A 57,671-nucleotide genomic window follows, 5' to 3' on the forward strand; every position below is an offset into this window, starting at 1 on the left:
TGCGTGTTGACTGCGGTTCCTGAACGCAGCCTCCCAGCTGCGGCTGGTCATCGGCCGCGGACGCCGGAAGCGGCACCACCTGTTCAACTCCCGGCAGCAGCGCCGGAGCCCCGGTAGGCACCGAGGCGGCGCCAAAGCCCTCCGGCGGGTGATCCAATAAGGCGACGGTTGACGCCGCAGCGCGCTCTGCGAGATTGCGCTGCACCACGGCTGGAAGCAGTCCCAGCGTACCGACGAGGACGACCGCAACGGCACCCGCCGCCAGCGACCTCAGTGAGAATGCGGCCAATGGCCTCCAGCCACGCAGCGGGGTCTCTATCCAGTTGAGGCTCGCCCAGGCCAGAAGCAGGGACAGCGCAATCAGAGCCAACGTCTGAATTGGCTTTGGACGATGTCCCGCAAGCTGAATAAAGAAGGCAATCAGCGGCCAGTGCCACAGGTACAGGGAATAGGACGCGAGCCCCATCCATTGCACCGGCGCCCACCGCACGAGGTGATGCAGGGAACCCGGTCCGCTCGTGCTTCCTGCGGCGATGATCAGGGCACAGGCTGCCACGGGCACCGCAGCAGCGATTCCGGGAAAGACCGTGCTCGGGCTGTAATTCACCGCCGCCCAGAATATGGCAACAAGGGCCAGCAGCACCGCAGCATTGCGCACCGAGAGCGCGGTCATCCATCGCGGCAGCGTCAATTCCTGATGCCCTACAGCGTCGGACGCCAAAGCCAACAGCCCGCCGGCTGCCAGTTCCCAGATTCGGGTGGTGGTCATGAAGTATCCGGCCGCGTTGCCGCTGTAGCCGGTGAAGATCGAGCAGGCGAGGGAGAGGGCTGCCATCAGCGAAAATGCTATCCAGAGCGTTTTTCTGCGCCGTGCAAAACCATCGGCCCGCTCCCGCGAAGGCTTAACGAACCAGCACACGGCCAGGATGATCAACGGCCAGAGCAGGTAGAACTGCTCTTCAACGCCCAGCGACCAGAAGTGCTGCAGCGGTCCGGGCTCCCGATCGGCCGCCAGATAGTCCACCGAATTAGCGGCGAGGACCCAATTCTGCACCGAAAAGGCCGACGCAAGAGCCTGCTGCCCCAAAGCCTCCCACAGCGTCTTGGGCAGAAATAGCATCGTCGCGGCGGCTGCGGCGAGGATCACCGCCATGGCGGCGGGCAAGATCCGTCGGGCGCGACCTGCAAAAAATCCAGCCAGATCAATGGATCCGGTGGCCCGCGCTTCACGCAGGAGGTGCGAAGTAATCAGAAATCCCGAGATCACGAAGAAGATATCCACCCCGATATATCCGCCCGGCAAAATCTCTGGCTCCAAATGGTATGCGACCACCAGCAGCACGGCCAGGGCGCGCAGCGCCTGAATTTCGGGACGGAAGGATCGATTCGGTGCGGAAGCAGGGCTCATGGTGCTTGATCTGATCAATTGCGGGTGAATACTTGGTAATCAAGACATGACAGGGGCGCAAATTCCGGGTCGGAAGTGCCTGTGAATCGGCAGGTCATTTTGTTGTTTAGCACTGCGCCGGTAGGTAGCGTCTAAGGGTGTAATTGCCCTACCAATCATCGGGAGATATCCATGCTGCAGGCCAAGTCATTCGCCGTGATCGGTGCGGGAATCATTGGCGCTGCGGTAGCCAGGGAATTGTCCCGACGGTACCCCGGTGCCCAGATCACGATCCTGGACAAGGAAACGAAGGTCGCCGCCCATCAGACGGGACACAATTCGGGCGTGGTGCATGCGGGCCTGTACTACGAACCGGGCGGCCTGAAGGCACGGCTTTGCCGCCGTGGCGTCGAGCTGATTACCGGCATCGTCGCCGAAAAGAACATCCCCTACGAGCGGTGCGGGAAGCTCGTCGTTGCACTGGATCCGGCAGAGGAATCCCGCTTGCACGCCATCTTTGAACGGGCACAGGACAATGAGGTGCCGGGCGTTGAACTGCTCGGCCCCGAGGGAATCAAGTCCCTGGAACCCAATGCCGTCGGCAAGCTGGCATTGAACTCCCCGAGCACCGCGATCATCGACTATTCGGCGCTGACCCTGGCGTTGATCGACGACGTGGTGCAGGCGGGAGGGGAGCTGCGCCTGGGGTGCACGGTGCAGCGGATCCAAGAGCTCGGCTCCACGGTCATCGTCCACACCAGCACCGGGGCGATCCAGGCAGATCACGTGGTTGTCTGCGCCGGGGTGCAGTCCGACCGGCTGGCCCGCAGTTCGGGCGCCGACGCACAGCCCAGCGTGGTTCCGTTCTTCGGCCAGTATTTCCAGTTGGAGGAAGGCTACCGCAGCATTCTCAACGGACTGGTCTATCCGGTCCCGGATCCCAAATACCCATTCCTCGGGGTGCACCTGACCAAGCGCGTTGACGGTCAGATGATGGTGGGACCCAACGCGTTCCTGTCGCTGTCGCGGGAAAACTACCGCGGCCTTGGGCTGAACCCGCGAGACCTGGGCGAGGTGCTGGCAAATCCGGGGTTCTGGAAGTTTGCTGCCAAGAATGCCCCTGCGGCGCTGCGCGAGGTGCGCAGCGTTGCCTCCAAACAGTTCTTCCTGAAACAGGCCGCCGCCTATGTGCCGTCATTGGAGGGGGCCAAGGCAACCCGCCTGACGCGCGGCATCCGCGCCCAGGCCATGGACCGCAGCGGCGGGCTGCTCGACGACTTCGCCATCGACTACCGGCCGCGGACAACGCACATTCGCAATGCCCCCTCGCCCGGCGCCACCAGCTCAATGGCCATCGCCGAATACATTGTTGATGCGCTGGCCTCCGGGGCGGGCAGGAACTAGCGGCCCGCGGCCCGGGCCGCCTTCGACTTCGCGGAAACCAAGCGCCGCCGACCGGGGACGAACACCAGATCGGTCAGCTCCCTGGAGGCGTCCGCGCCGACCCAACGGCGCGCTGCGCTGCTGCTTTGGGTCAACCTCGAGGCCGCCTCCAGCGCCCGGTCCCTCGCGGGGATGTCGATATGGCCAAGCTCCCTCAGGGCCCAGGAGACAGCCTTTTTCACGTGCGTCCTGCCGTCGTCGCTGTACTGTTCGACGAGCCCCAGCCACTGGTCGATCAATTCCGCACCAAGGGCGCGCTGATGCGTTGCCTGGGTGGCGATCAGCGCAAATGCCGCACGTTTCACGTAGGTCTTCTCGGCCCCGGCCCAGCCCAGGATCAACTGTTGGTAGTGCGCATCGGCGGCGAATACCGAGCCGCACAGGTGGTCGCACAGGTCCCAGGACACTACGTCGTCAAGCAGTGCGCCCAACTGCTCATGGCTCAGCGAGCCAGGTTCAAAGACCAGGCAGGCCAGGAGCCGTGCCTCGTGGATTTCGGTGGCCCACAGCTGCCAGCTCAGGCTGTTCGAGTAGCGCAGGGTCTTGGCCAGGGACCTGATGACGGGCATCGGCACGCCAAGGCTGTTCGCCTCGGGAATTCCCAGGCGCACCACGTTGGCCTTGTGTTTCTGACTGGACGCGCTACGCAGCTCGTCCAGGATGCTCTGCACGTTCATCTACTGATGCAACGCACCCGAGGGCAATCCCAGGGCCTGTTCGGACATCCGCCAGATCACCTCGGCGAGCGCAATACCGCTCTCCGGGGCCGAGGTATTGACGTAGCTTGCGGTGCCGTCAACGACCACCAGGATCTCGGTGGCGGCCAGCTGCGGGTCGATCCCGTGCAGCTCCCGGCGCTCGACCGCCTGCGCAATCACCTCGGCAAGCCGCCGGAAGGTGAGCTCCTCCTGGGTTGCCACGACCTCGCGCAGCATGGGGCGGTAGCGTGACTGGTGCCTTGCATCCAGCCACAGTTTGCCCAGATCCGAGAATTCCGGGGCGGTGACCCGGCCCAGGAAGCTGCGGATGGCATCCAGCGGCTGCGCCTGCTCTTCGGCGGCGAAGAGCCCCTCGCGTTCACCGGTGGCCGCCTGCTCGAAGGCGGCGCAGATCAGTTCGTCGATGGTGCGGAAATAGTGGCTGATCAGTCCCGGGCGGACTTCCAGCTGTTCGGCCACGAGCTTCATCGTGACCTTTTCAAGTCCCAGGCTCAGCGCCAGCTGCGATGCGGTGTCCAGAATTTCCAACCGGCGGTCTTCCGGTTTTTTTCTGACTCTCGTTTTGGTAGCGCTTGACCTCATGATCCAACCCTATTAGTTTTAGAAGAAGGAGTCTATTGGTGTTAACACCAATAGTGAAAGGCGGAGGAAGACTTGAACGCGGATCTGATCATCTCGGCACGGGCCATCATCAATCCCTTGGCACCGGCGACCAGCGACACCACTGTAGCGATTTCCGACGGAATCATCACCGCGGTGGGCGGCGGCGAATTGGTCGAGGCCGCAGCTCCCACCGCCGAGCACATCACGTTCGACGGCGTGCTGCTGCCCGGCCTGGTCGATATCCACACCCACCCGATCTGGGGATCCATCGAACGCGGCATGTCACTGGACCTGATCGAGGTGCACACCAAGGACGACCTGCTGCAGGCCACCGCGCAGCGCATCGAAGAACTGGGATCGGGGCAGTGGATCACCGGATTCAACCTGGACATCAACGTCTTCGGCGCCGAGGTCACCGGTGCTTTCTTCGAGGAGCACTTCCCCGGAGCCAAGATCAGCTACATGACCACCGACGCCCACGCCCTGGTGGTGAGCCCCGCGATCATCGCCGAGCTCGGCATCACCGGCGCCGAACAGTTCGCCGATGCCTCGCAGATCGTCGTCGACGCCCACGGCGCACCCACCGGCTACATCCTTGAGTTGCAGGCGATGGACCTGATCATGGAACACTACCCTGCGCCGAGCACCGAGCAGGCGGCGGGCTATGTGCTGCATGAACTGAACGCCATGGCAGCCAGCGGCCTGACCCAGATCCACGCACTTGACTTCGCACATCCTTCCGAGGATGTCCTGCGCTATCTCGACGACCGGAAGCTGCTGCCGCTTACGGTGCGCTGCTCCCCGCTGATCCCCGCCGATTCCACCATCGAGCAATGGCAGCAGGCACTTGAGCTGCAGGGCCTTGGCGGCGAGCGCTGGCAGGTGGCCGGGGTGAAGTTCATGCTCGACGGCACCGCGGACAACGGCTCCGCCTGGTTCCACTCCCCCGACTGCCTGGGCCAGAACACCCACAGCCTTTGGCGCGATCCACAGGCCTACAAGCAGGCCGTGGAATTCTTCGCCTCCCACCAGGTGCCCACCGCCACCCATGCCATCGGCGATGCCGCCGTGGCCTTCGCCCTCGACGTGCTTGAGGCGGCCGGCCCCGTCGCCGGAGGCGCCCATCGCATCGAGCACCTTGAATCCATCGGCGACGAGCTGCTGGGACGCTTTGCCCAGCTCGGTGTCATCGCCTCGGTGCAGCCGGTGCACGGCACCCGGTTGACCAGCCCCGACGGAAGCGACAACTGGTCGGTGCGGCTGGGCGCCGAACGCGCAGCCCACGGCTGGCGCACCAAGGACCTGCTGGATGCCGGCGCCCCGCTGGCCCTGGGATCCGACTGGCCCATCGGCATCGCCGACCCCCGTGTGGCACTGGCCGACGCACAGCTGCGCCGCCCGGTGGAACGGCCCGAACAGGACACCCTGCACGCGGAGCAGGCCGTATCCGCGGCAGCGGCCTACCACTGCATGACCCGCGTCCCCGCCCTGGCCACCGCGCAGCCGCTGGGCGGGCTCATCACCGCAGGCGCGCCGGCCGATCTGAGCATTTTCGCCGCCGACCCGCTGGGGCTGACGCCCGAAGAACAATCCACCAACCCAGTGCTTGCCACCGTCGTCGCCGGCACCCTGCACAACCACTAGGAACCCATGACTACCTTTCCCGCCCCACGCCCAGCACAGCGCCTGCAGCTGCAGATCAACTCCACCGACCCGCACACCCGCGGCATCCAGCGCGGCGAGCAACTCGGCGCGGCACTTGCCGACGGCTTCGAGGTCTACCAGCGCTTCTTCACCCTCGGCGCCCTGGGCCCGGCCCAGGTCCGCGCCATGGCCGAGCGTTCGCTGGAAGACATCAACAATTTCTCCCCGCAGCTGGCGCAGGAGATCCTCGGCACCGCCCAGGGTGCCGGGCTTGAGACCTGGCAGGTGGCGGCGCTCAATGCCCGCACCGAAATTTTGGCGGCCTCGGCGACTACCGGTCCGGGCGAATGCTCGACCATCGTGCGCACCGCCGGCACCGAGCAGGCCCCTGAAATTTTCGGCGTTCAGACCTGGGACTGGCACGTTGAGCTGGCAGCATTCTGGCACACCCAGCAGGTGGCCGGCGCCGCCCACAGCTTTGCCGGCATCACCGAACACGGCATCCTGAGCAAGATCGGCATCAACGATGCGGGCCTGGCGCTGCACTTCAACATCCTGGGCCACGAAGACGACGGCGTGGGCGGCATCCCCATGCACGTGCTCTCCGCTCACGTATTGCAAAACGCTGGCTCCGTGGCACAGGCCGTAGAGCTGGTGCGCGAGGCGCCGATCAGTTCCTCCGGATCCTTCGCCCTGTTCGACCAGCACAGCGCGGTACTGCTGGACATGACCCCGCACGGCGTCTTCGAGGTCCCGCAGCTGCAGCCAGGCCTGCACCTGCGCACCAACCATTTCCTCACTCAAGAGCCCAAGGCCAAGGAGAAGAACTGGCTCTACCAGCCGGATTCCTCCCAGCGCTTTGATTTCCTCGCCGCCCGCCTGGGCCAGAATCTACCGCAGTCGGCCGCGCAGGTCTTCGACTCGATGCTCACCAACCCGGGTGAACCGGCGGTGACCTGCGTACCGGATATGGCGCTGCCCATGGGACAGCGCTGGGCCAGCCTGGCTACCGTCGTCCTTGAGCCTGCTGCGCGCACCGCCCGCGTGCTGGACGGCACCCCTGCCGAGGGCGACACCCGCCCCTGGTACACCCTGAACGCCTAGAAGCAAAAAGGTTCGCGGCCGCACTGGCCGCGAACCTTTTTTGACGCGCAGTTCAGCCCACGGCCTTCTTAATGAGCCGCGAAATCTCCTGTTCGGTCTCGGAATTCAGCTCGGTAATGCTCCACACCACCGGATGCATGGTTTCACCCTCCCGGTAGGCGGGGTTGATCTCTTCGCCGAAGCCGAACACCAAAAAATTCTTGTCGGATTTGATGTAGCAGACGTCCTCACCGTTGCGGGTGTAGAACGGAATGCCCCAGCGAAGCACCGGCTCCAATTCTGGTGCCGATTCCTTGATGATTTCATGCAGCCGCTGGCCGATCTGGTTGTAGGGGCTGGGCGCCGAACCCAGCTTGGCCAGAACGGCGTCATCGCCCTTTTTTGAGAACATTCCCACTTTGTACCCCTCGCGGTTGATTCCTTGGTCCTTAGGTCAGCTTCATTCTAGAAAAGCCGCCGCGGTGAATGCGAGGATCTACAGGTCATTGCCATCAAAGGTGATCAGGCCCTCGGATACCGTGAGCAGCACCCGCCCGGTGCCCAGTTCCTGCGGGGTCGCGTTCAGCGGGTCCACGTCGAGCACCGTGAAGGAGCCTGGCGCTCCCAGGCTCAGCACGCCGCCGTCCTGGCCGATGGCACTGTGCGGGCCGGTGGTATAGCCGGCCAGCGCCTCGGCAGCGGTGATCGCCTGTTCGGGAAGGATCGGTGCTGCCTGCTCGTCCTCGACCGGGCGGCGCAGCTGAGCGTCTGCCATGATCGGCAGCACCGGGTACGGAGCCACCGGGTAGTCCGAGCCGAGCGCCAGGATGGCGCCGGCGTCGAGCACATCGCGGATGCACCAGGCGCGCGCCGCCCGCGCAGTACCCAGGCGCACCGACCAGTCGTCGCTGCCGTCGGCCTTGGTGTAATGCGTGCAGTGCGTGGGCTGCATGCTCGCGGCGATGCCCGCGGCGGCCATCTGCTCGATCACCTCGCGGGGCACCGATTCAATGTGTTCGATGCGGTGCTGAACGCCGTTCTCCGGCAGCGCCGCCAGTGTTTCGACGACCTCGCGGATGCCCCGCTCCCCGATGGCATGGGTGGCCGTGGGCACCTGCGCCCGATGCAATTGGGCGATGCGCTGCGCGTAGGCCTCGATGTTCCCCCAGGCGGAGGTGGTGGATTCACCCTTGCTGTCGGGGGTTTCAAGCCATGCGGTGCCGCCCTCCACGGTGCCGTCGATGAAGAACTTCACCCCCTGGATCTTCCAGCGTTCGCCTCCGCGCTGCTGCAGCGTGATCAGCTCGGCGCAGTCCTCCTCTCCGAGTTCGGGCGTGCACCAAGGAGAAATGCGCAGCTTGACCGGCAGCGGAGCGTGAGCCTCGGCGGCGGCCAGCAGTTCAAAGATCTGCGGATGGTTCATGTCCATGACATGCACCTCGCCGATGCCCTGTGCCGCCATTTCCCGCAGCAGGCCGTGCAGCCCGAGCACCTGCTCATTGAGCTCCTGCGCCGGAAGGACCTCCTGCACCAGGGCCATCGCCTCGAATTCCAGCAGGTGCCCGGTGGGCGTTCCCGACGCGTCGGCGACGATGCTGGATCCGCTGGGCCAGCGGCGCTGCGAGTCGATCCCCGCCAGCTGCAGCGCCGCCGGGGATGCGATGGCCGAGTGCGCGTCGAAAAGCGTCACGTAGGACAAGCGGTCAGCACCGAGTGCCTGGACCAGCACGTCGTTGCCGATTCCCTGTTCGGTGAAGAAGTTGGGGTCCAGACCCCAGCCGAGCACCCACCCATCGGCCCGGCGGTTCGCTGCTTCCGTGCGCAGCGCCGCGGCCACCTCGTCCAGCGACCGGCAGCCGGAGAGGTCAGCCCCTCGGGCCATGCTCAGGCTCATCACCGGATGGGCGTGCGCATCGGTGAAGGCGGGGACGAGCGTGCCTTCCAGCTCGATGATCCGTGTCTGCGCGTCCGCCTGTCGCAACAGCTCTTCGGCCGCTCCGAGGCCGCTGATTTTCCCCGAGGTCACCGCGATGGCGGTCTGCTCCGTCGACGGCTCTCCGGTCATGCTGTGGATGTGCGATGCGCAAACGATAAGCTCCGGTGCTGCTGAAGTCATTGATTTACCTTTCTCGTGGCTGAGTTCTTGTTCGGGTGCTACTGGGCCGCGTCGGGCGCCGCGGCGCGGGTACGGTGTTCGCCCAGGATTGCCTCAGTTTCAACGAAATCCATGGTCGGCACCGGTTCACGGAAGAACTTGGTCTTCAGGGCCATGACCACCACGCCAAGCAGCGCCCAGATGCCGCCGACCAACCAGGTCAGGGGCTCCAGCGAGGTCCACAGCCAGATGCTCAAACTGAAACCGATCAGCGGCAGCAGGCCGTAGCGGATCAGCTGCCATGCGCCGAACTGCGGCCTGTGGCCGCGCGGGAACAGATACACGCGGATGACCGAGAGGTTGACCATGCTGAACGCCGCCAGCGCACCAAAGCTGATCATGTAGGCCACCTGGTCCAGGGAGAGGAAGAGGCATGACAGGGCGATGAGCGATACCAGCGTGGTGGCGAATACCGGTGTCTTGAACCTCTTGGACAGGGTGCCGAAGCGCTGGGGAAGGATTCCGTCGCGACCCATCGAATACAAGATGCGCGAAACCGAAACCTGCCCGGTGAGTCCCGAACCCAGGCAGCCTGCAATGGTCGCAACCACCATTGCCACACCGAAGACGGGACCTCCCACGTAGTTGGCCAGCACCACGCCTGCGGAATCCAACAGCTCCTGCGGTACCGCAGCCCAGCTTTCGGGCTGGTAGGCCATGGCGCCGATCCAGGAAACCAGAATGAAGATTCCGCCGCCGATCAGCGTCGTGAGGATAATTGCCCGCGGAATATCCCGACCCGGACGGCGCGCCTCTTCGGACAGGGTGGATACGGCGTCGAATCCCAGGAATGACAGCGCCAGGATGCCGGCGCCGGTGAGGATTGGGCTGAAGCCCTCCGCCCCGGGCAGGAACGGTTCGATCAGGCTCGGGGCGTTGGGATCGTTGATTGCCATCTTCAGCGCCATGATGCCGAAGACCGCCACCACCGCCACCGAAATCGCGACCGTGGCGATGTTGAACCTATTGGCCAGCTTGATGCCCAGAACATTGAACAGGTAGACGACCAGCACCGCAAGGAAGGCCGGAAGCTGCATCGGGATGCTGGGGAACTGGCTGCTGACGTAGAGGCCGAGGATCAGAAAGTTGAGCATCGGGATGAACAGGTAATCCAGCAGCAGGAGCCATCCGGTGATGAACCCTGCCGCTCCCCCATAGGACTGTTGGACATAGGTGTAGGCCGAGCCTGCCACCGGGAACTTCTTCACCATGGCGGCGTAGCTCATCGCGGTGAAGAGCATGGTGATCAGTGCGACCACATAGGCCAGCGGAAGGCGCCCCTCGGTGATCTGATTGACGATGCCATAGGTGGTGAAGACCGTCGCCACTGCCATATACGACAGCCCGAAGAGCAGCAGCCCTACCGGGCCCAGGGCCCTGCGCAGCTTCGGGGACTTTTGCTGTTCCATGGTTTCTCCTCCGGGACGACCAACCAAGATTTCACGAGGGCAGAATGCGCTCCGCAACGACAATACTAAATCGATTAAGTGACACAAGCAACAGTCTAAGCTTTATCGGTTTATCTGTTACTTTCAATGCATGGCCCAGAAGCACCCTCCCGTGACCCTCAAGCAGGTCGCGGAAACCGCCAAGGTTTCCCGCGCAGCCGCGTCCTTTGCGCTCTCCGGCAAGCCTGGCGTCTCGGAGGCAACCCGCCGCCGAGTGCTGCAGATCGCCGAGCAGCTGGGCTACAGCCCGAATCAGACGGCACAGAACCTGCGTTCCTCGCGCACCGGAATCATCGCCGTCTACCTTCCGGAAAACGTTTCCACGCTGAGTTATTACATGGAGGCGACCTTCGGCATCGTCGACGAGGCGGAGTTGAACAACCTCACGGTCACCCTTGTGCCGCACACCCCGGCACAGGCCCCCGTCGCACGGCTGAATGCGGATGGGCTGATCATCCTAGATCCGGCCCGCGAGGACGCGGTCGTCGACCGCCTGCTGACCCTTGGGCTGCCGGTGGTCACCGGAGAGACCCCGCCGAATCCGGATCAGTCGGTGGCGGGTCAGGTCGTCTCGGACCACCGGCACACCACCTATGAAATCTTGGACCACTTCCGCTCCGCGGGCGCCCACGCCCCGGCGATCATCACCCCCAAGGAACGCATGTCGTGGTCGATGAGCATCGAGGGCAGCTACGTGGACTGGTGCCGGCAGCACCGCGTCGAACCGCGCATTGAACACACGTCCATGGACGAGCTCACGGCGAGCACCAAACACTCCACACGCAAGCTGCTCAAAGACGGAACCACTGATGCGATCCTGGCGCTCACCGACGGCTCCGCATTGGCCGTCGCGGCCCAGGCCTCCGAGCACGGACGGCGCATCGGCAAGGACCTGCTGATTGCCGCGGCCGTCGACTCACCGGTGTTGAGCTATGTCGACCCTAGCGTGACCGCGGTAGACCTCAACCCCCGCGATTTCGGCAGGCGCTGCACGAACCTTTTGGTCCGAATTCTGACTTCGGATCAAGCACCCGGGGATGAACCATTGACCGATTACGCTCCAACCACCGTCATCTACAGGGCCTCGACCGGCAAATGACATCAGCCAGGCTTCCCAGCGGAATTTCCGCTGGGAAGCCTGGCTGATGTTCAATACTTCCACGCCGTTCGGCGCGAACTACTTGGCTTCGGCCCTGTGGGTTCCGCAGATCTTTGCCAGCAGCACGTAGGCGGCCGCGGAGACAAACAGTCCGACGGGCACCGAAAGGTCAAGGCCTCCCAACAACGCGGCCATCGGTCCCATCCAGATATCAGTGGAAAGGAACAGCGTGGTGGCAACGCCGCCGCAGAGCACCGCACCGATGCCAGGGATGCTGAAGCCCTTGGTGAACCAGTATTTGCCCGACGGGAACTGTTCAAAGAGCTGCATCGAGTCGTAGCGGTTCCTGCGCAGCAGGATGTCTGCAACATAGACCGCCATGGTCGGCACGGAGATGATCAGCAGGAACTGCAGCATCAGATTCACCGCAGCGATCAACGAGGTAGACATGGCCAGCACGAAGGTGAAGATCGTGCCCAGCACACCGATCAGGATCGCCGATGGAATTCGCTTGATGGGGACGCCGATGGACTGGAACACCATACTTGCCGAATAAGTAGTCATGCCATTCAGTGCCACGGTGTTCAGCACCACGCCGGCGACAAGCAGGATGCCCAACCATCCAGGAAGCATGTCCATCAACGCGAAATCAATGCCCAGGTCCACCGCGTCCGCGGATAATGCGGTGCCCAGCAGGGCGCCGACGGTGGTGAAAATGAATCCAGGCACCGCACCGCCCAGGGCGGTCGCGGCGATGATGCGCCACGGTTGGGTGTCGCTGGGCAGGTAGCGGGCCAGGTCCGCACTGTTCGAATACGACATCGGAGTCGAGGCAAGGATCGCGAAGGCAATGCTCAGCGAAATCCACAGATCAGTTCCGGCCAGCGGTTCAGGCTGGCTGAACCCCAGATCCACATGGGGCAGGATGTAGGCGGTGACGATCACGAAAATCACGAGCAACGCCACGGTCACCAAGGTGTAACTGCGCAGGATCAGCGCATGCCCATAGACGGCAACAAGCACGGTGATCGCCGAAACGATGACGGTCACCAACGCCTTGCCCAGCGTTTCGTTCCCCAGCCCCATGCGCCTCAAGAGCTCGGAGCCCATAAAGGTCGAGGCCACCCAGTTCAGCGCCAGGAAGACGCCCGAAACAAACCAACCGTAGAAAGCAATGATGAATCGGTTGCCGCGGATGCCGTAGACGGCTCGCGTGATGACCGATCCCGAGGTGCCGGCCGAAGGCCCGCTGATGGCAACAATGCCGGGCAGGATCCAGAGCAGGCTGCTCGCGAGGATCACCGCAATCGACTGCCAGATTTCCAACCCCAGCACCATCGTGAGCGTTGCACCCATGGTGAAGCTCAGGACGCTGATGTTCGGCGCAGCCCACACGGCAAAAAGCTCGCGTGGTCTGCCGTGCCGGTTCTCGGCTGAAATGAATTCAATACCGCGCACTTCGAGCTGCGTCGCCGAAGTTTCAGCCGGTAATTCGCTTTCGGTCACGTTCAAGGCCCAGGTTCCTTCCTCTGAGGCAGAAAGACAACCCCGTCCTCTGCTCCTTGACCCTTTATTGGCGTCAAGACCAATAAGAGCTAACACCTATTAGAACGGCATTCATTACCGAGTGTCAAGGCTCACAAGTCAGAGAGATTTCGTCCAGCCGCCAATGGGGACTGCGCAGCGGCAAAAGCGACTTTTAAGTAATCATGCCCGGAGCCTTGAGGCTCCGGGCATGATTGGACAATCGCTCGCACCGTCAGTGAGGGGTTTCCCACCAACAACGCGGCGGCAACGTAGTTCAGCCGTCCGCTGGGCTTGGCGCGGCTGGGGTCTGGTCCTCGGGCTCGGCACGATGCGAAGCCTGATGCTCCTGTTCCTCCGCCTGCTTCTTCGCCGCACGCTTCTTCTGCTTCTTCGGCAGCGGTTCAAGCTGCGAGAAGTCTCCCGTAATCGGACGCCACAGGGCATTGTTTGGATCCGCATCGATGAGCACCGCGCGAACAAAGAGGGTCAACGGCACCGCCAGGATCGCGCCCAGCGGGCCGAGAATGACCGCCCACACCAGCACCGACAAGAACGTCAGGGTGGGTGAGAGTGATACCGCCTGACCCACCACACGAGGCTGGATCACGGTCTGCACCAGCGAATTGATCACGCCATACAATACGATGACGCCGATGACAGCCGGCCAGCCGCCGGTCATGGCGCCAAAGAGCAGCGGAGGCGCCAGCGCAATGAAGTATCCGATATTCGGAATAAAGCTGCACACGAAAGAGAGCACCGCCCAGACAAAAGCACCGGGAATCTGCATGAACGCCAGCACCACGCCGTTGAGTGCGCCCTGAGCAGCTCCGAGCAGGGCCGTGATGACCATGTAACGACGCACCGACCACGACCAGTTGCTCATGGACTGCACCAGGTACGGGCGATGCGGCAGCAGCGAGTTCATTACCCGCGGCATGTTGGTGGTGTCGACAGGCAGCAGGATCAACACCGAAATCACGATCACCAGGAAGGTAATTCCGCCCATCGCGCTGCCCAGTGCGCCGAAGATGAAATCGCTGGCAGACCCGATGATGGCACTGATATCGATGCCGGAGATGAATTCCTGCGCCATCTGCGGACTGACGCCTTGATCGTTGAGCCATGCGCCCAGATCGTTGACCATCGCGGTGATCTGGCCGGTGTAGCTGCCCAGCAGCTGGGCAAAGAGGATCGCTGCATACACAATCGATCCGCCGGCCACCAGCATGACCGCAACAACCGTCAAAAGCATTAGGGTATTGGCCAGCCCGCTGGACCAGCCCCACTTCAGGGCCTTGACTCGTGCCGGGTAGGCGCACAGCACCAGGATCAGCGCCAGAAGTACGGGTGCGAGCAGGCCGCGGACAAACCAAAGGCCCACGGCAACAATGACGCAGCCGGCAAAGATGGTGATGATGCGTTGGGCACGATGGTCCGAAGCATTATCGGACACGGGTTCATTCGCAGAATGTGACACGGACTTACACCTCATTTTCTATGAGTGGTGGTGCTGCCCGCCCGGCTGGTGTCATATCCATCGGCGGGGCGGTTGCTGCGGCTGACTAGTCTTCGAAGGTGCCTTCAATAACCTCATGCTGATGATCCACATGCTTCAGGGCGGAGCGGAAGGCAAAGGAACCAATCAGGCAGATCAAACCGAAGACAATGCCGTAGAAGCCGATGATCCACATGAGCACCACAAGCGCCGTGGCAGGGTTGGTGATGATGACAACGACCAGGGCCACACCCACCAGGATGTTGATGATGCCCAGGATCTTCTGCCAAGTACCGCCGTTGGAGTCGCCGATTTCCAAGGCGCCGCGGATAACCAGACCCAGCGCCACGAACCACATGATGATCAGTCCGCCGAAGGCGGTAATGAAGTAGGGGAAGATGACGGCGCAAATGCCTGCAATGATCGCGACGACGCCGCCGGTAATGGTCCATCCGGCGCCCTTGACCTTCGCCTTCTTCTTGGCAATTCCGGTAATCAAGGAGGTAATGCCGTCAAGGACCAGCCAAGCGGCGAGCAGGATCACGATGACCCAGGAGAGGGTTGCACCTGCCGCTTTAGGGAAGAACAGGATGAGAACACCCAGGATCAGCGCGATAATGCCACGAATGAGCAGCCCGTTAACTAGGCGGGATGTCACCGAGCGGGGGATCTCGGTATCTACTCCGTAAACGATGGTTTGCTGCAAAGCTGGGTCCTCTCGGTGCGGGTTCAATCAATAAATTGCGGTGATGAAAATCGGCTGAATTACCAAGCCGTAGAGCGCTAAATATACCCTATGGGCAAATTTTTCAAGCGGGAATTTAGTGGCGTGTTAGGTGCATGACGCGGATTGCTCGAAGATGCAGAACCGCCTTGTCATCTTGCGAGTTATCGCACTGCCCTACGGTGTATCAAGTTACTTTCCTTCCCATGCTCAGCAAAGAAGCTATTGCAGTCAGGGCATATCTGCCCGCGGTCACCACCCCGATTGGCGGATTTAAAGCAGTGGATCCGGCAGAAAGTCTGCCGGACCCGCAAAAGCAATCAGTCAACATATTCCCTATTGCACATATACACAAGCCATAGGCTCAATATTCACCGAAGTCGTTCCTTGTTCCAAAGGGAAAAGCACCAATGATCCCGTCAGCAGCGATTTTCTTTTTCGCGTATCAGATCAAGGGCAAGCACGGCGCCAATCAGCGCCAGCTTTCGGCCCGCGTCGATGGTATTGGTGAACTGAACAGCGTAGGTGGATTTACCGAGCACCGCGTTGCCCATTCCCGACCATTCACGGGAAACCGTCGCCAGAACACCGGCGGATGATTCGATCTGGAAGTTGAAGCCCCACAGGTTGCCGGTCAGATCGATCTCTTCGCCTTGATAATCGAGGGTGACCCGGGTCTTGAAGAAGGTAATCCTCTTGACCATGTTCGCCATGTGGTTGCCCTGCCCGTCAAGGATTTCCATCTTGTCGCGCCCCAGCCCCATGGCGTCCTTAACCTGAAGTACCGGATTCTCGGGGCCATCGAATACCGTCAGGCTTCGGGAGCCGGCAAACATTCTTCCCAGCGAGCTGCCGCCGGTTTCAACGTGGGCGACCTGAACTCCTCCCCCATCAAGGATCGCAAAGTCGTTTTTCATGATGTTCTTGGTCTGCTGGAACACCAGTACAGCTGGTTCAAGGATCGTCATGTCAGCGATTATGCCACCCTGGGCAGGGCAGCCGCTGTGACGCTTAAACAACTCTGGACCACCCCGAAGGGCGGTCCAGAGCAAGGTCCTACGCTGTGACTACTGTTCGAAGAACACGCGGGCTACCTTTGACAGGTACCAAGGGTCGTCCACGCCGCACATCTCGCGGGCCGAGTGCATCGACAGCAGCGGGACTCCTACGTCCACGGTGCGGATGCCGATGCGAGTTGCGGTCAACGGGCCGATGGTGGAGCCGCAGGGAACACGGTTGTTTGAAACGAACTCCTGGTATGGAACTCCAGCGGTTTCGCACCACACGGCGAATGCGGCGGCACCCACGGCGTCGGTGGCGTAACGCTGGTTCGCGTTGATCTTCAACAACGGACCGCCATTGACCAACGGATGGTTGGCTGGATCGTGGCGTTCGGAATAGTTCGGGTGTACGGCGTGACCCGCATCCGCCGAAAGGCACACCGAGTTGGCCAGGGCGCGCGCGGTGTCTTCCACCCCTGCGCCCAGGGAAGCCTGGATTCGCTGCAGCAGTTCTTCGAGGAACGGGCCGCAGGCACCCGAACGTGATTCGGAGCCAAGTTCCTCATGATCAAAGGCCGCGAGCATGGCAATGCGCGAACCTTCTGGCTTGCGGGCGTAGTCGGTGAGCGCGATCAACCCGGCATGCACCGAACTGAGGTTGTCCAGTCGGGAGGAAGCGAAGAAGTTCTTGCCCACGCCGAAGACCTCGCCCGGCTGAGCGGGTGCTGTCAGCACGTCATAACCGGCGATCTGGGCAGGATCAACCCCTGCGGACGCGGCCAACACGGCCAGGATGTCTGCCTCGGAAACGTCGCCCAGGCCGAAGATCGGGTTCGTGTGGGTCTGCTTATCCAAGGTCAGGCCATCGTTGACCTGACGGTCAAGGTGGATCGCCAGCTGCGGGATGCGCAGGATCGGTTCGGTCTTGGCCAGATGGACCGACCCGTCGCGCAGCACCAGACGCCCCGCAAGAACCAGCTCCCGGTCGAGCCACGAATTCAGCAACGGGCCGCCGTAGACCTCAACACCCGCCTGCCACCAGCCATTGGAAGTGGTCGTCGGCTTCGGTTTGAGCTTGAAGCCGGGCGAGTCGGTGTGCGCACCGAGGATGTGGAATCCGCTGGTTGCAGTGGCAGACTGCGGCTGCACCCAGGCGATGACCGCACCGTCGCGGACTACGTAGTAGCCCCCCGGGCCCAGGGCCCACGCATCGCTCTCATTCAAAGCAGTAAATCCTGCAGCGTCCAGCCGCTTCGCGGCGCTTGCCGCGGCGTGGTAGCTCGACGGGGAGGTTGCTACGTATTCGGCCAAATCTGCAATGTGTGCCATTGCCGCGGCTTGTGCCATAACTGGTTGCTCACTTCTTTCGAGGTCAGTTCTCTTCAGGATTCCTGTGCCCGCCTGAAATTCCGGGCCTGAAACCAGCTTAGTGTCATCAGCTATGAGATGCGTCGCAGTCGGGGCGAATCTTCACGGTTCGAGAATTAACTGGAAAACAATCTTCCAGCTTGACGTGGGATGCCTTATCCGTCGATGCTGAGAACAAGCCACCGGCAACCAAGGAAGAGAGCATCAAATGCCCACCTCGCACCGCACCCCCGATGATTTTCCTGCGGACAATGAGCCGGTAGAAACTACCCCTGATACGGCCGCAAACGAGGTGGTTGAGCTCAGCTCCGATCCGGTGGCCATCGATTCGGTCATCGAGCCCGACCAGATTGACGATGCGGATGGGCAAAAACCGGCGCCCATGTCGGCACACACGGATGAAAACAAGATTCCCGTCACCAAGTTAGTGAAGCTGTGGAGCACCACGATCCTTGGGATCATCCTGCTGGCCCTACTGATCGTGTTCATCGCCCAGAACCAGGATCTGGTCACCGTGCGCTTCTTCGCCATGCAGGGACAGCTGAATCTGGGTCTTGCACTGTTCATCGCCGCCCTTGGCGGTGCACTGATCGTCACGGTTCTCGGCGTGATCAGGGTGCTGCAGATCCGCGCCCTGGCTCGACGCGAGCGCAAGGCACAGAACAAGAAGGCCTAGAAGTCCAGTCCCTGGGACGGTATGACAAGGCCCGTTTCGTAGGCATAGACCACCGCCTGGACGCGGTCGCGCAGGTGCAGCTTGGTCAAGATGCGCCGAACGTGGGTTTTCACCGTGGCTTCCGAGAGGAAGAAGCGGTGGGCGATCTCGGCATTGGACAGCCCCTCGGCGAGCGCACGCAGCACTTCCTGTTCGCGCGGGGTGAGGTCGTCGAGCAGCGGGTCGCGCTGCGGCGGCGCCGCGGCGGTATTCTGGCCGCCATTGCGCACATAGGTTTCCAGCAGGCGGGCGGTGACTCGCGGCGCCACCACCGCGTCGCCGGAGGCAACCAGCCGCACGGCCGAGACCAGGTCTTCAGGGGCGACGTCCTTGAGCAGGAAGGCGCTGGCTCCCGCCTGCAGGCCTGAGAACGCGTATTCATCAAGGTCGAAGGTGGTCAGGATGATGATCTTGGTGTCCGGGAACTGACTGGCGATGCGCTCGGTAGCTTCGATGCCATCCATATTCGGCATGCGCACGTCCATCAGGATCACATCCGGACGCAGCGCCTGGGTCTGCGCCAGCGCCTCGACGCCGTCGGCGGCCTCGCCCACCACATGGATATCCGCCTCGCCCTCGAGGATCAACCGGAACCCCATGCGCAGCAGGTGTTGGTCGTCAACGAGCATGACCTTGATGATTTCGTCCATGTCCACTCCTAAAGTGCCTTAGTACTACTATTCTTCGCGCTGCACTCGGGAAGCTGCAACATGGCCTTGACGATCCAGCCGCCGCTGTCCACCGGACCCGCGTCGACCGTGCCGTCGAAAAGCTCCGCTCGTTCACGCATGCCGCGCAGGCCCCGTCCGCTACCCACGCTGGGCACCCGGGTCGCGTCCCCGTTGTCCATGATTTCAAGGCGCAGCCGTGAGCGTCCGCGCTCCACCCGAACCTGCACGTCGCTGACGTTGCGGGCGTAGCGCAGCGAATTGGTCAGCGACTCCTGCACGATGCGGAACACCGTGAGTTGGAAGGCCTTGTCGTCGGGCAGCGGCTCTCCGATATAGGTGTAGGTCAGCGGCAGTCCGGCGGCCCGGAAGCCCTCAAGCAGCTGTTCCATATTTCCCCCGGTGGGCTGCGGGCTCAGTTCGGAGCCTTCGCCCTCGCGCAGCACGCCGAGCATGCGGCGCATATCCGCCAGCGCCGCACGGCCGGTGCCGGAGAGCTCCCCCAGCACCTCTTCTGCACGCTGCGGGTCCCTCTTGCCGACGACCCGGGCTCCCTCCGCCAGGGCGATCATCACCGACAGCGAGTGCGCCACCACATCGTGCATTTCTCGGGCAATGCGGTTGCGTTCGGCCACCTGGGCCAGCCGCGATACCTGAGAGGCCCAGTGGTTCAGCTCTGCTTCGTGGATGCGTGCATTGCGCACGTAGACGCCGATGCCCGCCGAAAGAATGTAGAACCCGATCAGGAAGGCGGCAAAGAGCACGATGATGATCTTCGCCATCGTGGAGGCGCTGATCCCGTCGTTCGGGTCGAACTCCATGGTCGACAGGTCGGGGAAGCCCACCAAGACCATCAGCACCGTCTGCAGGCTGCCGACGAGGATCGCCAGGGGGATGGAGCGTTTGGCCGAATAGCTGGTGGCAGCGGAATAGAGGGCGAACATCATGCCCAAGCCGTCCAGACCATAGGAGGCGCCGCCGGCGAAGACTGCGATGCACTGCATCGCGAAGATGACGCAGAGCACCGTCATGGGGGCGCGCCGCCTGAACAGCAGTGCGGCGGCGGTGACAAGGACGGTGAACAGCAGCGCCGTCTCATAGATGCCTGACAGGTCCGCCATGAGCACCACGCTGGGCAGCGTCAACAGCAGGTACAACAGCGCGACGCCGATCACCACCAGGCGGGGATGGGTCCGCAGATATCTGCGCATTCGACCCATCCGCCTGGCGGCTAGTTCGTCGAAGGAAACCACCGTTTCCTGCAGCGAATTATTGCTCATGGTTCACAGTCTAGTTTTGCGGCCGCTACTTGATGTCCCGCGACTTGAGCAGCACGGCGCCAAGAATCAGCGGAATCAGCACCCAGCCTGCGATGCCAAGCAGCTGCTGCCACATTTCCAGGGTGCTTGGGTTGCTCAGCGGCAGGGCGAGGCTCAGGCCCAACTTATCGGGCATGAAGCGTGCGACGTCCTGGAACCAGTCGGTGACGGCCGACAGGATCTGGGCGATCAGCGGCAGCACGAAGAAGATCGCCACCAGGCTGGTGATGCCGCCGGCGGAGTTGCGCAGCAGCACACCCAGGGCCAGGCCCATCAGTGCCGCCATCACCACTGCCAGCGCGCCGAACCACAGCATCCGTTGGAACGCTTCGCTGCCGAAGTCCAGGGTCATGTTGTACTTCGTCGCCAGCGGAAGGCAGAGAAGGTAGGCCACCAGGGTGGAGATCAACTGGACCACAGCGGTCAGCACGGTGATCAAGATGACCTTGGCTCCCATGACGCGCAGCCGCTGCGGGCTGGCAAGGAAGGTGCTCACCGCGGAGCCCGTGGTGAATTCGCCGCTCATCAGCAGCACCCCGAGCACGCCGAGGATCAGCTGAGAGAACATCAGGCCGGAGGCCAGGGTTTCGGCGGCGAAGTCAGCCGTCCCCATGCTCTCGGTGCCGGGGATCTGGCCCGCCTCGGGCATGCTGCCCATGCTTTCCATGAACGAGCCGACGCCCCAGATGCCCACCGCCGCAATGCCTACATAGACCACGAAGGAAACGAGGATCAGGATGCGGGTGGAGTTCAGCGAGAAGAATCGGATCATCTCGCTGCGCAGCACCCCGCCCAGGGTCACCCTGCCGTGCATCGGACGTGGTCGTGCGTTGATAAGTTCGGTGCTCATGATCTACTTCCCGCCAACCTTCTGGGTGGTTACCTGAGACTGGTATTCGACCGCGTCTCGGGTCAGTTCCATATATGCGTCTTCCAGTGTGCGCTGCATCGGCCGCAGCTCACTGAGCACCACTCCCGCTTCCAGGGCGCGGCGTCCGATGATTTCCGACTGAGGCCCGGTGACCTCAAGCGTTGTTGCATCCAGCCGCTTGAGCTGGACCCCTTCGGCGGCCAGCGCGTTCATCAAGGCCTCGATCTGCGCCGAACGGACCAGGGTCTGCGCCAGCCCGTTGTCGATGAATTCGCTGATCGGCGCATCCGCCAGGATCTTGCCGCGACCGATGACCACCAGGTGGTCTGCGGTCTGGGCCATCTCGCTCATCAGGTGCGATGAAATGAAGACTGTCTTGCCGAGTCCCGCCTGCTGGCGCGCGAGGTTTCTGACCCAGGCGACGCCTTCCGGGTCCAGGCCATTGACCGGTTCGTCCAGGATCAGCACCTGCGGGTCGCCCAGCAGCGCCGTAGCGATGCCCAGGCGCTGTCCCATGCCCAAGGAGAAGCCGCCGACCTTTTTGCGCTGGACGGCGCTCAGGCCGGTCAGCTCCAAGACCTCGTCAACGCGTGCCGTGGGCAGGCCGGCGGTGGCGGCCATCGCTCGAAGGTGCGCTCGTGGGGTCAGCGACTTGTGCACCGACTTCGCCTCCAGCAGCGTGCCCACCTCGGTCAGCGGGTGGGTCGAGGACGTGAACCTGCCCCCATTGACGAGCACCTGCCCGTCGGTGGGTTTGGCCAAGCCGACGATCATGCGCATGGTCGTGGACTTGCCAGCGCCGTTTGGTCCGAGGAAGCCGGTCACCATGCCCGGCTGGACGGTAAACGAGGCATGGTCGACGACGGTTTTTGCACCGTATCTTTTAGTGAGTTCCTGTACCTGGATCATAGTTAAACTCTATGAAAATCGGCGTCCAAATGAACCACCCGGAGTGCTGATCTTGGTTCTCACTCAAAAGGAGGATCGGCACCCGTCACACCACTTCCACCTACTCCTTCGGGTGCATGGGTATTTCAGGAATTGATGAAGTACGCGGTGATGACGAACAGCATGCCTGCAAGCCCCAGGCCGAAGGGCAGCGCCAACAGCATCATGAGCTTCACGTGGTCGCGGGCGATGGCCACGCACTCGCGCAGGAAGGCACTGGGACGATAGTAGGCGGCGGTCTTTCCGCCGAAGGCCCGCGCGTCCAGCCCAAGTTGTTTGGAGGCGAGGCCTGCACGCAGCGCATGGTAGTCGCTGGTCACCAGCCACAGACGGCCCTCGGTTTGTTGTTCGCGGACCAGCGCGTCGGAGAACTTCAGGTTTTCGATGGTGTCCTTGGCGCGGTCCTCCACCAGAATCTGTTCTTGCTCGATCCCCTGCTCGCGCAGGTAGCGGGCCATGCTCACCCCCTCGGGCTCAATTTCATCGTGCCCCTGCCCACCGGTGGGAACCATGAGCGGGTGCGGGTCCTTTTGGGAACCGTACAGTTCGATCCCCTTGTCCAGCCGCCCGCGCAGCAGCGGCGTCACCTTGCCGTCGATGGTGCGGGCCCCGAGCACCACCACCGCGGCGCCCCTGCCCTTGGCGGGGAACTTTGCATGCACCCAGGCGTAGAGCAGCAGCATGGCAAAGACACCCGCGGTGAATACGGACGCCATGAATAGGACGAAGGCGATACCGATGCTCCACCAGGTTTCCACCATGACCAGGGCCACCGCGATCACCGGCAGGGCGAAGACGGCAATACCCGCCGCAAGGGAGAGCAGGTTTTGGACCCTGGCTCCTTCCCGTCGCCACATGAGAACACCGTTGTACACCAGCGCAGCACCGAAGACCACGACCATCAGCGGGGTGAGCACCGCAAGCAGCGCTACCAGGAAGGCGAAGCCCGGAACCACCGTGGAGAGCAGTTCGGTCAGCGAGGAACAGGTGAACGCCACCAGCGGCAGCAGGATGACCGCCAGCGACAGGCGCCGCGGATCTTTGCGGTATGCAATGATAAAGATCGCCCAGAAGACCGCAAGTACCGCCAGGGTAATGAATTTATAACCGTAGGTGTCCATCGCAATTAAGCCTAGACGAAAGCCCGGTCAACAAACATTGTCGGCAGCGGTTCAGGCTGGTGTCTGCCTCACACCGTACTCCCGGCGCAGCATCGACAGGGCGCCGAGATAACCACCCATCCCATGCACCGAAGGGCCCGGCGGCACTGCGGAGGAAATCAGGTACAGCCCCTTGGACCGCAGATACCACGGGTCCCGGGATAACACCGGGCGCCTGACGCTGCCCAACAAATCCATGCTCCCGCCCGAGATGTCCCCACCGACCAGGGCAGCATTCTGTCGTTCAAGCCCCTGCGCGCTGACCACGTGGGATTCGAGAATCAAGTCCCTGAACCCCGGCGCTGCCGCCTCAATCATCGATGAAATTTCCTGCTGCATATCTGCCGAAGAATGCAGCGGAACGTGGCAATAGGCCCACACGACCTGCTGACCTGCCGGAGCACGAGAGTCGTCGAACAGCGACGGCTGAGACAGGATCACAAACGGCTCCTGCGGGGTAGCTGTGCGCGCCAGGCGCTCGGCACGGCCGATCGTTCCCGCAGTGCCGCCCAGGTGAACGGTTCCGGTCCGCGCCAGCACCGGGTCCCTCCACGGCACCGGTGCACCGAGCACAAAATGCACCACGCAACTGCCCGGCGAACGCCGCACCCCGTGCAGCGCGGCGGAGAGCTTGTCCGGAATCCGTGGCCCGGCGATGCGCGCGGCGGTTTCAGCAGAGGTATCCAGCAGCACCGTTTCCTCGGCGAGCTCGTCCAGGGACTCGATGCGCACCCCGGTGCGGATCACTCCCCCGCGGCTCGTGGTTTCTTCGGCCAAGGCGTTGGAGATCGCCTGTGATCCTCCGCGGGGTATGGGCCATCCGCGGGAGTGTGCGGCGGCGGCGAGGAAGAGCCCGGCCCCCGCGTTGGCGGGGCCGCGCTGTCCGCCGGCGACGTGCGCTGCACAGCCGGAGTAGAGCGCCGCAGCCTTGGCAAATCGAGTGGATGCCAGGTCCTTGAGCCCCATGCCGGCAACCGTTGCCGCCCCGAAGGCTGCAAGGGTCGCCGGGTGGGAGGGCACCTTCAGCAGCGGGCTGAGCAGCGTGCCGCTCAGCTCGTCCATGCGCCGCACCAGCGGGCCGAGCAGCCGCGTGTAGACCGCGCCGTCCCCGGGGCCAAGGACTTCGCCGGTGCGGTCCAGGTCCTTCCAGGCATAGGCGGTGCGCCGCTGGTCGATCACGTGCGCGAAGGACAGCTCGGGAATGATGAAGTCCACCTTGTCCAGCACCCCGAGTTCTGCGAACGCCGTAGATTGCAGGGCCATCGGATGCACCGCGCTGCCCAGGTCAAAGCTGGCCGCCGAACCATCCAGCGGTTGGGTGCGGGCCGCCCCGCCGATGGCCTCGTTGGCCTCATAGACGGTGACGTTCAGCCCCGCCCTGGCCGCGACCGCGGCGGCGGTCAATCCATTGGGGCCGGCACCGACGACCGCCACCGAACTCATGCGGCAGGTTCCTTCTCCCGTTCGCTGTCCCGATCCTTGAAGAACCACCGGCGCAGGGTGAACTTGTCCTGTGCACCGGCAAACGGGCCGGCGATCGGGTCGTCCTGTCCGACGGCCCGGATGGGGTCGCGTCGTGGGTCGATCACCGAATAGACCACGAGATACATCAGGTAGGCGAGCATGAGCATGTGCACGATCACCGCGATGATGTATCCGCTTTCGGGGAAGGCCTTCTGCGCATTTTCAGCGTTCAGGGAGTCTAGGTAGTACCAGACGCTGTAGAAGTGGGCGACCTCGACCAGCATCCAAATCAGGAAGTCCTTCCACCTGGGCAGGGCGAGGACGAACAGGGGAACCAGCCAGACGATGAACTGCGGCGAGTAGACCTTGTTGAACATGACGAAGGAGGCCACGATCAAGAATGCGAGCGAACCCAGGCGCGGCCGCTGTTTGGCCAGCAGACCCAGCAGCAGCACCCCTGCACAGCAGATGAAGAAGAGCACCAGCCCAAGCCGGGAAATCTGCTGCGCTTGGAAGACGCCGAGCACCTCGGTTTTTGCTGCGATCAGGTTCCAGACATGCCACAGGCTGGAGAAGCCTGCCCCGCGCTCGGACGAGAAGGTAAAGAAGTGCTTAAAGGATTCCGGGTAGGCCAACGCATAGGGAAGGTTGACGACCACCCAGGTCAGGGCTGCCGTTCCACCTGTCACCCAGAAGGTCTTGAGCTTTCCGGTGCGGATCGCAAGGACCAGAATCGCGCCGAGGACAAAGAACGGGTAGATCTTCATCGCCGCGCCCAGGCCGATCAGGATGCCAGCCAGCACGGTGCGTCCTCGAGCGAAGCTGAGCATTCCAAGGGCCAGCAGCGTCACCGCCCACATATCCCAATTCACGCTTCCGGCGAGGATGATGCCCGGCGCAATCGCCACCATCGCAGCATCCCAGGGGCGTCGTCCTGCCATGCGCATGGTGCACAGGACGGTGATGATCCACAGGATCGCGACGAGGATCAGGTTCATGTCGAAGTAGATCAGCGAACGGTTCGCCGCACCCTGGGGAACTATCGACGCCACTGCCGATGCCACGGTGCTCATCAACACCGGATACTCGAATTGCGCATCCGCTGAGAAGGGAATCCACGGATTGTCGGCAAAACCTCGGGCGCTGAACAGTGGAACCCAGTCGCTGTAGCAGGCGTAGATATAGGCGTTGTTCCCGCCCCAGCCATTGATACGGCAGGGGTTCTTGGCCAGCAGCATGAGCAGCGAGCCGATCACCGTCATGATGATCAGTACCCGCTGAACGGTGAAAAATCCGGGACTCACCCGCCCGGGATCGCTGTGCCTTCCCAACGGCCCACCGATGACAGCGGTGAACTGGCGTAGGAAACCGTCGGCCCGTGAAGGCACTGTGATTCTCAGCGGTCCCTTGATGGGTTTGGGCTGCTTTGACTCGCGCATAGAACCCAGCCTAGTTGTAACAGCTCGACAACCCGTGGCGGCGGGCGCCGGATTTCAGATCCCGCGCAGATTTCTGGCAATTTAGATGCCTTTGACTGCAATGAGTGAGACTGCACTAAATAACGGTTATTCTGGGCGCGTCAGTGACTCGAGTTTGCCTCCCCGGAAGGTGCCATTTCAATGTCGACGAAGAAGTTAGCTCCAGAACCTGTCCGCGATCCCTCAGCAGATCATCTGCTCACCCCCGAAAACAGCGCCATTGTCTTTATCGACTTCCAGCCGGGACAGTACGCAACGGTGGGCTCGGCGAGCGCAGAAGAAATCAACCTGGGCGCCATCACCTTGGCCAAGCTCGCCCACGCCTATCGAGTCCCCACGATTCTGAGCACCGTTGCGGTGGATATGGGGGTCAACGAATCAACCATCGGCGCCATCACGGACGAGCTTCCTGGTGTTGAAGAAATCGACCGAACCGGCGTGAATTCGTGGGAGGACGCAGATTTCCATGCCGCCGTCGAGGCCACCGGACGCAAGAAGATCATCATGGCGGGACTGTGGACCGAGGTGTGTTTGGCGTTCCCAACCCTTGACATGCTCAAGGAAGGCTACGAAATCTACCCGGTCATCGATGCCGTCGGGGGCGTTTCACCTGTCACCCACGAAACGGCAATCCAACGCATGGTCCAAGCCGGTGCCCAGCCGATTACCTCGCTGGCCCTTGGTTGCGAATTCATGCGTAACTGGGCGCGCGATGATGCAGACCTGTACCGCGTGATCATCAACGACTATTTCCGCCGCAAGCGTGCCATCGGGCAGGACAGCGGCAATCTCTTCAGGTAGGCGCCCTTGTCACTGGTCGCTGGGCTCAATCGCGCATCATCAGTCGTTCCTGCGCGCGAGAACCGCCACATGCGGCCGGTGCCGCCGCGTTGTCCGGGTATGAGTTTCCAGAACTGAGAAACCCGCCGATTCCAAGGCCGAGCGCAGTCCTTGAACCGACCAGTAGTACGCCCTCACTACCGCGTGGTCGAACTCTTCGCCCTGCTGGCCGCAAAACGCGCCAATGAGCAGCTCTCCGCCGGGTTTCACCACCCTGGCAAACTCGCCGAACAGCGCACCGCAGTGTCTTGGGTCGGTGTGAATAATCGAGTACCAGGCAAGCAGGCCAGAGAAATAGTCATCGCTGAGCGGGATCGAGCGCAGGTCGCCAAGGCTGAAACTCGTGGCGGGAAATCTTTGGCTGGCAGAGTCGACGAATGCCTGCACCGCATCGAGGCCCTGGATTTCGCAGCCGCGGCTGCGTAGGAAGTCCGTCCAATGTCCCGGGCCAGATCCTGCATCGAGGATGGGGCCGTTGATTCCCTGAGCCCAGCCGGATATGAGTGTTTGGTCCAGCGGGTCCATGTCTTGGACCGAGCCAAGAAGTGAAATATATTCCTGGGCCCTAGATGTGTATGCGTCGCGCACGCAGTGCATTCCAAAGTGGTCATCTGCCATGGCTACAGCCTATGCCGTGGCAGCTCGTCAATGGTTTATCCATCAAGAAACCGCTATTGACTAGACATGAAGTAATTAAACCCGCGCTTCACCCTGTGTTTACCTAAGAGCACCCCGGTGGTTAACTCGGCTGTTTATTCTCGAATTTGTGAGCAACACCGAAGAGCCGAAGGTCCTGGCAATCATCCCGGCACGGGGTGGTTCCAAGGGCATCACGCTAAAGAACCTACGCCGGATTCACGGCAAGTCCCTGTTGGGAAGGGCCATCGAATCCGCAGTGGCCGCAACCTCAGTCAGCGAAGTTGTGGTGAGTACAGACCATCCAGAAATCAAGGCCGAAGCACTGGCCTACGGGGCCCGCGTGGTGGACCGTCCGGCAGAAATCGCCGGCGACACCGCCACCAGCGAATCAGTTCTAGTTCATGTGCTGAACAATGAACCGCTGCTTCCGCAGACCACCGTATTCATCCAGTGCACCAGCCCATTCATCGACCCGGCCGACCTAGACGCGGCAGTCAACCGCGTCACCAGCGGCGAGCTGGATGTCAGCTTCGCTGCGGTGGCAGACCACGGCTTCCACTGGGGCTTGGACGAGCAGAACCTGGCGGTGGCCGTGGGACACGACGCAGCGACCCGGCCGCGCCGACAGGACCGCGAACCGCGCTTCCGCGAAACCGGGGCGTTCTACGCCATGAACACCGCTGGTTTCCTGGCGGCGAACCACCGCTTCTTCGGACGCACCGCCATCCAGGAGGTACCGTCCGAACACGGGATCGACATCGATACCGAGGCAGACCTGCTGCTGGCATCGCTGCAGGGCGAGCAGTTGATCGACCCGCTGCTGGTGGACGCCGTGATCACCGACTTCGACGGGGTGCATACCGAAGATACCGCCTATGTCGATGAGTACGGCACCGAATCGGTGCGGGTTTCCCGCTCGGATGGGATGGGAGTTTCCCGGCTGCGCGCCGCAGGGGTGAAGTTCCTGATCCTCTCCAAGGAAGCGAATCCGGTGGTGGCCGCCCGCGCCACCAAGCTGAAGGTCGAGGTGGCCCACGGGATCGAGAACAAGGCCGAATATCTGGCCCGCTGGCTTGCCGATGAATCGATCAACCCGGCCCGCGTGGCCTACGTCGGCAACGACGTGAACGACCTGGGTCCCATGGACCTGGTCGGCTGGCCCATTGCGGTGGCAGATGCCCAGCCGCAGGTCATCCAGGCAGCCCGGCTGACCCTGAACCGCCAAGGCGGGCACGGGGCGGTGCGCGAAGTGGCGGAGCTGGTGCTCGCCGCCCGCGCAGAGAAGTCCGCAGAATCCAAAAGTTTTCCAAGTTTCACCCACTGAAAGGCAATACCCATGACCTCGATTACCACTGACATCAAGCCAGTAGCCATCGGTGAGAACCTGCTCGGCGCCGGCCAGCAGGTCTACGTGATCGGCGAGATCGGCATCAACCACAATGGCGATATCGAGATCGCCAAGCAGCTGATCGACATCTCCGCAGAGGCGGGCGCCAACGCGGTCAAGTTCCAGAAGCGCACCCCGGAAATCTCCACCCCGATGGACATGCGCGACAAGATCCGCTCCACCCCATGGGGCGAGATGACCTACCTGGACTACCGCTACCGCGTGGAGTTCGACGCGGCGCAGTACAAGGAGCTGATCTCCTACGCAGCCTCCAAGGGCCTGCACGCCTTCGCCTCCCCCTGGGATGTGCCATCGGTTGAATTCATGGAAGAGCAGGGCGCACTGACCCACAAGGTCGCCTCCGCGTCGGTCACCGACATCGAGCTGCTCACCGCGCTGCGCGAAACCGGCAAGCCGATCATCCTGTCCACCGGCATGTCCACCATCGAGCAGATCGACAAGGCGGTGGAAACCCTGGGCACCAGCAACCTGGTGCTGATGCACGCCACCTCCACCTACCCGCTGCCCCCCGAAGAGGCGAACCTGCGCATGATCGAGACCCTGCGCGACCGCTACCAGGTCCCGGTGGGCTACTCGGGCCACGAGCGCGGCCTGCAGATCTCGCTGGCGGCAGTGGCCCTGGGCGCCGTGACCGTCGAACGCCACATCACCCTTGACCGCACCATGTGGGGTTCGGACCAGGCTTCGTCGCTGGAGCCCAAGGGCTTCGCCTCGCTGATCCGCGACATCCGCATCCTGGAGCAGGCCATGGGCGACGGCGTCAAGAAGGTCTTCCCCGGCGAACTGGCACCGCTGTCCCGCCTGCGCCGCGTCGACGGCTAAGCGCACCGCACCGCACCTCCCGGCGGCCGGACCACCCCGGTCCGGCCGCCGGGTGCTATCCATCATTCGAAGATTAAGGAAGCCAGTTAAGCCATGACGAGCTTGATTCCCGGCCGCATATCGGTAGTCATCCCGGCCTACAACCAGGAAGCGTACATCTGCGATGCGCTGACCTCGCTGGTCCGGCAGAAACTCGGCTCATGGGAGCTGGAGGTGCTGGTGGTGGACGACGCCTCCAGCGATGCCACCGCGGCGCTGGTACTCAGCTTCCACAACGCCCTACCGGGGCTGAAGCTGATCCGCCTCGAGCAGAACTCCGGAGTCTCGGCGGCTCGCAACGCGGGCCTGGAGCAGGTCACCGGCGAATACTTCACCTTCCTGGATCCCGATGACTGGTTCTCCCCCGAACACCTTGCCACGCTGGCCGAGGCGCTGACCGAACTGCACGTCGACTTTGTGCGCTGCGACCATGTGCGCGTCACCGGCACCACCCGGGTGATCCACCGCGCCCCGCAGGCGCTGCGCGGCATGCCGTTGAACCCGGCCGACGACATCGAGCCCATCGACTCCCCGTCCATGGTGGACTACGCGTTCGTCTGGGCCGGCATGTACCGCACCGCATTGATGCGCGATGCAGGACTGTACTACTTCGATCAGGCGCTGAACTCCGCCGAGGACAGGCTGTGGCTGTGGAAGCTGCACCTGAACACCGGGCGCTACGCGGTGCTCTCCTCCCCCAGCGTGTTCTACCGCCGCGGACTGCCCGGCTCGCTGACCCAGGTCTTCGACGAACGCCAGCTCGGCTTCATTCCCGCCTATGCGCAGGTGCTCGCCGAGGTGCACGCGCACCCGGAGGCCGAACGCCACCTGCCCAAGGCGCTGCGCCAGTTCTTCGCCATCGTGTGCCACCACGAGAAGCGGGCCAAACACTACCCGCCCGAGGTGCGCCTGGCGATGAAGCAGAAGCTGCGCCAGGTTTTCACCACCATCGACGCGCCCACCGCGCGTCAGGTGGCGCTCGAGATGGACGTTGCCCGCCGCCGCCACATCCTCTCATTCCTGCAGCCCGGAACGATCGGAGCCGCCAAATGATCGCATTAGTAGAGGCCAGCAGCTATTTCCAGCTTGCCTCGCTGGCAGCGATGGCGGATGCCGGAGCGCTGCCGGCGGCCGATGAACGCATCCTAGTGCTGGCCAACGGCTCCCAGGTTCCGGAACTGACCACGCCGCTGCAGGACGCCCCGGGATTTGCCCGGCTTGCCGCCCGCTTTGACCGCGTCGTGGACTACGCCCAGCTCATGGCCCCGCGCCGCCCCGCCCAGTTCAACCCGCGCGAGGACGAGCTGCACATCTTCGAACGGCTGCTGCGCAGCGCCTGGGACCTGGGCGAGGACAAACTGATGCTGGTGCTCGAATCGATCCAGGTCAACCCCTCGAGGTCGCTGGCTCGCATCTTCTTCGACGCCGAAATCTGGGTGCACTCGGACGGACTGATGTCCTATGGCCCCACCCGCAGCAGGCTGCCTATGCCGCTGCGCCAGCGCATTTCCCGCACCATCCACGTGGATCTGGTGCCGGGGCTTGAACCGGCGCTGCTGGCCGAGCTGAACCCGCTGCGCGAGGTGCTGCCCGCCAGCGCGCTGCAGGCGGTGTTCACCGAGCTGGCCGCCGATGCCGAGCTTGAGCTTCCCGCCGGCGCGGGGCTGGTGCTCGGCCAATACCTGGGCTCGCTGGGGCTGATCGACGCGGAGGAAGAGTTCGATCTGCATGTGCAGATGCTGCGCGAGGTGCAAAATGCCGGCCTGGACACCGTCCTGTTTAAGGCGCACCCTTCCGCCAACCCCACCGCCGCGGTGCATCTGGCGCAGGCGGCGCACGACATGGGCCTCAAGTTCCAGCTGCTGCACACCGACCACCTGGCGGAGACCGTCATCGCCCTGGCCGGACCGAGGCTGGTGGTCTCCTGTTTCTCCACCGGGCTTGCCACCGCCCGTTACATCTTGAACACCGAGGTGGCGGCGGTGGGCACCGCCATGCTGCTGCAGACCCTGGCTCCCTATGAAAATTCCAACCGGATTCCGCTGAGCATCATCCACGCCCTGTTTGTCCAGAAGCTGCCGGTGCCGGCGGATGCCGGGGATGCCGGCCTGCTGGCCCAGCTGCTTACCGCAGTTTCCTACTGCATGCAGGCGGCCCAGCTGCCGCAGCTGCGCGAACCCGCCGCCGCTTTCCTCAGCGGACATTACGCGCAGTTCTCCGCACACTTCAAGCGCCGCCGCATCACCAAGCTCGAGCTGCCTCCGGCCTGGGTCCACCTACCGCAGCGCCGTTCACTGCCCTCAAAGGTGCGCGGTGCGTCGCGCCAGGTGCTGCGCCGCAGCTCCAAGTCGCTGGACACCTTGTCCAAGTCGCTGAGCCGGTTGGCCAAATGACCATCCTGACCCGTCAACCACCGACATCGAGCCCCTCCATCATGAAATTGACAGGCCCCAACACCCGCGAGGTCCCTCGCCCCCGCTTCGGCACCGCTCAGGTATGGGTGGAATCCCCCTTGCAACTGCTCTCTGCGGTGGAAACCCACGCGGCCGGGCTCTTGGGCCACGACGTGCGCATCATCCCGCGCCAGGGCATGCCGCTGGAGGCAACCACCCAGGCTTTGCTCACCAATGCCCCAGCTGGGGTGCGCTTCCTGCCGGCGGCTCGCAAGCCGCCTGCGCCGAACAGCGCCGCCGATCGCTTCGTCACCGGCGACGCCTATTCGGGCAAGGTGCAACGAGCCCTGTTGGCGGGGGTGAAGGCCAAGGAAATCATCATCATCGACGACGGAATGGCGACGCTGGCGCTGATCAAACAGCTCACGGCCACCGACCCCACGCCGCTGGTGCGTGCTCGTGCGAAGAACTCCGCGGCCCGGACCGCGATGGGGCTTGCCATGTGGCACCGGCTGCGCCAACTAGCCCGCGATTCCCGGCTGTTGATCGTCTCTGCCCTGCTGGTCGACGATGCAACCCAGCAGCGCATGGAAGAGCTCGGCATCAAATTTGCCCAGCACAAGTTCGAATGGCTTGCCACCCAGCCGGTTGCCGAACGCTTCACCGAACCCACCCTGCTCATTGGTTCGGCAATGGTCGCCGATGGCCTGATCCACGAGGAACCCTATCTTCAATGGGTTGCCTCCATTGCGGCCGATGGCCCGGTGGCCTACTTTCCTCATCGGCGCGAGAACGGCCAGCTATTGGAGAAGCTGGGCCGGATTAAAAACGTTGTGCCGATGAAGCATACGGTTCCCATCGAAATGCGTCTGCGTGCGCTGCGTCCCGGGCAGGAGATCAGGGCGCTGCCATCCACCGTAATCCCCTCCCTGCGCCTGTTGTTGGGTCACGACGCTCGCCAGCTGTACCCACAGGCAGTTCCGGAGTCGTGGTGGACCGATTCCACGCCGCAGTCATTGCGCGAGCACCTTTCCAGTTCTTTGAAAGTATGAACCTTTCGTGAAACCCTCAATTCTTGCAATTGCCGATTCAGATTCATATTTGAAGCTGGCCACTGCCTTTCTCGACCGGCTGGGGCCCACATGGCACCGCCGCGTAGCACTGGTGCGCACCCCGGTGATGCCAACCGAGGAACAAATCGCCGCGGCGTTTGAAGGCACGAGCCTTGATCCAGACCAACTGGAGTTCCTGACCATGCAGCAGTTGAATGCAAACAGCATCGGCGAGGACATCGTTTTTGCGGCCGCCACGGGACCCGTCGTCGCGGAGGCCTATTCGCGCATTCTGCGATCAGAACCCGCCGGAGCACGACGCACCGCATTGATCTCTGCGCTTCCCGGCGTCGCCTTCCCGGCAACCGCCAAGGGGTGGAACTATCGCCGTGCGGGGGACGCATTTATCTGCCACTCTCATGCCGAAGCCAGGGACTTTTCCTTCATGAACGAAGAACGCCCAGGTCATCAACCAACAATCATGGTCAGCAAACTGCCGTTCCTGCGCTCCACAGGATTCCCTCCAGCCCAGCATGAACACATCAATCGCATTGTTTTCGCACCCCAGGCCAAGGTTCCCCTCCTACGCGAAGAGCGCGAATCCATCTTGCTCGCGCTGGAGAAGACCGCGCGCCTGAACCCCGGGATTGACGTTGTAGTGAAGCTGCGCGCCAGGGCAGGCGAACCACAAACCCATCTCGAGCAGTTCCCCTACGACGTATTAGCCGAAGACTTAGCTGCCTCCGGCCAACTCGGTCCACAGTCTCATCTACGTTTTGACACGGGAAGTATGTCCGAGGCACTGAGCGAACGCAGTGCGTTGGTCACCGTTTCATCAACTGCCGCGCTTGAATCGATCGACCGCGGGTTGCCGACAATGATCCTCGATGACTTTGGAATCAGCCCTGAAATGATCAATACTGTTTTTCAGGCATCCGGATTGATTGGAAATCTGCAGAGTCTTTCAGACCTGCAGTTCGGTTCCCCCACCAAGGCCTGGCTTCGAGAGAACTACTTTCATCGCGTTGACGGCAGCTTCATCGATGCCTTGAACAGTTTGGCATCGCGGGCCAGTGAAGGGAAGCTGCAAACGAACCAAGAAGTCTTGGACTTCATCAAGAATCAACCGATGCGGCAGAGACTGCGTACCGTGCTCCCAACTCCGATTGTGAAGATTCTGCAGAAGTTGCGACGATCTTTTAATAAATCACGCGGTTTCAACGCCAATTCGTGGTCATGAGCATATACATTTTTGCAGATGACATACGATTCAAACTGATATATCAGAACAAGTCATTAGTGTCTTGATTTTAGGCCATGTACAGAAGCACTGATTTTCTGGTCAGTACCAAAAGTTGGAACGGTACTAAAACTCCATGATTCCCTGCATTTATACCAGCGATACCGGTGACAACCAGCACTTATGGGAATTTTTAATGCCTTCAAGGACTTAAGATCATTAGTAGGGCCAATCCGTGTGTCATTAGATGACATCATCGCTGCCCGGGGTTTTATACATTTCAATAAGGAGTTCATGTGTCGGCGAACCCGATTCGCGTTGCCATCGTTGGCGTAGGCAATTGCGCCACTTCACTTGTCCAAGGTGTCGAGTACTACCGAAATGCCGATGCAGGGTCCACCGTTCCAGGCCTGATGCATGTGCAATTTGGTGACTACCACGTCAACGATGTGCAGTTCGTAGCAGCCTTCGACGTAGATTCGAAGAAGGTGGGCTTGGATCTGTCGGATGCAATCCTTGCCAGCGAAAACAACACCATCAAGATCACCGATGTTCCAACCACCGGTGTCACCGTTCAGCGCGGCCACACCCTGGACGGACTGGGCAAGTACTACCGCCAGACCATCGAAGAGTCCACCGCAGAGCCTGTAGACATCGTCCAGAGCTTGAAGGACAACAAGGTCGACGTCCTCGTCTGCTACCTGCCGGTTGGTTCCGAGCAGGCAGCCAAGTACTACGCACAGTGCGCTATCGATGCCGGCGTTGCCTTCGTCAATGCCCTTCCGGTATTCATTGCAGGCACCCCGGAGTGGGCGCAGAAGTTCACCGACGCCGGTGTCCCAATTGTTGGTGACGACATCAAGAGCCAGATCGGTGCCACCATCACCCACCGCGTGATGGCCAAGCTGTTCGAGGATCGCGGTGTCGTCCTGGACCGCACCTACCAGCTAAACGTCGGCGGCAACATGGACTTCATGAACATGTTGGAACGCGAACGCCTGGAATCCAAGAAGATCTCCAAGACTCAGGCAGTGACCTCGAATACCTCGGCAAACCTCACCGAGAACGACGTCCACATCGGCCCATCCGACTACGTTTCATGGCTCGATGACCGCAAGTGGGCCTTCGTCCGCCTCGAGGGACGCAACTTCGGCGATGCCCCGGTCAATCTGGAATACAAGCTGGAGGTTTGGGACTCGCCAAACTCCGCAGGCGTCATCATCGATGCTGTTCGCGCGGCTAAGATCGCCCTTGACCGCGGCATCGGAGGGCCAATCCTCTCCGCCTCGAGCTACTTCATGAAGTCTCCACCGGAGCAGTACGACGACGAGACCGCTCGCGAGAAGGTCGAAGCCTTTATTCGCGGTGACGTCGAGCGCTAGGAACCAATCCACGAAACAGCCGGTGTAGAAATCACGTGATTTCTACACCGGCTGTTTCGTTTTAAGGTGCTGGAGAAATTTGCCCCTAGATGCGGGAAGCCCGCCGGCTTGCAGGCCGGCGGGCCTCTTAATATTATTTGGCGAGTTCATCGGTACTCCTTTGTTCGTTGAGATGGATAACGGTAATGGCGTTATCGCACCTTAGCGAATACGGAAGTACATTTCTGGCGGAACATGGTTCTTCAGTTCACGCTGACGCAAATTGCGGCTGAACTCAGCGCTGTCCATGAATTGGTTCTTGCGCTTGTCTTGACGTTTGGTCATTTGATTTCCCTCCCTTCAGTGAGCAGGGGAGCTACAGGGAGGTCTTGGCGCGTGGTAGAGATTGCGCGAGCCTTCAGGCTTTCAGGTCCTGCGAAGATTAGTTCCGAGGTCCGTACAGCCCGTTGAGCGGTCGTGATGAAAAGTGGAGCAGACATGAAAAAAGTTCCTAAGGTGGAGTCGAATACTGACTTACACCCTCAGGAACTTTGTTGGGAGAGACCTACAAAAGTTTAGGAATCCGCTGTTCCGGAGGATGGGGAGACGTGATGATTGCCGCCGAGCGCAATAAAGTCATTGCCGGATCGCACTGCACGATCGGTCCAATAAGTTCGATTCATAATCATCGTTTTCCCACCTCCTAAATCTGCTCTAAGTCGATCGCGTTTCCGCGAGACTTCATTTGAATAACTTTTCGATTCGCAAGTCTCATTGAGACTTCCCAATCACAGTTATTAGCATACATGGCCCAGCGACAAGACGCCACCTATTTGCACAAATTATTTAAGAATATTTTCGTCGTCAATGAGACAGGCCCGATTTTCCGCGGAAAATCGGGCCTGTCTCGTCAATGCAGGTCAGATAGTTTTATTCAGCCGTTGATTCCTGAGACTCCGGCTGCTGCGCCCACCAGGAACGTAGTCGATCCACTGCTGCCTCTTCACCCAGTACGCCTTCATCCAGACGGAGGTTCAGCATGAATTTGTAAGCACGCCCCACCACCGGGCCTGGTTTGATGCCCAGCAACTGCATAATCTGTTCGCCATTAAGGTCGGGTCGGACGGCGTCTAGTTCTTCTTGGGCGCTGATTTCTTCGATCCGTGCCTCGAGATCGTCGTAAGCGAAGGAGAGGCGATCTGCCTTCTTGCGGTTGCGCGTCGTGACGTCCGAACGCGTCAGTCGGTGCAGCCGCTGCAGCAGGCCACCGGCGTCGGTGACATAGCGGCGCACCGCAGAGTCGGTCCAGCCGGCCTCCCCGTAGCCGTAGAAGCGCATATGCAACTCGACGAGTCGAGCAACGGCCTTAGTAGTGTCCTTGTCGAAGCGCAAGGCACGCATACGGGCCTTGACCAGTTTGGAACCAACCATGTCATGGTGTCGGAAAGATACGGCACCGCTCGGTTCGAACTTCCTGGTGGCAGGCTTGCCCACATCGTGCATCAGGGCGGCGAAACGCAATACGAAATCCGGACCGGGGACCGGACCATTTGCATCGCTCTCCAGCGCCATCGCCTGCTCGAGCACTGTCAGGGAGTGCTGGTATACGTCCTTGTGCCGGTGGTGCTCGTCGATTTCCAAGCGCAATGCAGAAACCTCCGGCAGGACCTTGTCCGCCAAACCGGTGTCCACCAACAGGTCGATGCCGGAACGCGGATCGACTCCGTTGATCAGCTTGACCAATTCATCGCGAACACGTTCAGCCGAGATGATCTCGATCCTCTCGGTCATCTGGGCCATGGCCTGACGCACCTCGGAGCTCACCTCGATTTTCAGCTGCGAAGCGAAACGAGCCGCGCGCATCATGCGCAGCGGGTCGTCGGAGAATGAGACATCGGGAGATCCAGGGGTGCGGATCAAGGAGTCCTTCAGGGAGCCGACGCCGTCAAAGGGATCCACGAGCTCCAGCTGCGGTAAACGCAGGGCCATTGCATTCATGGTGAAGTCGCGCCGGAAGAGATCGTCATGCAGATTGTCGCCGAACGCCACTACCGGCTTTCGCGAATCCTTGTCATAAGCATCGGCGCGGTAAGTCGTGACCTCTAGAGTATGCTCGCCCTTCTTGAAGGCGATGGTGCCGAATTCGCGCCCCACATCCCAAATACTTTCGGCCCAACCGGAGATGACCTTGATGGTTTCATCGGGCAGGGCGCTGGTGGTGAAGTCCAGGTCTGGGGAAACGCGACCGAGGTAGAGGTCGCGGACCGGCCCGCCCACCAGGGAAAGCTCGTGACCTGCCGCAACGAATCGGTCTGCAAGTTCAAAGATGACCGAAGGCAGGATCTGACGCAGCGCGTCAACAGAGGGAAGTGCATGCATAGTTACTTAAGCGTGCCAGAAAACTAGTGAGTTTGCTTCAAAAACAGGGTTCATTGCCTGCGAGATCACTTACTTGACCACGTCGATAAGGCGAAGCAGGGTAGTTTATCGATAGAGTGGTTTCATGAACCGACCGATCCCGTCTGCCCCAAAGCGTACGCCGTTGACTGCGTCAATGGCACGTGCGCAGGCAACTGGCGGTCATACAAGTCTGCCGACCGTCGAGGAAGTCTCCTCCGGAGGCATCGTCATCGACTTCGAAAAACCCGAATTTCCGGTGGCAATCATCGCGCGCTATAACCGCGGCGGACGTCTCGAGTGGTGCCTTCCAAAAGGGCATCCGGAAGGCGTAGAAACCAATGAGGAAGCGGCGATCCGCGAAATCGAGGAAGAAACCGGCATTGCCGGCAGCATCCTCGCCCCGTTGGGTTCGGTCGACTATTGGTTCACTGTGACTAATTACAGGGTGCACAAGACCGTGCACCATTTCCTTTTGGAAGCTACCGGTGGCGCGCTGACGATCGAGAACGATCCCGATCACGAGGCCGTCGATGTTGCCTGGGTACCGCTCGATGCCCTGGGTAAACGCCTATCCTTCCCCAATGAGCGCCGGATCGCAGAGCTGGCACGCGAGGTTCTAACGAAGTATGTCTCAGGTTCCTAATCCCTTTCAGGGTTCCGACCATCCGGTCACCGGAGCCCTCGAAATGATTCCCGAACCAGCTGCCGGACAACCGGCGGCTCCCAAAGAATCGGCACCGCCCAGCCCCGAAGGCTCGAGGTCAAAGGTCTATGCGCTGATGGCCTCGGGGACCTTGGTGTCCCGTGTGCTCGGCTTTGTGCGCACCGCACTGCTGGCGGTGGCCATCGGCTCGGTGACCTCCGTGGCGGATATCTTCGAGAAGGCCAACGTCATTCCGACGATCATCTTCATGCTGCTGGCCGGCGGCATCTTCAACGTGGTGCTGATCCCGCAGCTGATCAAGGCCTCCAAGGCCGCCGACCGCGGCTCTTCCTACACCTCGAAGCTGATCACGCTGACCATCGTCGTCATGGGCGCCCTGTCCCTGGTGCTGACCCTGTGTGCGCGGCCGATCATCGTGGCGCTGACGAACAACTGGACCGAGCCCATGATCGCCCTGGGCACGGCCTTCGCCTACTGGTCGCTGCCGCAGATCTTCTTCTACGGCGTCTATGCGGTGCTGGGGCAGGTGCTGAACGCCAACGGACGCTTCGCCGCGTTCATGTGGGCCCCGGCGGCGAACAACCTCATCCAACTGGTGGTGATCGGTTCCTTCATCCTCACCTTCGGCGCCTACTCCAGCGGCGACCCGATGGACGATTGGACGACGACCAAGACCATCTGGCTGGCCGGAGGCGCCACCCTTGGCATTGTCGTCCAGGCGCTGGTGCTGCTCTGGCCGTTGAAGAAGATCGGCCTGAAGCTCTCCTTGGACTTCTCCTGGCGCGGCATGGGCCTGCGCCATGTGGGCAAGCTGGCCGCATGGACGCTGGCGGCCATGGTCATCGGCAACATCTCCTCGCTGTTGTACTCAAAGATCGTTTCCGCGGCCACCGCCGCCCGCGCCACCCTGCCTGCCGATCAGGCGGCGTCGGTGGCCGGCGAGTACGCGCTGAACACCTCACAGCTGATCACTGTGCTGCCGCATTCGCTGTTCGCGCTGACGGTTGCCACGGTGCTTTTCAACGACTTCACCCGCGCCTTCCATGAGAACCGCCGCCGGGATGTGGGCGGCCTGCTGGCTCGAGGCATGCGTTCCACCGCCATCCCGATCGTCTTCTGCACCGTGGTGTTCATCGTGTTGGCGGGCCCCCTGGGCCGCCTGTTTGCCGGCCACTCGGAGTACGCAGCACAGGCTTCCGGCGCGTTGGGCCAGCTGCTGGTGCTGACCGCGCTGGGACTGCCGTTCAAATCGCTGCAGTTCTTCATGCTTCGGGTATTCTTCGCCGAGGAGGACACCCGCACCCCGATGCTGATCCAGACTGCCACCGCCGCCTTCGGCCTGGTTCTGGCGGTCACCGCTGCACGGGTCATCGACCCGCTGCACATCGCCGCCGCCATCGCCTTCATCTATGGATTGAGCAATGTGCTGGCAGCCATCGGCACCCACTATCTGGTCAAGCGCCGCTATGGCGACTACGGGGTATCCGGCGTCATCGACACCTACGTGCGCATCGGCTGGATGGCCGTCCTCTCCGGCTTCGTCGGCTGCCTGGCGCTGTGGCTGTTGGGCGGATTCAGCTTCGGCTTCGCCTACAATTCGCTGTTCTCCGCGATCATCACCATCAGCGTGGTCGGCGGCGTCATGGCGGCGGTGTTCATCGGCCTGCTCTACAAGACCAAGGTGCCTGAACTGGACGGGTTCCTCGGTCCGATCCTGCGCCGCATTCCCGGCCTGAAGCGCTAGCTAGACGGCGGACGAAGATCCGTGGTGATTCACCACAAATAGCCACCAAACAGCCAGCTTTGGAAGGTAACATGGCATGTGGCGGTCTGTCACTGCCACCGAACAGCAACCAACCATTTTGGAGATGCACGTGTCGCAGCCAATCGATGTCGGCTCAGTACTCAGCGGCCGCTACCAGGTCACCGAGACAGTCCTGTCGTCCGCGGAAGGCGATCTGGTCCTCTCCGGCATCGACCAGGTGCTCAACCGTTCGGTCAGCATCATGGTGGCATCGGTGGCAAACTCCTCGCAGCTGGCCACCAGCGCCCGAGAGATCGCCATGGGCGAGCGCACCGCCAACGTCCAGGTCCTCGACCTGGGTATCACCGACTCCAACCAGACCTATCTGGTGGCAAATGTGGCGCGTTCCTCCGACATGCTGGATCTGGTGTTGGAGACCGACAACACTCCCTATGTCGAACCATTCTTCACCGACACCCTGGGCACCGAGATCTTCGGCGAGTCCCGTCAGGCGGTTCCGCAGACCTACGAGGACGACGACGCCTACTATGAAAACTTGCGCTACGAGGACGAGCCTGCCGAGCAGGGCAAGCTCGGCACCGCACTGGCAGGCGGCTTCGCTGGGCTGAAAAGCCGCTTCGGCAAGAAGAATCAGCAGCAGGTCGAAGAGACCTATGAGGACAGCGACGAACAGTACGCCGAGGCCGACTACGACGAATCGGCCTACATCAGCGACCAGACTGCACCCAACGCCCAGATCGCAGCAACGCAGGCTACCCCGGTTGCACCGGTTCAGCCCGAAGCGCCAAAGCCTAAGGTGACCCGTCTGGACGACGACGCTGAGCCAAGCGTCACCGCGACCGCTGCCCTGGCTGCGGCGGCACAGTCCAAGGGGCAGCCTGCCAAGGAACAGCCTAAGAAGCCTGAACAGCAGGCAGCTGCACCTACTGCGCCGAAGCAAGAAGACAAGAAGAAGAAAAAGGCCGCCGCAGTGACTGCCGGGGCCGCTGGTGCCGCAGCAGCGACTGCTGCCGCCGCTGCTTCCAAGCCATCGACCTTCCCAGCAGCTGCCAAGAACGTCCCCGCCGCTCCTGCTGCTGCAGCTGCCGCGGCCGCGGTTGAAGAGGAAAGCACTTCCAAGGGAACCCGTTTGCTGGTTGGCGCCGTACTGGTGATCGTTCTGGTCATTGGAGTGGTCTTCGCATTCAACTTCCTCGGCGGTGCCAAGGATACAACGGCTGACTCAGAGTCCACCGCGCCACCGGCGGCTTCAGCTCCGGCCGAGGAGTCGAAACCTGCCGAGGAACCTTCGGATCCTTCACTTCCTGCACCTGAAATTTCGGATATTTCACGCCTTGTCCCTGGTAACCAGGCCCTGAACGCCGAAACCGACAGCACGCTGTCGAAGATGATCGACGGCAACGAATCCAGCAACTACCGTTCCTACACCTACACGACTCCAAACTTCGGCAAGCTCGCTTCCAATATGGTGTTCATCCTCGAGCTCGAGGATGACTCGGCCATCAAGGAAATCAACTTGGACGGCCTTAATGCCATCGGCGGCGCCTACGAAATCCTCGTTGGCGACTCCGACGATCTTGGCGATGCCAAGTCGGTAGCCAAGGGTTCCTTCTCCGGCCCGTCTGTGTCTGTGAACGTCAAGGACGGCGACAAGGACTACATGGAAGGCAAGTACGTCTTCCTGAACGTCACCGAACTGCCACGCCGCACCTCGGGATCCAACGACTCCCGTCCATACGGTCTGCAGATCGGCGAATTCTCCGCCAAGTAACACACGCGGAATTTTTTACTATAGCAAGGCGTTGAGGTGGATAGTGAGGTTAGACCTTGCTATCCACCTCGCATTATAAGAACGAAAGGGTTCTATCCCCGTGACTTCAGTACAGAACGACGTTATCCGCGACGTAATTATCGTAGGTTCCGGCCCTGCCGGTTACACCGCTGCGATTTACACCGCGCGCGCCAACCTGAATCCACTAGTCATCGCCGGTTCCGTAACCGCTGGTGGCGAACTGATGAACACCACCGATGTGGAGAACTTCCCAGGTTTCCCTGAGGGCATCATGGGCCCGGACCTGATGGACAACATGCAGAAGCAGGCCGAGCGCTTCGGTGCCGAGATCCTCTTCGACGATGTCACCGAGATGAATCTCGACGGTGACATCAAGTCAGTTTCCTTGGCTGACGGCACCGTATTCCGCGCACATTCAATCATCGTTTCCACCGGTTCGGCCTACCGTGAACTGGGTTTGGAAGACGAAAAGCGCCTTTCGGGCCACGGTGTTTCCTGGTGCGCAACCTGCGACGGCTTCTTCTTCCGAGAGCAGACCATTGCAGTTATCGGCGGCGGAGACTCCGCAATGGAAGAGGCTCTCTTCCTAACCAAGTTCGCTTCCAAGGTCTACGTCGTAGTGCGCCGCAACGAGCTGCGTGCCTCCAAGATCATGGGCGACCGCGCCCTGGCCCACGAGAAGATCGAGTTCGTTTGGGAATCCGAAGTTGTCGGTATCAACGGTGAAGACAAGGTCAACGGCCTGGTCGTGAAGAACCGCAACTCCGGTGCGGAAACCACCTTGGACGTCACCGGTATCTTCGTGGCCATCGGCAACGACCCACGCGTAGACCTGGTCAAAGACCAGCTTGAACTGACCGCAGAAGGCACCATCGCCGTCGACGGCCGCTCTTCCAAGACTTCGTTGCCGGGCGTCTTCGCTGCCGGCGACGTAATCGACTCGACCTACCGTCAGGCCATTACGGCAGCCGCATCAGGCTGTGCGGCGGCTCAGGACGTCGAGCACTTCCTAGCTAACGTCAAGACTCCGGCCGAGGCCGCAAACTAAATTTGAGAAAGGGGTTGTCTCCCATGAGCAACGCAAAGGCAGTAACTGAAGCAACTTTCCAGGCTGAAGTTCTGGAATCCGACAAGCCGGTCATCGTAGACTTCTGGGCCGAATGGTGCGGTCCTTGCCGTCAGCTTGGTCCAATCCTGGATCAGATTGCTGAAGAGCACGCTGACAAGGTCAACGTTGTTAAGTTGAACATCGATGAGAATCAGGCGCTGTCGGTAAAATACGGCATCACCTCGATCCCAGCAATGTTCGTATTCAAGAATGGCGAGCATGTAGCTTCTTCCCTCGGCGCCAAGCCAAAGGCTGTCATCGAGAAGGAATTCGCCGAGTACCTGTAATTCAGGTTCGCGCTTCAATTCTCAAATGGTGCGTCAGGTTTTAAAACCTGGCGCACCATTTCTGTCTTAATTCATACATTGGTTCACCCTGCCCATGGTTCAGGTACCACGACGATCACATTTGATAAGCTTCAGAGCAAGAATCAATATTAAACTAATTATTTAGTTTGTTTAATTGTTTTGAACAGTCTCATCTTTAGAATCCACCTTCAACAGGGTTTTCGGCTGCTTCATCTACTTCTGTCATTGCAAGGATGGGACTTAGCTTGGCCCCCAGTCGAACTTCGGCAGTTCTCCGCTGAGTGATTCAATCTAAGACCCATCACCGGACAGGGAAAGCTGCCGGAAAATTCTGAGTTCCGCGACTGCGACTGAATTGTTGTTTTCAATGTTGCAACGAAACGAGATCGGGCTTAGGTATTGGCAGAATGTCCAAGAGCGCTGACTCTCTAACGAGTCCTCGACGTTCGATGTCCCGGCCATGTTCATAACAAAGGTCAACGGCCACCGCTGTTCATACTGCACCTGACTAACGCCTGCTGAGCCAACCACTATGAACCATTGCGTCTCGAGCGCACGTTCACCTGAGACGACAAACAGGAGATCGGCGCCAGGGTAAATCGATGTTCCAATGATTCCCGCTTAACTCAGCTTGAACGGCTGGGCAGCTCATCAATATGGAGGCGTGGTTACTTCCTTCTTCAACTAACGAATAGCGTACTGGTCTAGTTGGCACGCTCCTCCTGCTAACCGCAGCGAGCTGGATGTCTATTTTGTGATCATCACTTCACAACGCTAGTCCGGAAGAAAAAACCTACCGCAACTAACCTCAACCTAGTCTTGAACTGATTTGTCTCATCTTAAGCATTTAGCAACTCGAATTCTTGAACGGAACTATTCCCGGTCGGGTTCCTTGCCCTCGACGAGGTTAGATTTCACCGTCTATTTTGCACCGAATAATTGTTGCTTGATGCCTCATGTTTATAGCCCCACCATTAGGGCTAGTCATACCCATCAACGTGTTGAGCACTTCGATTTCTCAGTTGTGAATTTAGAAGGTTTCACGTGAAACATGACGTCTTGTTGATTCAGACAGTATCTTTTCGACCATTGCCGCGTATGTTTCACGTGAAACATGATGTACAGGAGTTGAGTCGCTACACCTCGATACATCTCCGCATCGACCCCAGATCCGAACGAGTAACGGTCGATATTCTCCGGAAGGCTCCGGTGGCTACCGGATCCATAAAGCCGATCATCAACACTCAACTTTGGCCCTATGGTTCTTATCTGCATACTTCGAGAAAGCCAAGTATGGCGTCAGCTGAAAGTTACTTGGTACCGAAGACTACAAGGAAACATCTGAGGAGACACTCAACTAGCAATTAATCCACTGGATGCTATGCATAGCAATTCGGAGCGCATAAACCTGGACTGCCGGGAAGTCATCATGAACAAGGTTTTATGGAGGCAAAAACGTGTCCGGGTCTCTCTTGCCTATCTTTCGCTTTCAATCCTTCATATGGCCTCAACACGTGGTCCAAAAGCGGGCTCAAGAAGGACATGATCCCAGCACTCCTTGTTCCTCTGATTTTCACTACTGCAATCTGAGAGCACAGCGCCCCTGCTCCCCCTACAGACACTGATGATCATCATCCAGTGAATGGGAACAGTTTAGGAGGGATGTGAAAGGAATACGCCTCAACTACCAAACATCTAAGAAGCCCTGTGCTGGGCAATCTGATCATCTCTGCAGATGACATGGGCGCAACTGACGGACAAAAGTGCAACCGGAACATAGACAGAAACTCAGATGTAATCGCGTCCCGAATCGTCCGATCGTGAGTTCATGACCACCCTAGAGTCTCTGCAAGTACAACGTCACAACGATATAGGGATCTGTCGCATCAATAGGCCTAAGTGCCCCATCCAGACTCATAGGAAGGCGATTTCAATCTGAAGCGAGTGTACCGCCTATGAGACGTTATTCGACGGCCAGACCGAGCATGAACGTCGGCATCAATTCCTACCTGTGGCAGCACATTATTGCCGAACATTTGTGGACCCTATGGCCTGTTCATCGCTCTTCTGAACTGGCTCTGCAGCCGCAAAGTTTACGCTCGACGGGATAACGGACTCAAAGTTATGCTCTAGAGACACCGGGTACAGCAGCACTGAACAGCTACCTCCCTATATGATGAGGCCCGAACGAGCTTCACATATATTGCCCTCAGTGTTTATGAGCCTGACCAAAATACGCATTAGTTGATGTTTGATTGCATCAGCCGAGGCTGGATACGTAACCTGTGCACGCCAAGTCGTCCGTCGATACTTCATGAATCGATGGAGCAGCTATAGTTTTACGTAAACCACCTAGAAATGAATTCGAAGTCCCACCTGAATCCACTTCGGGGAACTGCAGATAGACAACAAATTTTCGGACTGCATAGCACTCAGAAAATTGATTGAAATAGCCAAGAGAGCTCCTTCAGTTCGTGAAGAACAACTGGCTCTAGCTGCCGGTACGTGGCGGTGGCAAGGGAGCGATGAAGCAAATTCATCAGGGGTCACTAGTTAGAAATTTCAGAAGCTCGATGATTATTTACGGCCTCTGGAGCCAGCACTATTCCTAAATAGAGTCTCCGGCAGATGCAGACGAATGACTGATGAAGTGACCGCAGAGTCTCCAAGACTTCGTGCTGCTTCTGTCGTTGAACGGATAGAAAAGGGCAAAGATCAGATCAACTATCCACACGTCTTGTACCGCTGCGCCCACGCTCTCCCCCGGGTCTAGCTCTACCATGCATATCGATGCTCGACCGAAGTATCGTCGCCGCTCATAACTGATGCCGACTTTCGCAGGTCCCAAACCAGCTACGGTTGGCGGTCCACACGCTGCCGGCAGGGAAGGTTCTCACCACTGCGTCGTTGACGCACTGATCCACGCCGATACCGAAATGAATGACCGTTTGGCGGCGGCAGAAAGAATGGACGGGTCTTATCAGGCTGTTCATGCATTCACTCCGCTCCTACCCACGGAAGAGATTCAATGGGCCGTTCTTTCAACAAGTAGGTAGCATCGCACAGAACCATACCCTCGGCATCGTGAACAACCTGGTCATTCATATCTGCCACAACAATCTGATCGCCGAACACAGAGTCCCGCCGGAGAAGGGTTGACTGCTCGTTAACATCAGCGAGATATGCTCATATATGGGAAGAAATCGGCAGGAAGATGAAATTCACCGCTTCCAACTCAAAAGGAAGATACTCGTGCCCTTCCACAATAACCAACCCGTACCTCCGCTACCCCGTGAGCTCATCAAACAGCCGGTCACGTGCATGTGCCTGGTTCAACCGCAATACCCAGTCTGCTGCCGCGAAATCAACTGACCTGATCGCAACACGGTTATTGCCCGTGTCAGGAAGACCAGGCAGTACCTCGTTGTACCGTCAGTGAGATAACTGTTCGAAGCCAATAACCTGCCCTGTTCAGCGTTCAGATGACCACCTCGCTGATCCTAGCCCGCTAGGTAGATATTCACCTGCACCATGTGCCCGCTAACTGACGAAAACACCAGTTAGTGATGGGTCGCTCCCCGCACGTAGCAAACCAGGTAAGCCGCACTGATCGTCGCCACCAAGATCAAACACAGCAGACAGCGATCAGTAGCAAACAGATCCATTGGGCTATCTGGCAAAATCCGCAGGATACTGGTGTTGGTGTCCGCTAGCCAGACTTAGAACTGTTCTTTGAGATCCCGTACGCGAGGTGAAGCAGCGCCCTAGAAGGCAAAACGATTCGCAGTTCACTTTGCGTCTCCCCCGCCTGAACTCGGGATCTAGCGGAGGCAACAGCTTCAGACTTCGCCCAAGGAGCCCATTAACTGCTAAACCCTGAGTCTAGTACCGAACTCGATCGACGCCAGGTTCGTTATCCCCCATCTGTCGAAGTGAAACTATCTTCTAGTGCTGGAGGCAAGCTGCTGCTAACAGGCGAGAGGCCTTCGGAATGGCGTGGGGATCGTGTCTGGAGGGATCCAGATGATTCAGGGAACGATGTCCCCCGCTCCCCCAAATCAGCCGGCCGGGCTGAAGGATAGACAGCTACTCGCGGCGGAGACTAACCACGTGCTCCCAAAGTCGCAGACTCTATCCGTTCAGCGCTATCCGTCAAAGGAATGTTTGGTGTCTCTTTGAGCAGGTCCCGAAACTGTGGGGACATACACGTCGAACGCGGACTTGCCTGTTTCTCGTTCGTATTCATTCTGGCTGACCGCTGCAACGGAGTTAGTGACGTTGGCGCGTGAGAGTCCAACATCTATTGACTACACCCTAGGGAATTCCATAGTGAATATTTGACTCGTTGAGAGCCACCAGAATCGTGGTTCAGAGCCACCCTGTATAAGCTCCTCCCACCACGCAACCGACTGTGTGGTGGAAGGAACCATTTTCGATGGTACGAAAGTTCAATGCGAAGCGGATACTCCAGCTTCGTGCCGAAGGATTGTCAGGACGCATCGTCGCGTCCACCCAAGGCATCTCCCGCAATAGCGTCGCAGACGTCCTCAACGCCGCTGACGCATCCTCCCGCCGCTGGGAGGAACTCAAGAATCTGACCGAAGAGAAGGTCTACCAACTACTTTTCCCTGGCCGTAGCGACCACGAGAGCGTCTTCACCAAACCGGACTGGTCCACGGTCCATAAGGAACTGGCCGAGGTCGGCACCAACCTGAAGCTGTTGCACGGGGAATACGCTGATCAAGCCAAAGCCACCGGAGCTGCGTTCAGGGGCTACGACCGGTTCTGCAAGTCCTACCAACGCTACGTGACCTTGCACGGAGCAACCTCCAGAGCCGCGCATAAAGCCGGCACCAACGTCGAAGTGGACTGCTCCGGGCCCACCATGCACTTACACCACCCAGTCACTGGTCAAGGCTCCACGGCGTATTTATTCATTGCTTGCCTACCGTTCAACCGGTACGCCTTCGATGAACCCTGCATGGATATGAAACAGGATTCCTGGATGATGAGCCACGCAGAGCCATGTTCACCCCCCTCGGTAGCAGCGTCCCGAGAATCGTGTGTGACAACTTGAAAACAGGTGTCATCAATACCCAGCCGGCGGTGAACTCGTCTTCAACGACGCCAACCGTCACCTCGCTGAACACAACGCAGCAGCAATCCTTCCTGGCCGCGTCCGCAAGCCCAAAGACAAGGCGAGCGTGAAGAACACTGTTGGCCACGTCGCCACCTGGGTCATCGCTGCGCTGCGTCAGGAAGAGTTCATCAGTCTCGACGCCCAGCGTGCATCGATCTATCGCCAGATGGAGGCTTATATCTCCCAAACGTTTCAGAAACGAGCAGGGTCTCGCTGCAGCGTCTTTCATGAGGAAGAACAACCACTACTGCGTCCGTCGCTTGTAGTCCCGTACGAACTAAGTAGGTGGGTCCCAGGACAAAGAGTCGCGAAGAACAGCTACGAGACCTGGAACAACTTCTACTCCGTGCCGCTCAAACGCGTCGGCGACACCGTCGATCTAAGGATCATCTCAAAGACTGTCGAAGTCTATCTGGCATCAGAACGACTCAGCAGCCACAGGCTGTTCAACGCCGCGACGGTGAACCACTACCGAAGCAACGACGCGGATATCCCACCCGAACGCAAATACCGGTCATAGGACGAACAACGCTTACATGGATGGGCCCACAAAATCGGGCCCAACACCGCCCAAGCGATCGACAAGATCTTCGTCTCGCTACCCATCGCTGAGCCAGGCATCAACCCCGAACTTGCAATGCTTCGACTGTCCTCAAAATACGGGGCGCAACGCCTAGAAAACTCCGTTGTTGTTGCGTTGCAATCCCGGATCCGCTCTCCACGCTACGGTCATCTTCATCCCATCCTGTTCAACCGTCAGGACGAGCACTGGAAGGAAGCAACGCTTCGACCAGCACCCGAGAACAGCACCGGCTATGTCCGCGGCACTGACTACTGTGCAAGAACGACCCGATGAACCTGAACACTGAAACCAAACGCAAGGTGCGCGAGATGGGTACGCGTGACCTGCTCACGGCCTTCGAAACCCAAGACGACGTGGTGAGCGTGTGTTTGAGCCTCGAAACACGCATCGAACTGACAGTGGACCAAGACCATCGGGCTATTACTCCGTGCCAAGCTACGGTATCCGCAGGCTCCTCTGCAGACCGTGGACTGAATCTAAGAATGCGGTCTGACTCATCCACTGTTGGTGCATTGAGGCCGGTGGGTTTAACATCCGTGAAACCTACTCGACTGCTGAACACTAATGGCTGGTTGCCTTCGCGTTGAGATTCTTTGTTCAGAGCTGCCAGCCGATCGTCGAGGTTAGCTGGTGGCTCTGAACTATGATTCCGGTGGCTCTCAACGAGCCAAATATTCACCGCGACCGATTCAAAGTCATTTCTGCGAGTCTCCCCCGCTGTCATATGTCCAGATCCTTCTCATCCTGAACATGATCTACTTAACTAGTTCGCTTCCTACCTGGCCTAGGCAACGCTGCATTCTGGTTCTAGAAACTCGAACCCTGAGGGTTTCAGCTAGTCGATCATCCAGAGGTCCCTGACCGCTGGACACAAGCTTTTGAGGCGTACAACGCTTTCAGGCACTGCGACTTCACGAATCAGTGTCTGCGCTAAGTACAGATCGGACTAATACAGTGGATAGCCCCTGTCGCCAGCTATCTCCTTCATCTTCATGAACGTTCCAGTGTCGGGTTATGAACCGCACCCTGAAGTGTCGAAGTCGCATGTTTTGAGTCTTCCGACCTCTGTGAATAGAGATTTGGTTTCATGACCATCTTGGCCCCGAGCATTTGAGCGTTCTACTTTCATATCTCTCGTTCAATTCAGGTACTTAGCCACTCCATTACTCCGCAATAGTCATGTTTGAGAGAACGACTTGTGAGTGATCTAAACGATTTATCAGCACTTCTTGTTGCACCTGCTTCGTCATCAGCCGCTTCAATGACCGCACCTCCCCGAAGCCCCTCTGCTGCCTTCTACGGCCCTAAGGGCACCCCACGCAGTCCCTTCCCCACCGTCGGTCTTCAGAGGCCAAGATAGCGCTTCCCAGCCCTTCGGCTCAACGAGCACGTTGAACGCAGCGTGTGCGCTGAGTGTCACTTTCCCCTATTAGCATCGACAGTCAAAAGCAGTTCGTTCGATCGATCTTCTCAATTGGGAACTTCGCCCACCGGCATTCAATGCCGTTTCGACGGACTGAGGGTTATGGGAAACTATTGTCTGTTCCACTTCTGAGGTGCTTTTTGAAACGGTTAATCCATGCCACCGTCCGGTGCAACTCAGTGCATTTCTAAGGATGCACTGCTTTGTAGGAGCAGAGGAATTGGCTTTCCAATTGAGATTACTTCAACCTAGTTGTGAGTGGGCATCCACCGCTCAGCATCGTCCTCATTGTGATTGTTTCACGTGAAACGTTGCATTTAAGGTTTCACGTGAAACATCATCAGGTACTCCCCTGCCTAAAAATGGCGCATGCTCCAAGAACATGCGCCATTTCAACTAGCTCAACATCATGATTTCAAATTTGGGTCTATTACTTCCATGATTCTGTTGAGGTCGTCCACAGATGCAAATTCGATGCTCACTTTACCTTTTCGACTACCAAGCTGAATCTTGACATTGGTATCGAGGCGGTCAGAAAGCGAGGTGGCCAAGAAATCCAAACGATCATTTCGCTGAGTTTCACGTGGCTTCTTATTCTTAAGTTTGGGCTTATCATCGCTCAATGCGACGGCTTCTTCCGTCGCGCGTACGGAAAGTCCCTCGTTGATAATCCGCTGTGCCAATTGCTCAATAGCTTCATGGCTGGACAACCCCAACAATGCTCGTGCATGGCCAGCAGAAAGGACACCCGCTGCTACTCGACGCTGGACCAATGGAGGAAGTTTCATAAGACGAATTGTGTTGGAGATCTGTGAGCGCGAACGACCAATGCGCTCAGAAAGCACTTCCTGGGTGCAATTGAACTCTTCCAGCAACTGAGAATACGCTGCAGCCTCTTCAAGAGGGTTGAGCTGCGAACGATGCAGGTTCTCAAGTAGTGCGTCTCTTAATAGATCCGTATCTTGCGTATCGCGAATAATCGCAGGAATAGTTGTGAGACCAGCAGCCTGCGTTGCACGCCAACGACGCTCACCCATAACGAGTTCATAAGGAGCGTCGTTCTTTTCACGGGTAGGTCGAACAACGATGGGTTGAAGCAAACCAATTTCACGAATGGAATGGATAAGTTCATCCATATGTTCTTGATCGAAATTGGTACGTGGCTGCTTTCGATTCGGGTGAATCTGCGACACATCGAGTTCAGCAAACTGGGCACCTGGCACTTCTACCAGCTCCTCCCCCTTTGCCTGAACAGCAGGTTCCTCCGCCTGCTTGGGCTTAGCAGGAGTTAGCGTGTTTGGCAGACCTGGCATAGTTGCCCGTGATTTCTTGACCGCTTTGGGCGCCGCAGATTCGCTCGCGGTTGGTCGAACAGAAGTGGACTTGCGGCCAGGTTCGAAGAACATATCGACTGGACGCGCAGGCTTCGCCTTCTGCTGGACCGGCTCCGTGATCGGAGCAGCTGTTTCACGTGAAACATCTGATTTTTCTTCCGAGGCAGCTGCTGCGGGAGTGCTGGAAATTAATGCTCCGAGTCCACGGCCTAACCCACGCTTCTTATCTGCCATACCGAACTGCACGCCCTTTCAAGAAAATCTCAACCCATGAACTAGTCTACTGTTCTTAGGCAGCACCAGCGGGATGCACCAGTCATAACAACATGGTGTTTCCATGTAATCAGCCAACAATCGTTCAGATTTTAACTATAAGCAAATTATTTAGACTGTATATCTGATTCGGGTAGCTGGAAAGCCTTCAGTTACGACTTTGCGCCTCGGTCAGCAATCTCATAAGCGGCTTCGCTGTATGAAAGAGCTCCTGTGGAGTTGGGATCGTAAGTAATTACCGTCTGCTGATAACTAGGCGCTTCTGATACGCGCACCGAGCGCGGGATTACCGCTCCCAAAACCTGCTCAGGGAAATGTTCGCGAACTTCATTTGCGACCTGAGCAGCTAGGTTCGTACGGCCGTCATACATGGTCAATAGGATTGTCGACACGGTAAGTCGAGAATTCAAATGCTTCTGAATCATCTCAATATTCTTCAGCAGTTGGCTCAAACCCTCCAGAGCATAGTATTCGCACTGAATTGGAATGAGTACTTCTCGTGCGGCAACGAATGCATTGACTGTCAACAGCCCAAGGCTAGGAGGGCAGTCAATGAAGACATAATCTAGGCGCGGCTGCCCGGCACGTTGGCGAGCACGCGCATAGTCATCAAGCGCCCTTTGTAGACGCTGCTCGCGCGCAACCAGCGAAACCAATTCAATCTCGGCGCCCGCGAGATGGATCGTGGCAGGAGCCACCTGAAGGCTTGGAAGTTCAGGGCAGGTTGCCACAACATCCGATAAAGGAACATCGTTAATCAGCACATCGTAAATGCTGTCAACTTCTGCATGGTGCTCAATGCCAAGTGCAGTTGAAGCATTTCCCTGTGGATCAATATCAATCACGAGGACATTCAAGCCGCCCTTAGCCAGGGCGGCGGCGAGGTTCACCGTTGTCGTTGTCTTTCCAACGCCGCCCTTTTGATTGGAAATTGTGAAGTAACGAGTCTTGTCCGGCTTGGGCACCTTGCGTGCATCCAGTGCTTCTCGTCGACGGTGCTCACTTGCCAGTTGGGTGGCCAGTGGCGAGGAAGAGTCGTTGAAGTCAAAAGCGCTACTTGCTGATTCTTTGGCCTTAGACAAAGGTGAAACTCCTCCTCATGAGTTGATGCAGGTCCAGTTTGAGACCCTCATCGACGCATGTTTCACGTGAAACATACAAAACAAGCTCTGTCGTTTGCAAATACTTCTACCATGGCAACTTCCACGATTGGTCAAGACATCTGCAAACAAAATCCACTTAAAGCCTAACGCTTCAAAGCTAGGCAACCTTAATGCGAACCACCGTGGTTGGTTCCTTCAAGATTTCTTCACCGACGACAAGCACCTCGGCATCCTTGCCGCCGAGCTTACGTATGGCCTTGGATGCCTTCTCGATCTCTTCTGCAGCCGAACGCCCCTTGATAGCGATCAGCTCGCCATGACCGTGCAACAGCGGCATCGTGAGCCCGGCGAGGTTCGTCAGCGCGGACACGGCACGAGCGGTGACATAACGGGCGTTCACGACGTCCACCATCTGCTCCGCACGGCCACGCATGACGGTAACGTTGTCGAGCCCCAGATGGTCAATCACCTCACTGAGCCAAATGCAGCGGCGCTCCAGCGGCTCAATGAGGGTCAGTTTCAGATCCGGGCGGGCAATGGCCAAGCAAAGCCCTGGAAGGCCGGCCCCTGAGCCTACGTCGGCTACTTCGGCGTCCTTCTCCATGACGGACTCAATGACTGCACAGTTCAATACGTGACGAGACCACAGGCGCGGCACCTCTCGAGGTCCCAGAAGTCCACGTTCAATACCCGAGGTCGCCAGATGCTCGACGTAGCGCTTTGCAAGGTCTAGCCGATCGCCGAAAATCTTTTCGGCGGCAAGTTGCTCTTCTGCTGTGAGGCTGAGGTCCTCGGTCATTGCATGGGTCCTTTGATTCTTGTGCAGGTACGTTGGGTGTTGCTTAGCTATCCAGCGTTGATACCACGATGTGTCGGCGCGATGACTCGCCCTCAGACTCGGAGTGGAGTCCAGCATCGGCAATAACATCGTGAACCAGCTTGCGCTCATAGGCGCTCATTGGATCCAGATGCACTGGCTCGCCGCTCTTGCTCGCTTTATCGATCGCGTCCTGAGCAATTTTTCGCAGCTGTTCAGCGCGATCAGAACGGTATCCGGCGATGTCCAAAATCAAACGCGAACGTTCACCGGTGGCATTCAAAACTGCTAGTCGGGTGAGCTCCTGAAGCGCGTCGAGCACTTCCCCGTCCTTGCCTACAAGACTCTGAAGATCTGCCTCGCCCTCTTCAGTCACGATGGAGATGTAGGTGCGGCCGCCGCGGATTTCGATGTCGATATCACCATCGAGGTCGGCAATATCCAAAAGTTCTTCCAGGTAGTCGGCTGCGACGTCACCTTCGTCAAGAACTTCTTGGTTCTCTTCGACCTGATTTTCTAGGTCCTCAATATGTTCAGTTGCAGTCATGGCTAGTTCTTCTTCCGGCGGTTCTTACGCTGTGGCTGCTGGCGCTGGCCCTTAGGCTGCTCAACGACAGTCTCTTCTACTTCAGAGGTCTTCTTCTGGCCTACTGGAGGCAAGCCCTTGGCTGCACGGCGGGCGTTCAGTTCACGCTCGGCTTCAGAGCCTGGAGTTGGGTTGTTGTGGATGACCCAGTACTGCTGACCAAGGGTCCACAGGTTGGTGGCGGTCCAGTAGATCAGCACACCGATTGGGAAGTTGATGCCACCGATACCGAACACCAGCGGAAGGATGTACATCATCATCTTCTGCTGCTGCATGAATGGACCCTGCAGGGCCTCGGCGCTCATGTTCTTGGTCATCAGCTGGCGCTGGGTGAAGAACTGCGAAGCGATCATCGCAAGAATCATAACGATCGCGACAATAATGACCGAGATGTTCGGGTTGCCCGAATTAATGGTTCCCAGGAAGGTCTCGGACAGTGGCGCACCGAAGATGGTCGCGGCGTCGAAGCTGCGGATGTTGTCTACCGACAGCGCGCCGACAGACTGGCCTGCTGCACTGGCGTGAGAGGCGTTATTCAGCACGCGGAACAGTGCAAAGAAGAACGGCATCTGGATCAGCAGAGGCAAGCAGGAAGACAGCGGGTTGGTCTTGTGCTTCTTAAACAGCGCTTGCTGTTCCTGAACCATCGCCTGGCGCGAGAGCTGATCGGTCTTACCCTTGTACTTAGCCTGCAGCTTGCGCAGGTCAGGCTGCAATGCCTGCATAGCTCGCTGAGACTTGATCTGCTTGACGAAGACCGGGATCAGCAAGGTACGAATCAACAGCACCAGGAAGATGATCGAAAGGGTCCAGGTAACACCGGAGTCCGGATCCATACCAATGAACGAAAACAGTTCGTGGAAAGCCCACAGTACCCATGACACCGCGTAGGTAAACGGCGTCAATATGGTGTCTAGAAATGAGTTCATTAGAGGTCGCGCTCCTTGCGGCCGCTATCTGCGGCGTCTTCATCGTCGGGAATCACAGGATGATTCAAAACTATGATCCTCGGCAGTTTGCCTTCTGGCCAAATCCTTGGACCCTCGGGAACCTGGTCGACGCCGCCGTGGGACCACGGATTGCATCGAAGGATTCGCCAAATGGTTAGCCCGGCACCTTTGATGACGCCGTGCTGGGTAACTGCTTCTAGCCCGTAGGCAGAACAGCTGGGAAAGTATCGGCATACATCGCCGTAAATCGGCGAGATAATTTTTCGGTAAAGCTTAATGAGCCCGATCAAGATGTTGCGTGGGATATCAATGATGAACCACAGGACACCTGTACGGGGCTTTGTGTCCTTACGCATCAGCGAGCCACGGACTTACGAACAGCGGCGGCGAAAGCCGAAGATACCTGGGAATTCAGTTCTTCCCATGAAAGTTCAGCAGCTCCGGGCAAGGCCCTCACGACAATATCTAAATTTCCATCGTCGCGTCGAAGCTCATGAGCTATTTCGCGCATTCGCCGTTTGGCAAGATTCCTTTTAACGGCAATACCTACAGCCTTGGACACAATGAATCCAAACCTATCCCCCACCACCTGATCATCGGCGCGAGGGCGTGCATATAGCACGACGTTCCGGCGTCCGCTTCGGACGCCGGAACGTACAGTGGCTGTAAGGTCCTGCGCTAGGCGCAGTCGCTGATTCTTTGGCAACATGAGGTTTCTTCGTGACTCTTAGCTGAGCCCAGAGAAACTATGCTGCCAAGAGCTGTGTCGCAAATTTATGCGGACAGCTCGCTGCGGCCCTTGCTGCGGCGTGCCGACAGGATGGCACGGCCTGCACGGGTACGCATACGAAGACGGAAACCGTGCTTCTTGGCACGACGACGGTTGTTTGGCTGAAAAGTCCGCTTGCTCACGGTGATACTCCAAGACGTTCAGTGATACGCCTTACCCGTTACTAGCTAGCTGGATAACAACAGGCTGACGCACATTTACTTTGAAAAACGCATACTTTTGCGGGCTCTTCTAAAACTGAGCAGGTCGCAAAACGCACACATAGGACTGAATAACAATAGGAAAATCTGCACGCTAGGTCAAATTGGCGCACACGAAGCAACCCCAATGATTCTGCAGAAACGGGCCTGTGAATAATCTACCCCAAAGTTGTGGATTACGGGCGATGTAAACGAAAGAAAATTCACAAACCAGAACGAAAATACTTGTCACGCAGGTCTTGAATTGGCTTGATTTCAAGGGAAAACCAGTTTTCCACACCCAAAACGCTCACTTTTTCCACCACGCTGTGCATAAGTGTGT

47 protein-coding genes and 1 pseudogene (1 of these 48 only partly in view) are annotated in these 57,671 nt (G+C 59.5%); 19 read left to right on the top strand and 29 right to left on the bottom strand.

Annotated elements, in window-relative coordinates; genetic code table 11:
• A protein-coding gene (locus RUH64_RS07195) for an acyltransferase family protein (protein WP_313812451.1) crosses the window boundary here: on the bottom strand, positions 1-1,408 show its 5' portion. 674 nt of this gene lie to the left of the window's left edge; the window shows 1,408 of its 2,082 coding nt (coding positions 1-1,408); it begins with the start codon at positions 1,406-1,408; the stop codon falls past the left edge of the window.
• Between the two features lie 171 nt (positions 1,409-1,579).
• On the opposite strand from RUH64_RS07195, the gene lhgO reads away from it, so the two are divergent.
• Complete coding sequence (gene lhgO, locus RUH64_RS07200; RefSeq protein ID WP_313812453.1) at positions 1,580-2,791, top strand: L-2-hydroxyglutarate oxidase; 1,212 nt, start codon at positions 1,580-1,582, stop codon at positions 2,789-2,791.
• On the opposite strand, the gene RUH64_RS07205 is transcribed toward lhgO, so the two are convergent.
• Positions 2,788-3,507 (bottom strand): DNA alkylation repair protein, encoded by a 720-nt coding sequence (locus RUH64_RS07205; protein WP_313812455.1) that lies wholly within the window; start codon positions 3,505-3,507, stop codon positions 2,788-2,790. The genes lhgO and RUH64_RS07205 overlap by 4 nt on opposite strands.
• Positions 3,508-4,131: a TetR/AcrR family transcriptional regulator gene (locus RUH64_RS07210; protein WP_313812457.1), complete on the bottom strand. Its 624-nt coding sequence runs from the start codon at positions 4,129-4,131 to the stop codon at positions 3,508-3,510.
• Positions 4,132-4,203: 72 nt separating this feature from the next.
• Between RUH64_RS07210 and RUH64_RS07215 the strand changes: the two genes are divergently transcribed.
• Both RUH64_RS07215 and RUH64_RS07220 read left to right on the top strand, forming a co-directional pair.
• Positions 4,204-5,796: an amidohydrolase family protein gene (locus RUH64_RS07215; RefSeq protein ID WP_313812459.1), complete on the top strand. Its 1,593-nt coding sequence runs from the start codon at positions 4,204-4,206 to the stop codon at positions 5,794-5,796.
• A gap of 6 nt (positions 5,797-5,802) precedes the next feature.
• Complete coding sequence (locus RUH64_RS07220; RefSeq protein WP_313812461.1) at positions 5,803-6,900, top strand: C45 family peptidase; 1,098 nt, start codon at positions 5,803-5,805, stop codon at positions 6,898-6,900.
• 52 nt (positions 6,901-6,952) lie between these two features.
• Here the strand turns inward: RUH64_RS07220 and RUH64_RS07225 are convergent, their stop codons facing one another.
• From RUH64_RS07225 to RUH64_RS07235, 3 genes are all read right to left on the bottom strand, one after another.
• Entirely contained in the window at positions 6,953-7,291 is a 339-nt protein-coding gene (locus tag RUH64_RS07225) for a DUF1801 domain-containing protein (RefSeq protein WP_313812603.1), read from the bottom strand.
• Positions 7,292-7,375: 84 nt separating this feature from the next.
• The gene (locus tag RUH64_RS07230; protein WP_313812463.1) at positions 7,376-8,995 is read right to left on the bottom strand and encodes an amidohydrolase family protein; all 1,620 of its coding nucleotides are present in this window, start codon (positions 8,993-8,995) and stop codon (positions 7,376-7,378) included.
• 38 nt (positions 8,996-9,033) lie between these two features.
• Positions 9,034-10,443: an APC family permease gene (locus RUH64_RS07235; protein ID WP_313812465.1), complete on the bottom strand. Its 1,410-nt coding sequence runs from the start codon at positions 10,441-10,443 to the stop codon at positions 9,034-9,036.
• Positions 10,444-10,573: 130 nt separating this feature from the next.
• Between RUH64_RS07235 and RUH64_RS07240 the strand changes: the two genes are divergently transcribed.
• Positions 10,574-11,581 carry a LacI family DNA-binding transcriptional regulator gene (locus RUH64_RS07240; RefSeq protein WP_313812467.1) on the top strand — a complete coding sequence of 336 codons (1,008 nt, stop codon included), beginning with the start codon at positions 10,574-10,576 and terminating at the stop codon, positions 11,579-11,581.
• Between the two features lie 78 nt (positions 11,582-11,659).
• On the opposite strand, the gene RUH64_RS07245 is transcribed toward RUH64_RS07240, so the two are convergent.
• The 5 genes from RUH64_RS07245 to RUH64_RS07265 all read right to left on the bottom strand — a co-directional run bounded on the left by RUH64_RS07245 (position 11,660) and on the right by RUH64_RS07265 (position 17,657).
• Positions 11,660-13,087 carry a cytosine permease gene (locus tag RUH64_RS07245; RefSeq protein ID WP_313812605.1) on the bottom strand — a complete coding sequence of 476 codons (1,428 nt, stop codon included), beginning with the start codon at positions 13,085-13,087 and terminating at the stop codon, positions 11,660-11,662.
• Positions 13,088-13,382: 295 nt separating this feature from the next.
• Positions 13,383-14,561 carry an AI-2E family transporter gene (locus tag RUH64_RS07250; protein WP_313812469.1) on the bottom strand — a complete coding sequence of 393 codons (1,179 nt, stop codon included), beginning with the start codon at positions 14,559-14,561 and terminating at the stop codon, positions 13,383-13,385.
• Between the two features lie 109 nt (positions 14,562-14,670).
• Positions 14,671-15,309, bottom strand: coding sequence for a DUF308 domain-containing protein (locus RUH64_RS07255; protein ID WP_313812471.1), 639 nt, complete (start codon positions 15,307-15,309; stop codon positions 14,671-14,673).
• Positions 15,310-15,746: 437 nt separating this feature from the next.
• Entirely contained in the window at positions 15,747-16,295 is a 549-nt protein-coding gene (locus RUH64_RS07260; RefSeq protein ID WP_313812473.1) for a phospholipid scramblase-related protein, read from the bottom strand.
• A gap of 99 nt (positions 16,296-16,394) precedes the next feature.
• Positions 16,395-17,657, bottom strand: a complete 1,263-nt coding sequence (locus RUH64_RS07265; protein ID WP_313812475.1) for a M18 family aminopeptidase — start codon at positions 17,655-17,657, stop codon at positions 16,395-16,397.
• A 247-nt stretch (positions 17,658-17,904) separates the two neighbouring features.
• On the opposite strand from RUH64_RS07265, the gene RUH64_RS07270 reads away from it, so the two are divergent.
• Positions 17,905-18,372 carry a LapA family protein gene (locus RUH64_RS07270; protein WP_313812477.1) on the top strand — a complete coding sequence of 156 codons (468 nt, stop codon included), beginning with the start codon at positions 17,905-17,907 and terminating at the stop codon, positions 18,370-18,372.
• Here the strand turns inward: RUH64_RS07270 and RUH64_RS07275 are convergent.
• From RUH64_RS07275 to RUH64_RS07305, 7 genes are all read right to left on the bottom strand, one after another.
• Positions 18,369-19,061 carry a response regulator transcription factor gene (locus RUH64_RS07275; protein WP_313812479.1) on the bottom strand — a complete coding sequence of 231 codons (693 nt, stop codon included), beginning with the start codon at positions 19,059-19,061 and terminating at the stop codon, positions 18,369-18,371. The two genes, RUH64_RS07270 and RUH64_RS07275, sit on opposite strands and share 4 nt — an antisense overlap.
• Before the next feature lie 8 nt (positions 19,062-19,069).
• Complete coding sequence (locus RUH64_RS07280; protein WP_313812481.1) at positions 19,070-20,359, bottom strand: histidine kinase; 1,290 nt, start codon at positions 20,357-20,359, stop codon at positions 19,070-19,072.
• Between the two features lie 25 nt (positions 20,360-20,384).
• Entirely contained in the window at positions 20,385-21,248 is an 864-nt protein-coding gene (locus tag RUH64_RS07285; protein WP_313812482.1) for an ABC transporter permease, read from the bottom strand.
• Between the two features lie 3 nt (positions 21,249-21,251).
• Positions 21,252-22,178 (bottom strand): ATP-binding cassette domain-containing protein, encoded by a 927-nt coding sequence (locus RUH64_RS07290; RefSeq protein ID WP_313812483.1) that lies wholly within the window; start codon positions 22,176-22,178, stop codon positions 21,252-21,254.
• A 125-nt stretch (positions 22,179-22,303) separates the two neighbouring features.
• A complete protein-coding gene (locus RUH64_RS07295) occupies positions 22,304-23,338 on the bottom strand; it encodes a YdcF family protein (RefSeq protein ID WP_313812484.1) in 1,035 nt (344 codons plus the stop codon).
• A gap of 51 nt (positions 23,339-23,389) precedes the next feature.
• Positions 23,390-24,820 carry an NAD(P)/FAD-dependent oxidoreductase gene (locus RUH64_RS07300; RefSeq protein WP_313812486.1) on the bottom strand — a complete coding sequence of 477 codons (1,431 nt, stop codon included), beginning with the start codon at positions 24,818-24,820 and terminating at the stop codon, positions 23,390-23,392.
• Complete coding sequence (locus tag RUH64_RS07305) at positions 24,817-26,280, bottom strand: glycosyltransferase 87 family protein (protein ID WP_313812487.1); 1,464 nt, start codon at positions 26,278-26,280, stop codon at positions 24,817-24,819. Before RUH64_RS07305 ends, RUH64_RS07300 begins: the two co-directional genes overlap by 4 nt.
• Before the next feature lie 180 nt (positions 26,281-26,460).
• On the opposite strand from RUH64_RS07305, the gene RUH64_RS07310 reads away from it, so the two are divergent.
• Positions 26,461-27,120, top strand: coding sequence for an isochorismatase family protein (locus RUH64_RS07310; RefSeq protein ID WP_313812488.1), 660 nt, complete (start codon positions 26,461-26,463; stop codon positions 27,118-27,120).
• Positions 27,121-27,159: 39 nt separating this feature from the next.
• On the opposite strand, the gene RUH64_RS07315 is transcribed toward RUH64_RS07310, so the two are convergent.
• On the bottom strand, positions 27,160-27,777 hold the full coding sequence (locus RUH64_RS07315) for a class I SAM-dependent methyltransferase (protein WP_313812490.1): 618 nt from the start codon (positions 27,775-27,777) through the stop codon (positions 27,160-27,162).
• 148 nt (positions 27,778-27,925) lie between these two features.
• Here RUH64_RS07315 and RUH64_RS07320 point away from each other — a divergent pair, with 148 nt between their 5' ends.
• The 7 genes from RUH64_RS07320 to RUH64_RS07350 all read left to right on the top strand — a co-directional run bounded on the left by RUH64_RS07320 (position 27,926) and on the right by RUH64_RS07350 (position 36,134).
• Positions 27,926-29,122, top strand: coding sequence for an acylneuraminate cytidylyltransferase (locus RUH64_RS07320; protein WP_313812492.1), 1,197 nt, complete (start codon positions 27,926-27,928; stop codon positions 29,120-29,122).
• Positions 29,123-29,134: 12 nt separating this feature from the next.
• On the top strand, positions 29,135-30,028 hold the full coding sequence (locus RUH64_RS07325; RefSeq protein ID WP_313812494.1) for an N-acetylneuraminate synthase family protein: 894 nt from the start codon (positions 29,135-29,137) through the stop codon (positions 30,026-30,028).
• Between the two features lie 93 nt (positions 30,029-30,121).
• The gene (locus RUH64_RS07330) at positions 30,122-31,120 is read left to right on the top strand and encodes a glycosyltransferase family 2 protein (RefSeq protein ID WP_313812496.1); all 999 of its coding nucleotides are present in this window, start codon (positions 30,122-30,124) and stop codon (positions 31,118-31,120) included.
• Positions 31,117-32,460, top strand: a complete 1,344-nt coding sequence (locus tag RUH64_RS07335) for a polysialyltransferase family glycosyltransferase (protein ID WP_313812497.1) — start codon at positions 31,117-31,119, stop codon at positions 32,458-32,460. Before RUH64_RS07330 ends, RUH64_RS07335 begins: the two co-directional genes overlap by 4 nt.
• Positions 32,461-32,501: 41 nt before the next feature.
• On the top strand, positions 32,502-33,512 hold the full coding sequence (locus tag RUH64_RS07340) for a hypothetical protein (protein WP_313812499.1): 1,011 nt from the start codon (positions 32,502-32,504) through the stop codon (positions 33,510-33,512).
• 7 nt (positions 33,513-33,519) lie between these two features.
• Positions 33,520-34,752, top strand: a complete 1,233-nt coding sequence (locus RUH64_RS07345) for a DUF6716 putative glycosyltransferase (RefSeq protein WP_313812501.1) — start codon at positions 33,520-33,522, stop codon at positions 34,750-34,752.
• 296 nt (positions 34,753-35,048) lie between these two features.
• Positions 35,049-36,134, top strand: coding sequence for an inositol-3-phosphate synthase (locus RUH64_RS07350; protein ID WP_313812503.1), 1,086 nt, complete (start codon positions 35,049-35,051; stop codon positions 36,132-36,134).
• A 201-nt stretch (positions 36,135-36,335) separates the two neighbouring features.
• Here RUH64_RS07350 and RUH64_RS07355 read toward each other — a convergent pair whose 3' ends face one another.
• Together RUH64_RS07355 and RUH64_RS07360 are read right to left on the bottom strand one after the other, a co-directional pair.
• The gene (locus tag RUH64_RS07355; protein WP_313812504.1) at positions 36,336-36,458 is read right to left on the bottom strand and encodes a hypothetical protein; all 123 of its coding nucleotides are present in this window, start codon (positions 36,456-36,458) and stop codon (positions 36,336-36,338) included.
• A gap of 585 nt (positions 36,459-37,043) precedes the next feature.
• Complete coding sequence (locus tag RUH64_RS07360; protein ID WP_313812506.1) at positions 37,044-38,492, bottom strand: CCA tRNA nucleotidyltransferase; 1,449 nt, start codon at positions 38,490-38,492, stop codon at positions 37,044-37,046.
• A gap of 124 nt (positions 38,493-38,616) precedes the next feature.
• Here RUH64_RS07360 and RUH64_RS07365 point away from each other — a divergent pair, with 124 nt between their 5' ends.
• From RUH64_RS07365 to istA, 6 genes and pseudogenes are all read left to right on the top strand, one after another.
• Positions 38,617-39,156, top strand: coding sequence for an NUDIX hydrolase (locus tag RUH64_RS07365; RefSeq protein WP_313812507.1), 540 nt, complete (start codon positions 38,617-38,619; stop codon positions 39,154-39,156).
• The gene (gene murJ, locus RUH64_RS07370) at positions 39,140-40,921 is read left to right on the top strand and encodes a lipid II flippase MurJ (RefSeq protein WP_313812509.1); all 1,782 of its coding nucleotides are present in this window, start codon (positions 39,140-39,142) and stop codon (positions 40,919-40,921) included. The genes RUH64_RS07365 and murJ overlap by 17 nt, the downstream gene beginning before the upstream one ends.
• Positions 40,922-41,051: 130 nt before the next feature.
• Complete coding sequence (locus RUH64_RS07375; protein WP_313812510.1) at positions 41,052-42,713, top strand: hypothetical protein; 1,662 nt, start codon at positions 41,052-41,054, stop codon at positions 42,711-42,713.
• Positions 42,714-42,813: 100 nt separating this feature from the next.
• A complete protein-coding gene (trxB, locus tag RUH64_RS07380; RefSeq protein WP_313812511.1) occupies positions 42,814-43,782 on the top strand; it encodes a thioredoxin-disulfide reductase in 969 nt (322 codons plus the stop codon).
• Between the two features lie 23 nt (positions 43,783-43,805).
• Positions 43,806-44,129 carry a thioredoxin gene (trxA, locus tag RUH64_RS07385; RefSeq protein ID WP_313812512.1) on the top strand — a complete coding sequence of 108 codons (324 nt, stop codon included), beginning with the start codon at positions 43,806-43,808 and terminating at the stop codon, positions 44,127-44,129.
• A 4,456-nt stretch (positions 44,130-48,585) separates the two neighbouring features.
• Positions 48,586-50,146 (top strand): annotated as a pseudogene (gene istA, locus RUH64_RS07390) (IS21 family transposase).
• 1,557 nt (positions 50,147-51,703) lie between these two features.
• On the opposite strand, the gene RUH64_RS07395 reads toward istA, so the two are convergent.
• The 8 genes from RUH64_RS07395 to rpmH all read right to left on the bottom strand — a co-directional run bounded on the left by RUH64_RS07395 (position 51,704) and on the right by rpmH (position 57,271).
• Positions 51,704-52,864 (bottom strand): ParB/RepB/Spo0J family partition protein, encoded by a 1,161-nt coding sequence (locus RUH64_RS07395; protein ID WP_313812514.1) that lies wholly within the window; start codon positions 52,862-52,864, stop codon positions 51,704-51,706.
• Between the two features lie 191 nt (positions 52,865-53,055).
• Entirely contained in the window at positions 53,056-53,985 is a 930-nt protein-coding gene (locus RUH64_RS07400) for a ParA family protein (protein WP_313812515.1), read from the bottom strand.
• 178 nt (positions 53,986-54,163) lie between these two features.
• On the bottom strand, positions 54,164-54,805 hold the full coding sequence (gene rsmG / locus RUH64_RS07405; protein WP_313812516.1) for a 16S rRNA (guanine(527)-N(7))-methyltransferase RsmG: 642 nt from the start codon (positions 54,803-54,805) through the stop codon (positions 54,164-54,166).
• Positions 54,806-54,848: 43 nt separating this feature from the next.
• Complete coding sequence (locus RUH64_RS07410; protein ID WP_313812517.1) at positions 54,849-55,370, bottom strand: R3H domain-containing nucleic acid-binding protein; 522 nt, start codon at positions 55,368-55,370, stop codon at positions 54,849-54,851.
• A gap of 2 nt (positions 55,371-55,372) precedes the next feature.
• Positions 55,373-56,338 (bottom strand): membrane protein insertase YidC, encoded by a 966-nt coding sequence (gene yidC / locus RUH64_RS07415; RefSeq protein ID WP_313812519.1) that lies wholly within the window; start codon positions 56,336-56,338, stop codon positions 55,373-55,375.
• A complete protein-coding gene (yidD, locus tag RUH64_RS07420; RefSeq protein ID WP_313812521.1) occupies positions 56,338-56,715 on the bottom strand; it encodes a membrane protein insertion efficiency factor YidD in 378 nt (125 codons plus the stop codon). The genes yidC and yidD overlap by 1 nt, the downstream gene beginning before the upstream one ends.
• Entirely contained in the window at positions 56,715-57,068 is a 354-nt protein-coding gene (rnpA, locus tag RUH64_RS07425; RefSeq protein ID WP_313812522.1) for a ribonuclease P protein component, read from the bottom strand. Before rnpA ends, yidD begins: the two co-directional genes overlap by 1 nt.
• A gap of 65 nt (positions 57,069-57,133) precedes the next feature.
• The gene (gene rpmH, locus RUH64_RS07430; protein WP_082124037.1) at positions 57,134-57,271 is read right to left on the bottom strand and encodes a 50S ribosomal protein L34; all 138 of its coding nucleotides are present in this window, start codon (positions 57,269-57,271) and stop codon (positions 57,134-57,136) included.
• Between the last annotated feature and the right edge of the window lie 400 nt (positions 57,272-57,671).

Source organism: Glutamicibacter sp., assembly GCF_032154645.1.
GTDB lineage: Bacteria > Actinomycetota > Actinomycetes > Actinomycetales > Micrococcaceae > Glutamicibacter.

Excerpts from the sequence above, each read along its gene's own strand:
- RUH64_RS07315 (WP_313812490.1), bottom strand. The coding sequence starts at position 27,777 with ATGGCAGATGACCACTTTGGAATGCACTGCGTGCGCGACGCATACACA.
- RUH64_RS07395 (WP_313812514.1), bottom strand. The coding sequence starts at position 52,864 with ATGGCAGATAAGAAGCGTGGGTTAGGCCGTGGACTCGGAGCATTAATT.
- RUH64_RS07310 (WP_313812488.1), top strand. The coding sequence starts at position 26,461 with ATGTCGACGAAGAAGTTAGCTCCAGAACCTGTCCGCGATCCCTCAGCA.
- RUH64_RS07265 (WP_313812475.1), bottom strand. The coding sequence starts at position 17,657 with ATGGCACACATTGCAGATTTGGCCGAATACGTAGCAACCTCCCCGTCG.
- RUH64_RS07285 (WP_313812482.1), bottom strand. The coding sequence starts at position 21,248 with ATGAGCACCGAACTTATCAACGCACGACCACGTCCGATGCACGGCAGG.
- RUH64_RS07205 (WP_313812455.1), bottom strand. The coding sequence starts at position 3,507 with ATGAACGTGCAGAGCATCCTGGACGAGCTGCGTAGCGCGTCCAGTCAG.
- RUH64_RS07290 (WP_313812483.1), bottom strand. The coding sequence starts at position 22,178 with ATGATCCAGGTACAGGAACTCACTAAAAGATACGGTGCAAAAACCGTC.
- RUH64_RS07365 (WP_313812507.1), top strand. The coding sequence starts at position 38,617 with ATGAACCGACCGATCCCGTCTGCCCCAAAGCGTACGCCGTTGACTGCG.
- yidC (WP_313812519.1), bottom strand. The coding sequence starts at position 56,338 with ATGAACTCATTTCTAGACACCATATTGACGCCGTTTACCTACGCGGTG.
- lhgO (WP_313812453.1), top strand. The coding sequence starts at position 1,580 with ATGCTGCAGGCCAAGTCATTCGCCGTGATCGGTGCGGGAATCATTGGC.
- RUH64_RS07225 (WP_313812603.1), bottom strand. The coding sequence starts at position 7,291 with ATGTTCTCAAAAAAGGGCGATGACGCCGTTCTGGCCAAGCTGGGTTCG.
- RUH64_RS07410 (WP_313812517.1), bottom strand. The coding sequence starts at position 55,370 with ATGACTGCAACTGAACATATTGAGGACCTAGAAAATCAGGTCGAAGAG.
- RUH64_RS07275 (WP_313812479.1), bottom strand. The coding sequence starts at position 19,061 with ATGGACGAAATCATCAAGGTCATGCTCGTTGACGACCAACACCTGCTG.
- RUH64_RS07280 (WP_313812481.1), bottom strand. The coding sequence starts at position 20,359 with ATGAGCAATAATTCGCTGCAGGAAACGGTGGTTTCCTTCGACGAACTA.
- RUH64_RS07360 (WP_313812506.1), bottom strand. The coding sequence starts at position 38,492 with ATGCATGCACTTCCCTCTGTTGACGCGCTGCGTCAGATCCTGCCTTCG.
- yidD (WP_313812521.1), bottom strand. The coding sequence starts at position 56,715 with ATGCGTAAGGACACAAAGCCCCGTACAGGTGTCCTGTGGTTCATCATT.
- RUH64_RS07230 (WP_313812463.1), bottom strand. The coding sequence starts at position 8,995 with ATGACTTCAGCAGCACCGGAGCTTATCGTTTGCGCATCGCACATCCAC.
- RUH64_RS07335 (WP_313812497.1), top strand. The coding sequence starts at position 31,117 with ATGATCGCATTAGTAGAGGCCAGCAGCTATTTCCAGCTTGCCTCGCTG.
- RUH64_RS07305 (WP_313812487.1), bottom strand. The coding sequence starts at position 26,280 with ATGCGCGAGTCAAAGCAGCCCAAACCCATCAAGGGACCGCTGAGAATC.
- RUH64_RS07330 (WP_313812496.1), top strand. The coding sequence starts at position 30,122 with ATGACGAGCTTGATTCCCGGCCGCATATCGGTAGTCATCCCGGCCTAC.
- rnpA (WP_313812522.1), bottom strand. The coding sequence starts at position 57,068 with ATGTTGCCAAAGAATCAGCGACTGCGCCTAGCGCAGGACCTTACAGCC.
- RUH64_RS07260 (WP_313812473.1), bottom strand. The coding sequence starts at position 16,295 with ATGACGATCCTTGAACCAGCTGTACTGGTGTTCCAGCAGACCAAGAAC.
- RUH64_RS07270 (WP_313812477.1), top strand. The coding sequence starts at position 17,905 with ATGCCCACCTCGCACCGCACCCCCGATGATTTTCCTGCGGACAATGAG.
- RUH64_RS07300 (WP_313812486.1), bottom strand. The coding sequence starts at position 24,820 with ATGAGTTCGGTGGCGGTCGTCGGTGCCGGCCCCAATGGATTGACCGCC.
- RUH64_RS07295 (WP_313812484.1), bottom strand. The coding sequence starts at position 23,338 with ATGGACACCTACGGTTATAAATTCATTACCCTGGCGGTACTTGCGGTC.
- RUH64_RS07325 (WP_313812494.1), top strand. The coding sequence starts at position 29,135 with ATGACCTCGATTACCACTGACATCAAGCCAGTAGCCATCGGTGAGAAC.
- RUH64_RS07235 (WP_313812465.1), bottom strand. The coding sequence starts at position 10,443 with ATGGAACAGCAAAAGTCCCCGAAGCTGCGCAGGGCCCTGGGCCCGGTA.
- RUH64_RS07210 (WP_313812457.1), bottom strand. The coding sequence starts at position 4,131 with ATGAGGTCAAGCGCTACCAAAACGAGAGTCAGAAAAAAACCGGAAGAC.
- rsmG (WP_313812516.1), bottom strand. The coding sequence starts at position 54,805 with ATGACCGAGGACCTCAGCCTCACAGCAGAAGAGCAACTTGCCGCCGAA.
- RUH64_RS07355 (WP_313812504.1), bottom strand. The coding sequence starts at position 36,458 with ATGACCAAACGTCAAGACAAGCGCAAGAACCAATTCATGGACAGCGCT.
- RUH64_RS07240 (WP_313812467.1), top strand. The coding sequence starts at position 10,574 with ATGGCCCAGAAGCACCCTCCCGTGACCCTCAAGCAGGTCGCGGAAACC.
- RUH64_RS07340 (WP_313812499.1), top strand. The coding sequence starts at position 32,502 with ATGAAATTGACAGGCCCCAACACCCGCGAGGTCCCTCGCCCCCGCTTC.
- trxA (WP_313812512.1), top strand. The coding sequence starts at position 43,806 with ATGAGCAACGCAAAGGCAGTAACTGAAGCAACTTTCCAGGCTGAAGTT.
- murJ (WP_313812509.1), top strand. The coding sequence starts at position 39,140 with ATGTCTCAGGTTCCTAATCCCTTTCAGGGTTCCGACCATCCGGTCACC.
- RUH64_RS07220 (WP_313812461.1), top strand. The coding sequence starts at position 5,803 with ATGACTACCTTTCCCGCCCCACGCCCAGCACAGCGCCTGCAGCTGCAG.